This window comes from Faecalibacillus sp. MSK20_93, assembly GCF_020589945.1.
GTDB lineage: Bacteria > Bacillota_I > Bacilli_A > Erysipelotrichales > Coprobacillaceae > Faecalibacillus > Faecalibacillus intestinalis.
Window position 1 is genome coordinate 1 of record NZ_JAJDKA010000001.1, and the last position, 57,671, is coordinate 57,671.

Consider the following 57,671-nt stretch of genomic DNA (forward strand, 5'->3'; position numbering starts at 1 on the left):
TACCTTCACATGGTCCATTAGATATACGTCTGTCATTTATCCATGTAAAAGAGTTTAGTATTTCTTCTTTCCAATGTTCAAGCGTCACTGCAACACTTATACTTTCTTCCACATGTGTATGTTTGAATTTTTTAATTACTGCATCGAGTTCCTTTCTTTTATTAGAATTATTGACTTCTCCTTTTGAAACTTGATCGAATATCAAATATTCTTCTTTGGCATTATAGGCCTGTCTAAGTTCATCATCAAAGCTTAGTAAAGTTTCAAGTATCATGTTTTCAGTTACATGACATTCCATTATCTTATCATACTTGAACGTTTCATTGTCTATGTTATTTTTGGATTTTAACAGTATCTTGTAACGATGTTTCAATAATCTGTATTCTCTGGATTTTTTATTTTTAACATATTTACGCATAATTCTTTTTCGAGTATGATTGAGTTGATCATTTATTAGTCTGGTAACGTGAAAATGGTCAACAAGCAAGGTCGAATTTGGAAAATATGTCTTTAGTAAGGGTTTGAATATAAAGCTCATATCAGTGCATATGTATTCGACCTTTTTTCTTTCTTCCAAATCAATCTTAAATAGATAGTCAGACATGATATCATGTGTTCTGGATTCAACGATATCAATAATCAAATTGTTTTCAAAGTTCATAAGGATAGCAGGATATTTATATTTGGAGTTTCTAGAGAAATGAAATTCATCAATCAATAGAACTCTAGGAAGGCTATGTCTTTTAATTCTGACAAAAGTATCAAATATTTCCATGATTCTGGTAGAAGAAACACCAAACATTCTAGCAATGGAAGCATAAGTAGCATTATAAGGTTTTAACCTGTTTAGAATAGAAATGATAGCTGTTCTAGTAAAAGACCAATCACCATAAGCAATAGGATTTACATCAGAAAAAGAAGCATTACAGTCAATGCATTTATACCTTTTAACATAAGTAACCATCTTTACAGGTTTATCATTAACAGGTACAGATACAATAGATCTTTTCTTATTGCCTTTACTAATGAAATGAGTGCTGCCACATGTAGGACATGAAAATCTAGATGGCTTGAATCTAATATCGATTTCATAATTAGATTCTTTATGATCTACAGTAAATGTTTCAACAACATCATCCTTGATATCAAATAGTTTTAATAATTCGTTGTTCATAATAATAATTTAATCAGGACCAGACAGTAAAATTGTATCAAAAAAGGGGATGATTCACATCCCCACGATAATTTAGAGGGTACTCCGCCTAATAATTTAGAGCGAACCTCTAAGCACCGGATAATTTAATATACCACTATAATAGGTTAGTGTTTTTTGAGACAAATTTGAAACAAATTTGAGACAAAATAGCTCAAGAAATGATGTATAATAATAGTGTAAAAAAATAGTCCAGAAAAACTGGGCTATTTTTTATATAGATCACCTTGATAAACATCAAGTTCTTTCATTTTTTTATCAATATCATTTAAAATAGTTACCTTTTTAATGGACCATAAAGGAGCAATTAAATCATCGATTTTACCATCACCAGTCAATCTTTCGATAACGATTTCAGGTTTAATGTAACGAAGTTGTTCTACTACGATATCAATATATTCTTGACGAGAGAGCATGTTAAATTCATGATTTTCATACATTTGTTGAAGTTTTGTGTTTTTGACAACGAATAACATATGTATTTTAAGTGCTTGAATATCTAATTGACCTAAGGTTTTAGCTGTTTCAATCATCATTTCTTTTGTTTCAAAAGGAAGACCATTGATGATATGGACACATACTTCAAGGTTATATTTTCTACATAATGCTAAACCATCCAAGAATTCTTGAAAAGTATGGCCACGATTAATAAGTTTACTTGTTTGTTCATGGATTGTTTGTAAACCTAGTTCAATATAGACATCTTTTTGTTTATTGATGGTACTTAAATATTGAACGATTTCTTCATTTAAACAATCAGGTCTTGTAGCAAAGGCAATTCCCTTAACATCTTCTTTGTTTAAAAAAGGGGCAATCATTTTTTTTATTTTATCTAATGGACCATAGGTATTTGTATTGGCTTGAAAATAAGCAATATAAGCACATTCAGGCCATTTTCTTTTCATGACTTGAGAGATTGTTTGAAATTGTTTTTCTAAATGATCATGAACATTTCCAGCATAATCTCCAGATCCTGATGAACTACAGAAAATACAACCACCATAGCCTTTTGTTCCATCACGATTAGGACAGGTAAAATCAGCATTTAGTGCAACTTTAGCGACTTTTTGATGGTATTTGTTTTTTAAATAATAGTTATAAGTATGATAACGTTTGTTATCTAAAGAGTATTTAAATTGATTCATTTTATCACCGAAGCAATTATAACATAAGGAGTAAGAAAATGGGATTAGAGTTAAAGAATGTCACAAAAAAATTTAAAACAATTGAAGGAGAAAGAGTTATTTTTGAAAATTTGAATGTTCATTTTCCTGATTATGGTTTGATTGCTATTACAGGAGAAAGTGGATGTGGAAAATCAACACTTTTACAATTAATAGCAGGATTGGATCAAGACTATGAGGGAAAGATTCTTTTTAATCAAGTAAAAATAGAAGATATTAAAGATTATCGACAACTTGTTATTAGTTTTGTTTATCAAAATTATCAGTTAATTGATTATTTGAGTGTTAAAGATAACTGTTTATTTTATTGTCACTTAAAAGGAATAAAGGTTGTAGAAAAACAGTTACAAGAATTATTAGAAATCTTTGAATTAAATGAACTAGTAAATCAAAAGGTAAAGAATTTATCAGGTGGGCAAAAACAACGCGTGTCCCTTATTCGTGCTTTATTATGTTCAAGTCCTATTATTTTATGTGATGAACCGACAGGAGCTTTAGATGAAATAAATCGTCAAAAAGTTTATCGTTTTTTAAAAAAAGCGAGTCAAAGACGCCTTATTCTTATTGTTTCTCATGATCAAAAAATTTCAAAATATACACCTTATCATTTGAATTTTGAATGTTTAAAACATCATTATGATTGGAACCATCAATTATATTCACGTTATGAAATAAGAAAAACAAAATGTGGATTATTGTTTAAAGAAATGATCCAAATGATTTTAAAAGATAAAAAGAAATGGGTGATGATGTTTGTTTCACAAATTTATATGGTACTAGCAATGACGCTCATTATTGCTGGTTTAGAAGGATTTAATGGTTATTATCAAAAACAATATAATCAAGCAATAAATAATAATTTAGTTATGATTCAAAAGAAAAATCAAGAACCCTTTAAAGAAAAAGAAATAACAAAACTGAAAGGAAAATATCAATATCATTTAGATATAGGAAAGATTGAAGGTCTTAAAAACTTTCAATCTTTTTCAATTAACAAAAAAACAAAGCAAAATGAAGTTTATGTCAATCATGCTTTAATTACCAAAATAAAACAAAATAAACTTATTTATAAACTTAATCATCATCAATATACATTAAAAATCAAAGGAGTAATTCAAGATGATTATCAAGAACCTGTTCTTTATTATCATTCATTATCCAATGAAATAGCCCTTCAATGCATTGATGTTTCAACGTGTATTGTCTATGTTAAAAATCATAAATATATGAAAGATTATTTAACGCATTTATCAGTTCAATATCAAGGTATAGCACCTATTTATGAAGAATATGAAAGTTATTTTAAAGTTATTGATCTTTTTAAAAAGGTTAGTCTTGTTTTTATTTTTTTAAGTTTTATGATTGCAATCGTTTTAATGGGGTATATGGTTTTATCGATGTTTTATGAAAATCAAAAAATATTTGCCATCATGCTTGCTAATGGTTATCAAAATCATCATTTAGCATTTTTTATTTTAAAAAAAATAAGCTTAATGATGATTTCAATTGGAATAGTTTCTTGTTTGGTTTCTAGTGGAGTTTTAAAGATTATTTCATTGTTTGATATTTCTAAAAAGATCTGGGGCATAAGTCATTTGTTTGTTTTACCAAGAGAGTTTCAATGGCCATTTACGTTATATCTCTTTTATCTTTTGGGATATATCGTGCAAGGAATTTTGTTAAGTCTATTTATAGTTTTAAAGATGAAAAAAATAAAAATGTATGAGTGTTTAAGGGAGGAATAGGATGTTAGAAATTAAGAATGTAACGAAGTCTTTTGATCGACCTTTATTCAAGGAGATGTCTATGACATTTCAAGAAACAGGGATGTATGTCATTGTTGGTAAAAGCGGTAGTGGTAAATCGACACTTTTAAATATTTTAGGAGGTTTGGATAATGAGTATCAAGGTGTGATTGAAATTGATGGGCAAGATATTCGACAAATACCACATTATATTAGAAAATACATTGGTTTTATTTTTCAACAGTTTTATTTAATAGAAGAAATGAATGTTAAAGAAAATGTAAATCTCATTTCGTATTTTAAAAGAATAATGATTTCTAAAAAAGAATATTATTTAGAACGTTTAAAAATAAAAGACTTACAACGTTATAAAACAGCAATTTTATCTGGAGGTCAAAAACAACGAGTCGCTATTTATCGAGGATTTATTGCTAAGCATCCCATTATTTTATGTGATGAACCAACAGGTGCTTTAGATGCAAAAAATAGTGAAGAAATTTTTAAAATATTAAAACAACTGTCTAAAGAAAAATTAGTGATTGTTATTAGTCATGATGAAATACTTGCTAAAAAATACCATGATTATCTCTATAAAATAAAAGATTATCAATTAAAATTAATTCATCAAAATCCAATAACTCAAAGAAAAAAACAAGAAGAAAAAACAAGTAAAAGATCTTTTTTACAATTTATATTGAAAGAATTGAAAATGACGTGGAAGAGTTCTTTTATTGTTGTACAAGTTTTATTTTTAGCACTTTTAAGTATTTTATTGACCCTCTCATTGACTCAATCAACACAAAAACAAATTCATCAGCAATTAGAACAAATTATTCCTTCAACAACCATTATGTTAAAAAAGAAAAATAATCAAATGATCAAGATGGATGATTTGAAACAAATTCAACATCCAGCAATTCAATACCGTTTTTTACAAAATGATCAGGTGGATTTTTTAGGAATCTCTTTTTCTAAAAAATATCAAACGAAAAAAACACTTTATATTTCTGATTATATTCAGCAACCACAAAAGAAAATTCAAGGAAGAAAGATAAAAAATGCTCAAGAAATCATTTTATCTAAATCTACTTATGAACAACTTTTATATTTATCGCATCAGAAGAATTTAATAAATAAAGATGTATATTTGTTTTTTGAATATCAAAATAGAATTTGTTTTTATAAAGTTAAAATTGTAGGGATTGAAAATAAAAAGACTTTAATGGAGACCGTTTATTTTAATGAATATGCAATGAGTCAAATGTTAAAAGAACTTTATCAAATAGAAGTAGGGCAAACTGCTTTTTTGCAAGTGAAAGATAAAAATATTTTAAAAGATTTAAAAAATAAATATCCTTTATATCAATTTAAACTTGCAAATAGTTCATTATCTTCAAGCATCGATGAAAAATTTCAACAAATTGAATGGATCCTTTATTGTTTTAGTTCTTTATCAGTTGTAACAGCTTGCTTTTTATTAGGTGTTGTTTTATATTTGATGGTCATTAAAAGAAAAAAATATTTTGCTATTTTACAAACATTGGGGGCTTCATTATGGCAGATGATAACTCTTGTTTTGTGTCAAGGTCTAGGTATTTCCTGCACAGCATTTATAGAAGCAATGATTGTTTTAAAAGAGTTATTTATTTTTGCTAATCAGTTGATTCAAAAAAGTATTTCAGATTTGATGGATGAATTTTTTGTTATACAAAATAATTTGCTTTTAGGTGTTTTTATAGGAGTACTTATTTTAACATTATTATGTTGTTTGATCCCAATTAAAAAAGTAAAACAGATAGAAATTATAGAAGCTTTAAAGAGTTAGGAAGTTTTTTATTGCATAAAGTATGTGATGTGGTATAATAGAAAAGCAAAATCAATGAATAGGAGTACTAGCAAATCCCCTATATTTAGAGAGTCAGTGGTTGGTGAAAACTGATTATAATATTTGTGAACTCGCCTAGGAGATGTATTTTTGAATAAAGTAAAAAATATCGTAGAACTGCGTTAAAGTTTTGAGGTGCTAGAATTTTATTCTAGAACTAAGGTGGTATCGCGTTAAAATTGGCGTCCTTAGATAAGGACGCTTTTTTATATTTAAGGAGGAAAAATTATGCCGTTCGATCACACAAAAATAGAGCCAAAATGGCAAAAATATTGGGACGAAAACAAAACATTTAAAACAGATTGTTATGATGATTCAAAACCTAAATATTATTGTATGGATATGTTCCCATATCCATCTGGAAATGGTTTACATGTAGGACATCCTGAAGGATATACTGCAACAGATATCGTATCAAGAATGAAAAGAATGCAAGGATATAATGTATTACATCCAATGGGATTTGATTCATTTGGACTACCTGCTGAACAATTTGCGATTCAAACAGGTCATCATCCTGCTGAATTTACTAAAAAGAATATTGATGTTTTTAGAAAACAAATTAAATCATTAGGATTTTCTTATGATTGGGATCGTGAAATTGCAACAAGTGATCCAGAGTATTATAAATGGACACAATGGATCTTTACAAAATTATATGATCAAGGATTAGCTTATATTGATGAAATTCCAGTTAACTGGTGTCCAGAATTAAAAGCTGTTCTTGCTAATGAAGAAGTTATTGATGGTAAAAGTGAACGTGGTGGATATCCTGTTATCCGTAAACCAATGCGTCAATGGGTTTTAAAAATTACTGAATATGCTGAAAGATTACTAGCTGATTTAGATGACTTAGATTGGCCAGAAGCAACAAAACAAATGCAACGTAATTGGATTGGAAAATCTATTGGTGCAAATGTTGATTTTAAAATTGATGGAACAAATAAAGTGTTTACTGTTTTTACAACACGTTGTGATACATTATTTGGAGCAACATACTGTGTTATGGCACCAGAACATCCATATGTTGAAGAAATTACAACAGATGCTCAAAAAGCAGATGTTGAAGCTTATAAAGAAAGCTGTGCAAGTAAATCTGACTTAGAAAGAACAGAACTTAATAAAGATAAAACAGGTGTCTTTACTGGAGCTTATGCTATCAATCCTGTAAATGGTAAAAAAATTCCAATTTGGATTTCTGATTATGTGCTTGCAAGTTATGGTACAGGAGCTATCATGGCTGTTCCAGCACATGATGATCGTGACTATGAATTTGCTAAAAAATTTGGTATTGAAATCATTCCAGTATTAGAAGGTGGAAATATCGAAGAAGAAGCTTATACAGAAGATGGTGTTCATATCAATTCTGAATGGTTAAATGGCCTTGGAAAACAAGAAGCTATTGATAAAATGGTAGATTGGTTACAAGAACATCATTGTGGACAAAAGAAAGTATCTTATAAATTAAGAGATTGGTTATTTTCAAGACAACGTTATTGGGGTGAACCAATTCCTATCGTTCATATGGAAGATGGTACAATGCGTACAGTTCCTGTAGAAGAACTTCCACTAGAATTACCAGCAACTAAAAATTTCCAACCTCATGATAGTGGTGAATCACCACTTGCTAACTGTGAAGATTGGTTAGAAGTAGAAATCGATGGACAAAAAGGGCGTCGTGAAACAAATACAATGCCTCAATGGGCTGGATCATGTTGGTATTATATTCGTTATATTGATCCACATAATAGTGAACAAATTTGTGATCCAAAATTATTAGATAAATGGTTACCAGTTGATTTATATGTAGGTGGAGCAGAGCATGCGGTATTACACTTATTATATTCTCGTTTTTGGCATAAAGTTCTTTATGATTGTGGTGTTGTTAAATGTAAAGAACCATGGCAACGTTTAGTACACCAAGGTATGATTTTAGGAGATAACAACGAAAAAATGTCTAAATCAAGAGGTAACGTTGTTAACCCTGATGATATCGTTGCTAGTCATGGTGCAGATTCACTTCGTTTATACGAAATGTTCATGGGACCACTTGAAGCATCACTTCCTTGGTCAACAAATGGATTAGATGGTTCTCGTAAATGGTTAGACCGTGTTTATCGTTTAATGATTGAAACTGGTAAATTATCTGATGAAAATGATCATAGTTTAGATCGTGTATATCATCAAACAGTTAAAAAAGTTACTGATGATTTTGAAAAATTAGGTTTCAATACAGCTATTTCACAAATGATGATTTTCATTAATGAATGTTATAAAGCTGAACATGTTTATAAAGAATATGCTGAAAACTTTATTAAAATGCTTTCATGTATTGCACCTCATATCTGTGAAGAAATGTGGCAACAATTAGGACACAATGATTCAATTGCTTATGAACCATGGCCAACATATGATGAAAAAATGTTAGTTAGTGATACTGTTCAAATGGGTATCCAAGTTAATGGTAAATTAAGAGCTAAAATTGAAGTTGCTAAAGATGCAGATGATGAAGCTGTTAAAGAATTAGCATTCCAACAAGAAAACGTTAAAGCACATACTGACGGTAAAAATATCGTTAAAGTAATTGTGGTTAAAAATAAAATTGTAAATATCGTTGTTAAATAGAATAACATATGTAGACTTACGTAAAGAAAAGTAGAAAAAACATTGAAAACATCAATGTTTTTCTGCTTTTTTATTACACCATTTTCATCAAAGAAATTCACGTAATTTATTAAGAATTATCATGTTTTGATGCAGAAAATGGTGTAGTAAATGGTGTAGTAACGAATTTGAAATAGTCAAAATGGTGTAGTTGCGATTTCTCGATAAAAGCAATTTACATGTGTGTTTTCAATGAAAAATTCATATTTTAATTTTTTGGAATGTTTTAAAAAGCATTCCTTTTTTTGATTGGTTGAAAGGAGACATATTATGAATGAAGATATGAAAAAAGTATTATATTATTTTGCGTTAAAATATAATGGAGATTTCGATAAGATTTATTCTTCATTAGCAACAAGAGAAAAATTTGATATTGATGAGTTTATGAGATTAAAAAAAGATGTTCATTATCCACATGTTACAATACTGGATGATAAATATCCAAATTATTTAAAGAGTGTTAATTGCCCACCATTCGTCTTATTCTATGAAGGAAATTTAAATCTAATTAAGGATAGGACTTCAGCTATAAAGTATGATGTATTGGAAAGTGGTGGCAGATTGATTTCTACAGTTAATCCTATTCAAAAGTGTAACGGAATTGAGTTTGATTATATTGTTGCTTGTGAGAATCAGAAAGATTTAAAAGATATGCTTGAACATATTAAATCAAAAGGATTAAATTTAAAAAACTATGAAAAGAAAAAAGATAAAGGAATAGAAAGATAACAGTCATATATGTGACTGTATACATAGCTGGTTTTTCAGCAGGAGAGGAGGATAGTTTTCATAACAATTTCATATTTATTGATGGTGGAATGTAATTTTTTGCATTCCGCTTTTTTTATGCCCAAATTTGAAAAGAGGTGGAACAATGGGAGAAGTGATTGCTATTGCAAATCAAAAAGGTGGTGTGGGCAAGACAATGACATCTGTAAGTTTAAGTGCCTGTCTTAGCAAGCACCAAAAGAAAGTATTATTAATGGATTTAGACCCACAGGGGCATTCTACAAAGGCATTTGGATATAGGAATATGAATGAATATCCTTTATCCATGAAAGATGTTATTATCTCAGTTATTAACGATCAATCAATTGATACTGAACAGTTAATTCTTCATAGTAAAGAGGGTGTTGATATCGTACCAGCTAATATATCACTTGCTGGTATTAATTCTTTATTAGAGAGTGCCATGTGTCGAGAGACAGTTGTTAAAAGATTTATTGATACCATTAAAGAAGATTATGATTATATCATTATTGATACAAATCCATCATTGGATAATCTTCCTATCAATGCCTTGACTGCATCAGACAAGGTTATTATTACTGTTCAGGCAGAGCCTTATGGTGTTGAAGGGATGGCAGATTTACTGCGTTCAATTAGTATGGTTAAGCGTAATCTTAATTCTAATTTGAAGGTAGAAGGTATTTTAATTACCATGACTGATGAAAGAACAAATCTATCAAAAAAGATAACTCAGGATATTCATAAGAATTTTGGTAAGCATATAAAAATCTTTGATAAAACAATTCCTCGATGCATCAAGGCAGCTGAATCAACTGGTGTTGGGGAAAGTATCTTTCAGTATGACCCCAAAGGTTCAGCAACCAGAGCTTATGAACAGCTTGCAAGGGAGGTGTTTTTGAATGGCGAAAAAGAACGTTCAAGACATTCAAATTCCCACATACGATGATTTGTTTACGAGTGAGGAACAGCGTCAGGAAAACAAGTTAGAGAAAATCATGAATCTATCCATTAAGGAAATTCATGAATTTAAAAATCATCCATTTAAGGTAAGAATGGATGAAGATATGATAAAATTAAGTGAGAGTGTAAATGAGAATGGTGTTTTAATGCCTGCATTAGTGAGACCTTCACCATATGAAGATGGCTATGAGATGGTATCAGGTCATCGACGTATGAAAGCAGCTGAATTAAATCAGATGGATACAATTCCAGCTATCATACGTGATTTAACAGACGATCAGGCAACAATCATCATGGTGGACTCCAATATTCAGCGTGAAAACATTCTACCCAGTGAGCGTGGCATGGCATATAAGATGAAGCTTGATGCTATGAAAAGACAAGCTGGTAGACCTAAACTAAATAATAGTTCCCAAGTTGGGAACCATTTAAAAAATAAGAAATCTATTGAAATTTTTTCTGAAGAAATAGGAGAAAGTAAAAACCAAATTCATCGTTTTATTCGTTTAACAGAATTAATCGAGCCATTAAAGGACCTAGTTGATGGAGTGCGTAATGATGGTAAAAAGATTGCCTTGAATCCAGCAGTTGAATTATCTTACCTTTCAAAAGAAAATCAAAAAGATGTTGTCAAGATGATTGATGACTATGAAGTGACACCATCACATGCACAGACAATTAGAATGAAGGAATTGTCTAAAAAAGGCAGATTAGATGAAAATGTCATCTATTCAATCATGACTGAGGAAAAGCCTAATCAAAAGGAAAAAATCACATTAAAAATGGAAGATATCAATTGTTATTTTCCAAAGGAATATACACCTAAACAAAAGAGTGATACTATCATCAGATTGCTGGAGGGATGGTATAAAAGAAGAAACAAGAATCATTCTAGGTAATTAAGAGTTATACATGTGACTATGAAAATAGTACAGTTGGAAAAGCACTTGGAAAGGGGCAAGGGGCTATTCTGACTGAAAGTGTGACTCGGTTTTCCCCTAAGAACCCCTTTCCCTTTTACCAGTCAAAAGAAATAAGCATAGCTTTATAAAATCGTAAATTTGTTTTTTATATTCTTAAGACGTAAAATCATGTTGAAAGAAGCAACATGAAAAGAGTGTGAAAAATATGAAGAAATTAGTGATTGTGTTATTGCTTATTGGATTTGTGGTATTTATGACATGGGACAGTGAAGAAAAACAGGTACAAAAAGAAAACAATGTACAGCAGATTGAAAAGAATATTCAGCCCTATTTAAGTGACTGATTATTTAATGTTATTGAGATTTGGAGGACAGAAATGTTCTCTTTTTTTATTGAAAATGAAGGAGAAGAAAAATGATTAGCAAAATAAAAAAAATATCAAGGAAGTTGATGATTGGTGCAGCAAGCGCAGTGTTAGCTATCAGCACTCTAACAACAAATGCTTATGCCTTAACAGGAACAACAAGCTCAATTGTTTATCCAGAATGGAAGATGGCTGATCCAGTGACTGAAAAGACTGATGGCGTTGAAGGATATCTTATGGTCAATAAGGAACCGGTATTCTGTGTTGATTATCATACGGCATTTCACAGTGGTAAAACAGTAACACAGGGAACTTTTGCTGATGCTGGAATCAGTGAAGAAACAGCTAAAAAATTAAGTGTTATTGCTTATTATGGAACAAAAGTACCAGGAAGAACAGATCGTGACTGGTATGCAATTACTCAAGGATTATTATGGCGAGTTATTCATAACGATGACAGTTTAAAATATATTCGTACAAATACAACACCAGATTTTAATGCAACAAAAGTAGCATGGAATCAAATTATGGCAGATGTTGACAGGTATTATGTATTACCATCATTTGCAAATTCTAGTCAAAGTGTAGACTTCGATGGTACAATTCAGCTAACTGATACAAATGGAGTTTTATCAGATATGGTTGTTAGTGACAATGGTGGATTAGATGTGTCTATTCAAGGCAGTCAGTTAGTAGTTAATGGAAATTCAAATACGAGTGATGAAGTAACGATTACTTTAAAGAAAAATATTCCTGCAGGTGAGACAGGAACAAGTATTGTTTATACCGCCCCAGACTGTCAGGCAGTAGCTAGTTTCAAAGTTGATAACCCAATGGAAGCTAAATTAAAAATTAAAATTAATCGTTTTGGAAAATTAGAACTAACAAAGTTTAACGAAGATAAATCCGGAACAGTACCTGAAACAACTTATCGTATTACTGGACCAAACGGATTTGATGAAACTCATACAACTAATGATGAAGGTAAAATTATTTTAAACAGATTACCAGTGGGTGAGTATAAGGCAGTTGAAGTTCAGGCTGGTACGGGATATTTGATTGATACTACAGAATTTGGATTTACAATTAAAGCAGATGAAACAACATCAATAAATCCAGTCAATTTAGAACCTAAAGGTAAAATCGAATTAACAAAGTCAATTGATTCATCTAAAACAGACAGTTTAATTGGTGAAGCTTTTTTAAAGGGAAACAGTTATGGTTTATATGCAAAAGAAGATATTAAAAATAAAGCAGGTACAAAAACATACTTTCATAAAGATGAATTGATTTCTAAAAAAGAAACTGATGATAATGGTAAATTAATTTGGGATGATTTACATCTAGGTAAGTATTATATCAAGGAATTAAAAAGCAATGATTCATTAGTGCTAAATCAAAATATTATAGATGTTAATCTTGAATATCAGGGACAAACCATTTCAAAAGTTATTATCCAAACAGAAACATCTGATGAAGTCAATAAACAAAAAATCAGAGTCTTTAAAAGTGGTGAAAAAGATGGTATCAGTGGTATCGTCAAAGGGTTACAGGGTGCAGAGTTTACTTTCAGGTTAAAAAGTGAAGTCGATCATGTAGGATGGGATAATGCTCAAACTTATGCCATGATTACAACTGATAAGGATGGCTATGCAACAACTGGATACTTGCCATACGGAACTTATCTTGTTAAGGAAACAAAAACACCTCAGGATTATATAACAGCACCAGATTTCACTATTTCAGTAACAGATGATTATAGTGAATATATTGATGTTGAACAAATTAAAACTGTTAATATTAACAATCGTCCATTTACTTCTCAAGTGAAGCTAGTGAAAAAGGATAAGGACACAAATCAAATAGTTACTCTTAATTCAGCAAGCTTTAAAATCAAAGATCAAGATGGAAACTATGTAACACAAAAAGTCTTTGGACAAAAAATTGATACCTTTACTACCAATTCAAAAAATCAAATAACAGCATTGTTTGGTGATAAGGGTGAAGTGACTTTACCTTTACAGCTAGATGCTGGAACTTATACTGTTGAAGAAATTAAAGTACCGGAAGGCTTCCTTGAATTAGAGGAACCATTAACTTTCACAATAACTAATCAGTATGATTATGATGTTGATGAAGATGATGATCCAATTTTAGAAGTAGCAGTAAAAAATGCTCAGCCTAAAGGAAAGATTATTATTTCTAAGACAGATAAGGAAACAGGAGATGCACTTAAAGGTGTAGAATATGAATTAACTGCAAAAGAAGATATTATCAATGCCATTGATGGTTCAATTCTTTATAAAAAAGGTCAAGTAGTTGAAAAAGGAACAACTGATGAAAATGGTCAAATCATCATTGATGATTTGTTTATGGGTCGTTATGAGTTAAAGGAAACCTTAACAAATGAAGGCTATGTTCTTTCTCAAACAGTTCATGATATTGTCATTGAACAAAATGATACAACTACAAAGCTATATACTGTTGAAGTCAATGTAACTAATATTGCTCCAATGGGTGAAATTCATCTTGTCAAGACAGATAAAGATACTCAAGATTTATTAGGAGGTGTCACTTATCAGTTAACTGCTAAAGAAGATATCTACAGCTTGGATGGAAGAAATACTTTAATCTATGAAAAAGGTCAACAAGTTTCAAAAGACATCAGTGAAGATGGATTGTATGTCACTAATGAACTTGGTGAAATTAATATTTCTGAATTGCCATTAGGTCAATATGAACTAAAGGAAACGCAGGCATTAGAAGGATATGTTAAAGATGAAACAATCTATACGATTGATTTATCTTATGATGGCAGTGATAAAACAGTTTACACTCATTCAATGAATGTAATCAATCAAAAAACTGAAATTGAAATTTCAAAGAAAGATATCACTAATGGAAAAGAGCTAGAAGGTGCTAAGTTAACTTTATTGGATAAAGATAATCAAGTTATTGAAACGTGGACTTCAACAAATGAACCTCATATCATCAAAGGATTATTAGTTGATGAAAAATATAGACTTCGTGAGGACCTTGCACCACTTGGATATGTCAAGGCATCAGATATTACTTTTACTGTCAACAACACTACAGAAGTACAAAAGGTTGAAATGATTGACGATGTCATTAAAGTAGAGATTTCTAAACAGGATATTGTAACTGGTAAGGAATTACCTGGTGCTAAATTACAGATTATAGATGAAAGCAATAAAGTGATTCATGAATGGATAACAACTGATAAACCACATCTATTTGAAAAAATGCCAGCAGGACAATATACATTAAGAGAAATAACAGCTCCTGATGGTTATGAAGTTGCTGAAGATATTGCATTTACAGTTGAAGAAACTGGGAAAATTCAAAAGGTTGTCATGAAAGATCAACCAATCAAGAAATCAGTGGTTAAAACTGGTGATAATTCAATGATTGGATTGTATGCATGTGGTGTTACTATTGCAGGTATAGGATGTATCTGTTTTATCAAAAAGAAGAAATCTCAAGATAAAGGTGAATCACATGATAGATAATATTTATATTATTTTATTGATCTTAAGTGTGCTATTGGCACTTAAAGTATATCTTGCAGTAAGAAAGATTAAAAAATGAAGAAAATAAAAAGATAAAAGGAGGAGGGAGTAATATTAACTCCCTCTTTATGCTATGAAGGAGAAATATATGGAATTATTTGAAGTAAATAAAAGAGTGGATGAAGTTTTGCAAATGTTAAGTGAGGATACAATGTTTACTGATTTACTGTTTATCATGTCAAAGAAAAAAGATAATGAGGAAAAATACATTGTAGGTATTGAAGTAGGTGTTGATAAATTTATCTATCGTCCTGAAGAAAAGAAAAAAACAATTGCTTTCAAGGATATTCAAATCAAGAGGAAATACAGCTATTATCTTGAACCAGGTATTGAGGCGTTCATCATTTCAAAGTTAAATGAAGGCTACAGTCTTTATTACATGAACATAGATACGCATGGCTATCTATGGAATTATATTGATCATTCATTAGATGTTATTGGAATAGTCAGTAAAGGTTTATATAGCTATCTTCGTTTTTGTAAGAAAACAGGTATCAACAATCAATTATTAGCATATCATACTGGCTTGCCAGTGAATGATATTTTATATGTTTTCATTGAGAATCAATTTGAAGATTTTGATATCTTGATTTCTGAGGATATCGGTGACAAGAAACTTATGCTTGGAGTAAGACATATGATTCTTTTCAACAATCAAAGTCGCAAGCAAACAGAAGATATCACGTATCGAGTTACTGTTTTGAATAAGAATGATTATTCTATTGACTATAACGATTATCATGGAGCAGTTGAAAATGCTTATGCTGACTATAAAAATCACTTCTTTGGATTAAGCTATTCTTATTATATTGAAAAGGAAAAAGTTGATGATAAAACAATCAAGGAATTTAAAAAAGTCATTGAGGAACAATCAGGAAAGACATTCATTATTGGATGATATTGCTGAGACATTAAACTGCATAATTTCTGATTTGCGTTTAAATTCTCATCTAAGAAAAGTAAGCTTACTCATTATCTCACATTTAGGTAATGAGTATTCTTCTTTAGAAAGGGAAAAAGCAATAGATTATTTAACTGTGGATAATGAAGAATTCATTTTAGAAACAAAAGGGAAGGAGGAAACTGATGGATAAGGAAAATTGGAGTATTTATGGTAAAGCGTGTTTTGAAATGTCAAATAGTGAATATAATGATTATGAACCTGCCTATATCTTTGTTAAAGATAAACAGGGTGAAAAGGAAGTCATTGTTTATGGAGTGAGCAGCGATCAGGAAACAATGATTCGCTATATTGGTCATGAAACCAATGAAATTAAACTCAACAAAGATAATGTCAATGAAATCTTGGAATGGAGCTATGATATGAATGATGATTTCTTAGAATATTTTGAAAAGGATTATCATTTAGAATTCATGAGCATAGAACAGCATTGTGGAATGTGGAGCATTATTGAAGATAGCTGTAAAGAGGATATTCGATGTTTGAAAGGACTTCAAAACTATATCAGCCATTGTCAAAGTATAGGAATCAATCCATCATTGTTTAAGCAGCTGCTTGGACTTGATTCTGTTGATATCAGTTCACTATATCCAGAAAGAAATGCTGGATTTGAAGTTATTGATGAGTTTACATGTGGAAATCGAACTGTTGTTTTAGCAATGAAGGATAAGCCCAATCATAAGGAATTTGTTACATGGCGAACAACACCAGATCGTCATAATGGATATGATATTGGTCATTATTTTACAACTTCAGGAAAAGCCTTTGCTGATTTCAAGAAACGAAGTCAATCTATTTTTGAACATCACTTTGAACTAAAGCATTCAAAATTTAAAGCAAGATTTAAAAAGAAAGAGATAGAACGATGAAGCTTCGTGCAGTTATAGAGGGTAATGGAAAAAGGCATTATGTAGATTTCTATGGTGAAAGTAAAAAGATTAATAAGGCAATTCAAGACATAGATAACAAAAAATATCTTCATAATATTAAATTCAATGATGATGTCATAAAGATACGCTTTACCAAAGTATCAAATGATGTATTAAAGAAACTTGTATCACTTGTTAAAGAAAACGATAGTGTTGATTTGTTTTGTATTCAGTGCAGGCAATTACTTAACGAAAGTTATATTCAATATTTTTTAGAGCATTATGATAATTATCAAGATATAAGTGAATGCTATGTTGACTATATTATGTTTCAGCTGGAAACGATGAATAATCGTGAGAGTCATAAACCATCATTACCTAATCCAAATGAACTTAAATATGAAACATATTATCTTTTTAATCATAAAGTCCTGTTTACTCCATTAAGAATTGATGAGAAACTGCTTCCTAAAGGAATCTATAAATATGAAGTAAGGAATGATGAATCAGGCAATATGGTTGAATTAGCTAAGAATATTGTTGTTAATCATTGGGGTACTATCTTATCTTCAAGAAGGCTGAAACTTAATGAAGATGGCTATATAAAGATTACAGAAGGTAAGGATTTAGTAGATACAGACGAAAGTGTGATGTCACTTCAACAATATTTGAATAACCAGAAAAATGAAGTTAAAGATTTTTCACGTTAATTATAGGAAATAATTTAAATGTCTTGATTTTCTTTACCAAAAAACAAAAAAAGAAATAAAATTGATATAAGTGTAATACAATCTGTATACGGCGTTCATGTTTTGGATATTGATGATTTACTAAGATTTATGCAAAGTTATCAAATATCTTTATAATATTTTCTGTAAATAAAAGTTATATTTTCATCAGGACTCGATTATAATTGAGTCTTTTTTTGTTAGGAAAGAGGTGATAATGATTGAATAAATTGGAATATATAAGCAGTCTTTTAGAAGAAACATCACAAAAGATTACTCATGATGGTACAAGCTGGATGAAATTTCTTGATACAACGTGCTACATGTTTAAATACAGCTTTACCGATCAGATATTGATTCATGCTCAAAGACCAGATGCAACAGTGTGTGCGTCCTTTGATACATGGAATAACAGAATGGGCAGGTGGATCAAGAAAGGTTCTAAAGGAATTGCATTGATTCAAGAAACTAGATACGGTTATGGATTGCGATATGTTTTTGATGTTTCTGATACTGAATCAAACAAAAAGCCAGTCAGGACATGGTCAATTGATGAATCTATGCATGATGTGGTAATTGAACAGTTAAGTAATGAGTTTAAGCTGGATATAAAAAGCACAAATCTAGAAGAAGTTTTAACTCATGTTTCAAAACAATTAGTAGAGGGTAGCTATTCGGATTATCTTATTCAGTTAAATAAATTCATTGATGACAGTTCGCTGATGTTATATGGTGAACATGAAATTAAACAGCTGTTAGTAAGGCTGATGGAAAATTCATTAAGCTATGCACTGATGAAAAGATGTCAGTTAGATACAAATCTTTATTTTGATGAAGAAGATTTTAATGGAATTGAGCTGCTTGATACACCTGATACAATTGGTGTGCTAGGAAATGCACATCGAGATATGTCAGATGAAGTTCTATCAAAAATAGGTTTGATTGCAAGAGATTTCATTAAAAATCAAAATCGCACATTTGAAAAATCATCAGAAAAGTTAGACAATGAAGTTGAAAATAAAGGTGAAGGAGGAATAACATATGAGCATAACATACAGTCAGGTAGAGGATTATCAGTTTCCAAATCTCAAGATGGACAAAACGAAGATAACAGGGAAATACGCAATGATGCGTCGAGCTTATCTCAAGGAGAACCAGCCAGGACACTTGTTCGCTCTCATGAGCAGGAATCAGTTGAACACACACTTGCAACAAATTCAGGTGGAAGCGGAAATGATGATGGAACAGTTAATGGAACAGATGTTAATCAAAAACCCAGCACCAGACAAGAAAACCAATCAAATGGCTTGGGTGGGACATATGAACAGTCTCAAGGAACAGGTGGAAGAAATCATTCTCACTCAGCTCATTTACAACTAGATCTGGAATTAGGCGATATCGAGGTGGTACAAAAACCAAAGATACCGCCTTTTTCTTTGGATGATTTACCTAATCTTCTTTATGAGGATATTGCGATGAATCATTCAAAAGAAGAAATATATCAATTTTTTATTCATCATACCGATGAAAGAGAACGTGCAGATTATCTTGCTGAAGCATACAGTGATACTCTTGTTGAAGTATTCAGACGACCAGAAAATTTTGATTTTACACATATAGGTTACAGAAAAAAGGATGAGGGGTTAGACATCTGGAGTGGAACTTATCTTAAGCACCAGACATTTAGTCATCTTAGTTTCTATGAACTTCAGTTTGAAATTGCTAAACTGATTGACAGTGGTGACTATATGTTACCAGCATGGCGTAATATGAACGGACTTCAACAGGCTTACCGTATGAAGATACTGAATAGAAATGCTATGGTACATCTTTTTGCTTATCAAGATGAAATGGTGGTTCCTTCACAGGAAATCATTGCATATTTTAAGCGACAGCATAGTGACGAGGAAAATGCTCATTATCTTAAGAGCTGTTATCCCAAAGAGCCGATTGAATGGACTGCAGATGGTATTTCTTTAGGGGTGAAAAGTGAAGATGACTATTTGCTTATCTATATGGGAACATATGATAATCAGATTGTTTCTGAGGAATATGATTGGGAACATGCAGCACAGGAAGTTGATGGCTTGATTGTATCAAGATATTATGATCCATTGGTACAGATACCAACACTTGAGGAACAGAAGAATGCTATTTATGAAAATGAAAGTCAGTTAAAAAAAGGCATCTACTTTTCGCAGGAGGAAGTTGACAGAATCATTCTAAGAGGGAGTTCAACTGTTGATGACAAATATCGAATTTACCAGCAGATGCAAAAAAATCTATCCGATAAGGAAAATGCAGAGTTTTTAAAACGTGAATATGGTACAGTTGGTCATTCAGCATATCATGGCGTTATTTCTGAAAGTCATAGTGCTAAGGGATTGACCCTGATTCGTGAAAGAGAAATAGGTCAGGAAGAAATCAAGGTTACGTTAAAATGGACGCAGGTCAGCAAGCGTATAAGAGAATTGATTGCAGTTGGTCGTTATATGAGCAAGGAAGAAATGGAATACTATCCTATCTTTCTTGAAAAACAGATGCAGGCACAATTGGAAACCAAGCGACTGCAATTAGAAAAGGAAATAATTACTAATGATGCTGAAGAAAATCAAGCCACTGTTGACGCTCATATCAAGAAGGAATATTTCTATAAGGCTGGTGATGATTTTTATTTAGGCATTGATGAATATACCATCATAGATATAAGTGATAACGAAATCTATGTTTCTGATAAGAATTTTCCGCTGTTTTCAAAAACATTTACCAAAATTGAATTTTTAGATGTTCTTAAGGAAAGTGCCCTTAATGATAAGCTGTTGCGTGATGTCATTGAGGTAGAGGAAAACAGTCAAGAGAATCACAATGCTTTAGAAAAAAACAATGATTTGCTGTTAAAGGAAAATTATTCAGATATTTTAAAATACATTCAATCAAGTCCTGCTTATGATGCCTTGAGAGATAGAGATACCGATGTTGATGAAGCAAGTGACTTGATTCATTCAGAGCTTCTTGCTTATGTATCATCTCATAATGATGCCAATCGAGAACTGTATCTTGCCTACATGGAAGATATGACTTTTAGAGAACAGCTTATTGATGAAATCATTGATAATGTTTATCAGGATTACAGTCAAGATAATTTAAATGAAGATGCAAATAGTTATCATTCACTTTATGATCAGCTGAATAAAATTGCACCTCACATCATTCAGGGGAAAAGCTGTTACATGCTGATGAAGGCAGGAGAACGTGACCATTCACTAATTATCACCAGACATGATGATGAACCTAATTTAATTAAGATGTTTCATGTACAGCCTTTTGGTGAACTGGAAATGGATTCACCGATGATGGAATTTACAGTCAATGATAATGAGCGAATATTAAAGCCTGTCTATTATGAAAACAGTGATTTAAATCTCACAATGGATATCAGAGAAGAATCGTTATTAGGAACTAAACTTGTACAGGAACAGATGGATGATTATGCAAAAAGATGGCTACAAAATATTTTAGATAAGCATTATTATCTTGCCAATGAGCAGTATTATCAAAATGAGCTTCACGATGGTATTTACGATATTGATATAGATAAGGGCAACCAGTTTTATTATGGACATCAGATGCCTTTAAAAGAAGTTATAAAATATTGTGAGGAAAATGATATTCACCTGTCTGATGACTATCGTTCTGAAACTGAAATCAGGACAGTTGAGAATGTACTGTCGGCATTGCGTATTGAAGATATTAAATTAGAATGGGATACGGATAGGGATTTTATTGTTGCTAAGGATGGGGATAATGTATGGGCGGATAAGGAAATATATGATTTTCTATTGAATGAAGCCATTGTCTATGAAGATGGAAAGCCACAGTTGATTAGTGAGCTTGATTACAGTAATCTATCTTATCTTTCCTCAATTAAACAGCCGATACCAAAGCCAGTTCAACCAGTTAATAAAACAAACTATGTTATCAATGATGATAATTTAGGTGCTGGTACAACAAAAGAAAGATATAGAAATAACATTGCAGCTATCAGGCTGCTTTTTTTGTTGGAAAAGGATAAGCATTATGCAACAAAAGAGGAACAGGAAGTTCTTGCAAAGTATGTTGGCTGGGGTGGACTTGCTGATGTCTTTGATGAGAATAAATCAAACTGGTCAAATGAATATCATGAATTAAAAAATCTTCTCAATGATGAAGAATATGCAGCTGCAAGAGAATCAACATTATCATCATTCTATACATCACCAGTTGTCATTGATGCAGTCTATCAGATACTTAATCATCTTGACTTCCATTATGGCAATATTCTAGAGCCAAGCTGTGGCATTGGTAACTTTTTTGGGAGAGTTCCAGAAAGCATGAATGAGTCGCATATGTACGGTGTTGAACTTGACTCCATTACAGGAAGAATTGCGAGGCAGTTATATCAAAAAGTGAATATAACAGTTGAGGGATATGAAAATACAAATCTTTCTGATAGTTTCTTTGATGTAGCGATTGGCAACGTGCCATTTGGTCAGTTCAAGGTACTGGATAAACGATACGATAAGCTCAATTTCAATATTCATGATTATTTCTTCGCAAAGACGATAGATAAGGTCAGACCAGGCGGATTGATTGTTTTCATCACATCTCGTTATACGATGGACAAAAGGACAAGTACGGTTAGAAAATACATCAATGAACGTGCTGAACTGTTAGGGGCAATCAGACTTCCAAATACTGCATTCAAGGAAAGTGCAGGTACTGAAGTTGTGAGTGATATCATTGTCCTCAAGAAAAGGGAAAGACCAATTGTTAATGATGAGCATTGGATTTCAACTGGAATCGATGAAGATGGCAATATTATCAATCAGTATTTTATAGATCATCCTGAAATGGTTTTAGGAACAATTGAAAAATGCAAGGCTATGCATGGCAGAGAGGATATCACAGTTGTTCCTTTTGAAGATCGTTCATTAAAGGAATCATTAGATGAGACAGTCAGTCACATTAGTGGAACTATTGATGATTATATCGTTGATGAAACTATAGATGCTAAAGAGGAAATAGACAGCATTCCTGCTGACCCTTTGGTAAGAAACTACAGCTATAGCGTTGTTGATGGAGATATCTATTATCGAATCAACAGCATGATGAACAAGGTAGAATTATCTTCAACAGCAAGGAATAGGGTATTAGGTTTAATCGCCATTAGAGAGTCTGTAAGACACTTGATCGAACTTCAAAGTGAAGATTACCCTGATGATGATATCAGGCAGGAACAGGTTAAGTTAAACCAAATCTATGACGAATTTATCCAAAACTATGGACTTATTAATTCAAGAGGAAATAAGCAGGTTTTTAGAGAGGACAGTTCCTTTTATTTATTATCTTCTTTGGAAAATATTGATGAAGATGGAAAGCTGGAATCAAAAGCTGATATGTTCTTTAAAAGAACAATACGCAAAAAAGTAGAAGTTCATCATGCAGAAAATGCAAACGAGGCATTAATGATTTCTTTGGCTGAAAAAGGAAAAGTCGACCTTGATTACATGAGTGAACTGTATCACCAGCCAAAAGAAAATATTATTGATGAACTGCATACCTTTATCTATAAATTGCCCAATGTTCTAGATAAAAATCAGGAAGTCTATGTAACTGCAGATGAATATTTAAGTGGGAACATACGAGAAAAACTATCTGAAGCAAAGCTGGCCGCTGAACTTGATTCCAACTATGAGGAGCATGTTGAGGCATTGACACGAGCATTGCCTAAGGAACTTAGTGCAACTGAAATTGAAGTGAGAATAGGAGCAACATGGGTGCCAGTTGATATATACAATGATTTTATGTATGAACTGCTTGGAACGTCAGTTTTTTCTAAGAGGTATATAGAAATTACCTATTCTGAGCATACTGGAAACTGGAATGTTAGTGGCAAGACCTTTGAAAGAGGAAATATCAAAGCGGAAAAAACTTTTGGAACCTATCGTACCAATGCCTATCGATTGATTGAGGATTGCCTTAATTTAAGACAGACAAAGATCTATGATTATGAATACAATGATGATGGAAAAAAAGAAGCGATTCTAAATAAAAAGGAAACGATGATTGCCCAGCAAAAGCAGGATGCCATCAAGGAAGCCTTTCAAAACTGGATATGGAATGACCCTTCAAGAAGAAAAAGATTGGTTGAGGTTTATAACAGTCAATTCAATTCTATTCGCCCTCGTGAATATCATGGAGAGCATCTTACATTTCCTGGGATGAATCCAGAGATTAATCTGAGATCACATCAAAAGGATGCTGTCGCACATGTTTTATATGGAAACAATGTTCTGCTTGCACACGTAGTGGGGGCTGGCAAAACGTTTTCGATGGTAGCAGCTTGCATGGAACTGAAAAGACTGGGACTCGCTCAAAAAAGCATGTTTGTTGTTCCGAATCATCTTGTGGAGCAGTGGGGAACGGAATTTCTTCAACTTTATCCAAGTGCCAATATTCTTGTTGCCTCTAAGCGTGACTTTCAAAAAGACAGAAGAAAAAGACTGTTTTCTCGTATTGCCACTGGTGACTTTGATGCTGTTATTGTTGGTCATAGTCAGTTTGAAAAAATACCGATGTCAATTGAAAGACAGGCAAAAACGATAACTGATGAGATTGAAACAATAACAAAAGGAATACAGGATTTAAAGGCATCAAATGGTGCTAACTTTACAATTAAGCAATTGGAAAAGACAAAAAAGAATTTGAAAACAAGACTGGAAAAACTCAATAAAACTGATAGAAAAGATGATTTGATTACCTTTGAGGAATTAGGAGTCGATCATCTTTTTGTCGATGAGGCACATTATTATAAGAACCTGTTTCTCTTTACCAAGATGCGTAATGTTTCAGGTCTAGCAGCAACTGAAGCTCAAAAATCAAGTGATATGTTCATGAAATGTCGATATCTTGATGAGATTACCAATGGCAAGGGGATTGTCTTTGCAACTGGAACACCTATCAGTAATTCGATGACAGTGCGCCCGTAAGGGGCTGTAATAATCTTACCTTGAGCAAGTAATAGGGCAAGGTATCAAAGCGGAATAATCCGCACCCTATCGTCACCCGACTTATCCGAAAGGGGAAACCCGACGGGGAGTGTAGCATGTCGGAGGACACGGAACATGGAAACTTCCAAAGTGTTTGCGTGATAGTGGCGAAAAGTTATGAATAAGGATGAAAGCTAAACTGCCTGAATGACAGTCGGAGATTGGGCAAAATGTTGCTCCGTGCGTAAGGAAGTTATATTCGCATGTACTCTGGTGGATATGAGTCGGCCATGCGTATCCGCAAGATACCCAGAGTAAATCAGCCATAGGATAATGGAAAACGGCGAACGTCACATCCGAAATCATAGCAGGCTCATGTTATTACAGTTCTAAACGGGGATTGCCTAAGGTAAAACGCCGAAAATCGGCTATGAGTGCTATGAGAAAAGTGACTCTGAATATTTACTATGGTAACAGAGTCTCCGTAGTAGTCCGAGGACGGGAAAGCCGTCCACATGGCGAAGGGAGACAGTCTTTCTTCAATACAAATAATAAGGAAAGGTGCGTGAGGCATTATGAGAAGTCCCGAAAATGTATTGAAAAGTTTAAGTGAAAAAGCAAAAAACAAAGAGTACAGGTACGAGAGATTATACCGTAACCTGTACAATCCAGAGTTCTATCTGCTTGCATACCAGAATATTGCGACCTCTCAGGGGAGCATGACGGCAGGAGCAGACGGACTCACTCTTGACGGTATGAGCATGGAACGCATTGAAAAGCTCATTGAGAAGCTGAGAGACCACTCATACCAGCCGAACCCAGCAAGGCGTGTTTATATTGCGAAGAAAAACAGCAGTAAAAAACGCCCATTGGGGATTCCGTCAACGGACGATAAACTGTTACAGGAAGTTGTCCGTATGATACTTGGAGCGATTTATGAGCCGACATTTTCTGATAATTCACATGGTTTTAGACCGAAAAGAAGCTGCCACACAGCGTTAAAAGAAATCGTAACACTGTTTACTGGCGCAAAGTGGATAATAGAGGGAGATATTAAAGCTTGTTTTGACAGCTTCGACCACCATATCACAATACAGCTTTTGAGAAAGCGCATAAAAGATGAAGCGTTCATATCGCTGATGTGGAAATTTCTAAGGGCAGGATATATGGAACAGTGGACATACCATGAAACGTATTCCGGCAGTCCACAAGGCTCCGGTGTCAGTCCGATACTTGCTAACATCTATCTGAATGAACTTGATGAGTTCATGGCAAAGATGAAAAACAGTTTTGACAAAGGCGATACAAGAAGCCGTAAAGTCCACAAAGACCACGATAAGGTACGCTGGGCATATCGGAAAGCGCAGAAAAATCTGAAAATAGAGCGCACAGAAGCAAACTTGGCAGCATTTAAAGAAGCAAGGAAAGTGATGTTGTCCACACCGCATTTAGACGAGATGGATGAGAATTACAAAAGGCTTCAATATAACCGTTACGCTGACGATTTCCTGATTTCAATAACAGGTTCAAAGCAGGACGCCGAAAATATCAAGGAACAGGTAAGGATATTTCTAAAAGACAAGCTAAATCTCACAATGTCGGAGGAGAAAACTCACGTTACCCATTCTTCTGAAAAGGTGCGGTATCTTGGATACGACATAAGAATATCAAGAAGTCAGGACACAAAGCGGACGAAAAAAGGTCTGCAACGGGTGTGGTATGGAAAAGTGCAGTTATATATGCCGAAAGAAAAATGGATTGCGAAACTACACGAACACGGTGCGTTTAAAATCAAAAAAGACGAAAACGGCAAAGAGATTTGGAAGCCGCTCCACAGAGGAGCGCTTATGCCATTAGACGATGTGGCAATCATCAGTAAATATAATTCTGAAATCAGAGGATTGTACAATTATTACAGGTTAGCAATCAATGTATGCAATCTGGGGAAATTTCATTCTATCATGCGTGGAAGCTGTCTAAAGACGTTGGCGGCAAAATATAATTCTTCTGTTATGAAGATGTATAAGAAATACCGTAGTGTAAAGGGCGACTTCGGCGCAGACTACAAAACTAAGAGTGGAACAAAGCGGTGTGAGTTTTACAATGAAGGATTTAGGCGTAATAACAATATCGCACCTGAATTTGTAGACATTATGCCGAAATACAGAGGGCAGATAAAACCGAATAGTCTTGCAGGACGCTTGAAAAGCGGACAATGCGAGATGTGCGGAGCAAGCCCCGTAAAAGTGTATATGCACCATGTAAAACGCTTAAAAGATTTGAACGCTGATAATGAATTTGATGAACTGATGTTACAGAAAAGGCGGAAGTCATTGGCTCTCTGCCCGAAATGCTACGAAGAAGCAAAGTTAAAATCACTTAAACTATGAAAGATGGCGAGCCGTGTACATCGAGAGGTGTAAGCACGGTTCTGGAGGGGGTTACGCCAAAACCGCTGACGAAAGGAAGTATGGCGTGGCGTTTCCTACCTTATGAGATGTATACGATGCAAAGATATCTGCAGTTTAATCTGCTGCAAAAACAAAACCTGCAGAACTTCGACAGCTGGGCAAGTACTTTTGGTGAAACTGTTTCAGCAATTGAACTTTCTCCAGAAGGTACAGGATATCGTATGAAAACAAGATTTGCCCGTTTTTATAATCTTCCTGAGCTGATTGCAATGTTTAAGGAAGTTGCTGATATAAAAACATCAGATATGCTGAATCTGCCAGTACCCAATGCTCACTATGAAACTGTAGCAGTTGAAGCAAGTCCTGAACAAAAAGAAATGGTCAATACCTTAGCAAAAAGAGCTGAATCTATTCGTGATGGCCATGTTGATCCTACAGAAGATAACATGCTGAAAGTTACAAATGATGGTAGAAAATTAGCTTTAGAACAGCGACTTATTGACAATACCTTAGATGACTATGATGGCAGTAAGGTCAATGCCTGCATTGATAATGTCATGCGTATTTATCATGAAACCAGTACTCGAAAATCAACTCAGTTAATCTTTTGCGATATGTCAACACCAAAAAGTGGAGTCTTTAATGTCTATGATGATATCAAGGAAAAGTTACTGCAAAGGGGGATCAATGAAAAAGAGATTGCCTTTATTCATAATGCCAATAGTGACATTCAAAAGAAAGAACTGTTTGCAAAGGTTAGAGATGGAAAGGTAAGGATACTTATTGGTTCAACTTCCAAGATGGGAGCAGGAACCAATGTACAGACTAAGCTTGTTGCTTCTCATGACCTTGACTGTCCATGGCGTCCTTCGGATTTGGAACAGCGTGGTGGAAGAATTATCAGGCAGGGTAATGAAAACAGTGATGTTTATATCTATCGTTATGTAACAAAGGGAACGTTTGATGCCTATTTGTATCAGCTTGTGGAGAATAAACAAAAATTCATTTCACAGATTATGACAAGCAAATCACCAGTACGAAGTGCAGAGGATATTGATGAGGCGTGCATGAATTATGCAATGGTTAAATCTATTGCAAGTGGTGATCCACGAGTCATGGAAAAGATGAATTTAGATGAGCAGGTTAAAAAATTAAGACTTGCTAGAGAAAACTATCTTAGCCAGAAATATGAACTGGAGGACAAGGTTGCTGAATACTATCCACAGCAAATCAGTCGCATTCAATTTAGAATAACTGGTCTTGAAGAAGATGTTCAAGCAAGGATAACACCTGAAGAATTTACAATGACTATCAAGGATATAACCTATAATGAAAAAGAAAAAGCAGGTCAGGCAATCCTGCTTGCGTGTCAGCAAAATAAATCAGAAGATTTGTTTTATCTAGGTCATTATCGTGGTTTTGAAATGAGCATGGTCTATGACAGTTTCCAGCATTATCATAAGCTGTATTTAAAAAACAAGTTGAATCATACTGTTGAGCTTGGTCAGGATGTATTTGGAAATATCAAAAGAATTGATAATGTTATTGATGGTCTTGATAAAAAGCTAACAGTAGAAAAACAGCTTCTTGAAGAAATGAAACAGCAGTTTGAAAATGCAAAGGAGGAAATCCTTAAGCCATTTGCAAAAGAAGATGAATATATTGAAGCTACCAATAAGCTATCTAAATTAAATAAGGAACTTGATATTGGTGCTCAAAATGAACCGGATGTCGAGCTATCTGAAGAAGAAATAAACAATGAAGTAAAAACAAAAAATATATCACATACAAGATAGAAGGCTGATATTCAATAAAAGAATACCAGCTTTTTTTATGGAGGAACACAAATGAAAAAGAAATATTTAACACCAGAAGAACTTGCTGAAGTAAAAAAGATAGATCTGCTGACTTATCTATATAACTATGAACCTAATGAACTTGTTAAATATGGAAGGGATACTTATGGTACAAAAACACACTCCAGCCTAACAATAAGAAATGGTCTTTGGACATGGTGGGTAAAAAATATTGGAGGACGAACAGCATTGGATTACCTTATTAAAGTGGAGGGCTTGAGCTTCTTAAAGCTGCACTGCTTGTTGATGAATGCATCACTAAAGAAAAGCCAGTCATCAAAGAAATACACAAAATCTTTTATGATAAATCAGAGTTTAAACTACCTCCAAAAAGTTCTTTTCCACTTAAGATATATGATTATTTAACAAATAAGCGTCATATTGATAAGGAAATTATAACTTATTATTTTCAAAGAGATATGCTTTATGAAGCACAATATGATCATGCAATTATCTTTGTAGGGTGTAATGATGATCATAAGCCATGCTTTGCATCTAAGCGTTCTATCACAGGGTATGAGCGTCGTAATCTTTCTGGAAGTGATAAAAGATACAGCTTTAGATTAGAAAATTCATTCAGCGATGTTGTTCATATTTTTGAAAGTCCAATTGATTTAATGTCGTTTCAGACAATGCAGAAGATGAAAAATCAAGAGTGGAATAAGGATAATTATCTTGCTATTGATGGTGCTTCATTAATAGGAAATGATATAAGTCATAGTGAAATACCTGTTGCTTTGGAATGGTTTTTAATGAAACATCCCCATATCAAGGTATTGGTTTTACATCTGGACAATGATCGTGCAGGACTAGAAACAAGTGAGAAAATTAAATATCATTTGGCAGACAGATATGAGATTCAAGACTGCAGACCAAAACATTGCAAGGACATAAATGATGTGCTTGCAAGAAAAGTATTAAGTCATCAAATCATTACAAGATAATTGAATTATAAAAAAAAGGAAAACAATATGGAAAGAAAAGAATTAAAAAGAAAAATAGTTAATGAAGTTTTGAAATATATTCAAAAACAAGTTGTATTTAATCGCAGTATCAGTTATAAAATGGAAGTGAAAGGACAAAGTATTTATTTTTGGATTCATCGCTATCAGTGTGATTTTAAGATTAATATTTATGCTGATGGAAATATTCAGCTTAAATTTAATGAAGCCTGTCATAAGGAATTTACATGTGATTACTATAAGTTTAATGAAGAAGATGATCTGGATTTATTGGTTAATCATTTTAAAAAGGATATGAATATGCTTTTAAAAGATTTTATAGAATATCCAATGGGATGGCATGTTATTATGGATTATCTTAGTCATGATGATGATTTTTTAGACATGAAGCTACTAAGAAATGATGACGAATGGGTTAAAAATTATAAGAGTATTCGAAAATATTTTTAGAACAATTAAATTAGTTTAAAGACAAATAAAGACGAAAAAATAATAAAAAAATCAATAAGAAAACTTGAATTTTTAGCAATTTATTGTATAATCTAAGTGAAGATAAAGAAAGAATTTATCTCAAAAAAATGGTAATAATTATTATGTATAATAATGTATACAATAGCATATTATACATTAAGAATGGTAACATTCTCGGTGAACAGGCACCGTAAAAAGTCGAATTCAAAAGGTAGAATTAAAAATAACCTTGTCCGAGTGTATATTGAAGAATATACGAGCCTAGCAGTAAGGAAACAATACTGTAGACAAGAGATAGTCTTAAAAATAATCTCGTCCGAGTGTATATTGAAGAATATACGAGCCTGGCGACCAGGATAAAACCTGTTTTTAATTTGATAGTATTAGCAGGTCATGTTGACCTGTTTTTTGTTTATAAGGGGAAAATAAAAATGCATAACTTGAATCAATCCAGTAAAAAAAGAATAAAAAATGATGTTATTAGTGGGGCAAGATTATACAAAAAATATCTTGTACCTAATGAGTTTTTGGTTATAACAGAAGATGGAGATTCAGTTGTTGTTTGTTTTCACAAGGAAGATTTTGCTCATCTTGCTGGTGTTCGTAATGTGTTTAGTGATTTAGATTTTTATAATCATTGTGCACTGGGTACATTAACTGAAGAAAATATAAAGACTGAACAGCATTATGATTTTGGAACAATCCGTAAAAAGATTATAAGAATAAAAAAGATAAACAAGATCATTTATGCAAATGCTGATACTAATCTTGTCTTGGTTAATTTGCATACGCATACTAGAGATTTTCCAATTGCAATAGAAAGTCCTGAAGATAAAATGGTTGTAGCTTTTATAGGTGATGATTTTCATGCAAGAAGTTTGAGAAATAACAATCAAACAAATGCAGATGAAAAGAAAAATATTATTGCAATTTTTTCAAGAGAAAAAAGATCAGAAGATAAATATGAACAACTTGTTTATATAAAGGATTATGAATATTTGAAAAATATTTATACTAAATTTGATGAAGTGATTTCAGTTAATATTTTAAAAGAATATGATGAGCATAATTTGAAATAACTATTATATAAAATGATATTTTAAGCAGTTACTTTATAAAAAAAGGAACTGTTTTTTTATAGGAGAGTGGTGTATTTGATTAAGAAAATCATAAAAGAAATACAAAAACTGGAACAACAAAAACAATTAAAACTAGATAAACGTAGTCAATTGGATGATGAATTAACAGTTATTAATTCACGTCTAAAAGAACTTAATAATCTCAAGAATCAGTATGAAAAATTAGAACAAAATGCTGATTCTTTTTTTATAAATACGAAAGGTCAAGGTGAAAAATAATGGCAAAATACAAAGTGGAAGTTACTGAAACATTACAGTATCAAGAAGAAATTGAAGCTAAAAGTGAAGAAGAAGCTTTGGAAAAATTAAAATCGAAATATTATAATGAAGACATTGTTCTTGATTATAGTCATCATACAAATACTGAATTTTGTGTATTGGAAAAAGTAAAAAAGAAAGATAGACCATCACGTTAATTTTTTTGATTGGTATCTTTTATATTTAAATTATGAAAGACTATCTTTATGTCTGTATTTGTAGCAAGCAAGGACTTTTGTCCCCAAAGTCAGCATGTTAGGGAAAATCCCTAAGACCCTCAAAAGTGAAAGTTGTTATTTTGATGTATCCATGCTATAAATGTTATATAAAGAGGTGTTGTGATTTATGAAAAAGAATAAGGGGAAGCAGGCTAAAAAAGGAATGAGTTTTTTAGAGAGGAAACCACAGGCAGAAAAGTGGCTTGCTCATTTTACTGATGATGAAAATAAGGATATTGTTAAATGCTATCGTAAAAAGTTTGCAGTAGATAGATTGAAGGCAGTTGATGAATTGCAACGCTTAGGTGTTAAGCTAACCAAAGAACAAATTGCAAAAGAGAAAAAAGCAGTTAAGGCACATCAGCAATCCCTGATTAATAGAAAGCGAAATAAAAAGAGAAAAAAGCTTGAAGCACAAACTCAATCATTAATCAACATGGATCAGGATGATACATTTTATTATATTGCAGGTTATACAAGTGGTGGAGAACCTTATGGTGTGACATGGGAAGAAATGGGTTTAGAACCCTATGAAGATATTGAAGATTAGTAAACCAGTCTTATGTTCAAAAAAACATAGGACTTTTTTTGAAAGGAAAGATGATGATAAAGAAAAAAATAAATAGAACAAAAGAAATTAAAATTCGATTAACACAACTTGAATTAGAAAAACTAAATAATTTGGTCAATATGACTGGGCTTTCACGAGAGGAATATTTGAGGTCACTTATCAATAAAGTTGTACCAGCCAACAAACCAACTGATGAACTTGTTGAGGTCATTAAACAGTTAAGAATGATTGGCAACAATCTTAACCAGATAGCTGTCATTGCTTATAAGACATCATCTATTGATGTCATGAAATATAAACATGAATCAGAAAAACTTCAACAGGAGATTTTAAAAATCATGGAAAGCATAAACCAGTCAAGACCATTGGAGGAATCATAATGGCAACAACAAAAATATGGGCAGTTAACGATAACTTAAAACGTGTTCTTGAATATGTTTCAAATCCTGATAAAACAGAAAATAAGGATTTAAATGATTATCAGTTTAAAGGTTTGGAAAATGTGATTGAATATGCATCAGATGATTTAAAAACAGAAAAGCAGTTTTATGTCAGTGGTGTCAACTGTTCCCCAGATAATGTTTTACAGCAGATGGTCAGTACAAAAAAAGCTGCTCAAAAGGAAGAAGGTGTTCTAGCGTTTCATTGTTATCAGTCATTTAGTCCAGGTGAGGTGACAGCAGAAACAGCACATGCGATTGGAGTAGAGCTTGCCAAAAGAATGTGGGGAGATGATTTTGAAGTATTGGTGACAACACATCTTGATAAAAAACACTTTCATAATCATTTCGTTGTCAATTCAGTTTCATGGACAACGCATAAAAGATTTTTAAATAAGCATATTGATTATGACAGGTTTAGAAGATTGTCAGATGAACTATGCAAGGAATATGCGTTGAGTGTTATCAGGCATCCGAAGAAAGCAAAGCACTATTCAGAGTGGCTTGCTGAAAAACAGCGTATTCCTACAAGAAGAACGCTTATCAAAGATGATGTTGATCGTGCAATTCGTAACAGCAGGACTTTTACACAATTTGTTAGAAATCTTAAAGAGATGGATTATGAAGTCAAGACTAACGTTAAGCACATTGCTGTCAAGCCACCAGGTGCTCCAAGATTTTTTAGACTTCATAATTTATCTAAAGATGAGGATTACAGTGAGGATGGAATCAAGGAAAGAATTCTAAGTAATACAATATTTGTAGATGGTCCTACTCATGTAAAGAAAAAAACATTTTATTTCCATGGTCACTTTAAAAAGCAAAAGAAATTAAAAGGAATCAAGGCATTATATTTTCATTATATGTATCGAATGGGAATTATCCGTAATCATGCACTTAGTAAGGTGCATTTTTTGTTAAAGGAGGATCTTCGCTATATGGATAAGATTACAAGAGAAGCAACACTGCTTGGCAAACAACAAATCAATACCTTAGAGGAACTTGAACAAAGGGAAAATGAAGTGAATGCAAAGATGGAAAATTTAGTTAAGGAAAGAAGATGTCTTTACAACAAGGTAAAGCGATGCCGCAAGCTTGAAACAAAAACAATGCTTCAGCAGGATATCGAAACCTTATCAAATGAAATCAAGGAACTTAGAAAGGAGGTGAGGCTTTATGGTGATATAAAGAAACGTTCAACTGTCATGAAAGATAAGCTTGAAAAAATTCATAAAGAGGAAATGGTACAAGCAAAAGATGATAAGCATCTAAGCAGACAATCAAAGTCAATATGATGAGTCATTATTTTTTGATAAGGAAAGGGGGGGTGATGAAAATGGCAACAGGTGGAGAAACCGCAGATCAGGCAGTAAGGATGACACTTCAGGGTATAGAAGTTGCTGCTAATGTTGCACTTAAAGTTGGTGGCATGGCATCCAAATCTTTAGCAGTCACATTGTATGCGATACTAACCGATAAAAAGAAAGTGAAGGGGAAAACTCGATTACAGTCAATGCTCAAGTCAGGCAGAGAGTTAAAGGTTTTTGCGATTAGGCATGAAGACCTCAAAACATTCTGCAATGAGGCAAAACGTTATGGGGTACTTTATTCAATTCTAAAGGAAAAAAACAATACTGATGGCATTGTTGATATTATGGTTCGTGCAGAGGATGCAAGCAAGATCAGTCGTATTGTTGATAAGTTTGAACTTGCAACAGTTGATACAAAAGCGATTAGAGATTCTGTACTGGCTAAGCAGTCTCAACAGTTAAATGATGTTCCAGTATTGAATGAAGATGAACATGATCGTCTTGTGGCTTCATTAATGGATTCAATGAAAGATGAAAAGTCAAATAGAGAAAACCCGACTTTAGCTCGAACGAAGAAGAAGGACGAGAATCAGTTCGAGCCTATTTTAGAGGGAACAGTTCCCACTACTACTAAACGTCCTTCTGTTCGCAAGGAATTAAATGAAATCAAGGAAAGAAAAAAGCAAACTGTCAAGCAAGCACAATCACAAAATCATCAAAGACCAAAAAAGAAAAAACGTAAAAAGGAGCGATAAAATATGAGTGATATCTATTCAATATTAAATCAAACAAAAAAGGAAAGTCCTCAGCGACTTCCCAAAGAGGAATTTATCGAAAAAATTAAGCAGCAAAAAAATTCATTATATGAAATGTCCGAAGTGCAGGCAATGAAGGTGATTAGTGAACCATCATCTTATATTCACTATCTATCAATGCTTGCTCAATTAGATTATACAGTAGCAAATACATTGCTGGTCATGGCACAAAAGCCTGATGCAATGATGCTTAAGGATAGTGAGCATTGGCGTAAGGATAAGCATTATATCAAAAAAGGTGAAAAGGGTATTCAGATACTTGAACCGCAGGGAGAATACGAAAGACCTGATGGCAGTGTAGGTACAAACTATGCAGTAAAGTATGTCTTTGATGTTTCGCAAATCAACAGCATGATTAAGGTCAATCAGCCGTTTATGTCTACAGAAAATATTTTTACTGGATTGACTTATAATGCTCCAGTTCATTTATTTAATGATGATGCATTTGTAAGTCATCACAGTGTTTTATATTCACCAGCAGAGAAAACAATCTTTTATCGCAGTCATCTTTCGGAAAATGAATTAGTAGAAGGAATGATTAGAGAGTTCTGTTATGCTGAGTTCGATCAGCAGTATACTAACTTTGACCGTCAGCGAGATCATTTTATTGTTGAAAGTTCTGCCTATATCTTGTGTTCAAAATTAGGTGTTAAGGTTAGCAATATGGAATTTGCTAATGAAGTGAGTCAGTATTTCTCTGGCATGGATGCTAGAAAAGTCAAAGAGGAATTAACCAACATCAAGGATTTATCCAATGATGTCTACAGTCGCATTGAAAGAGGGATTTACAAGACACATCAGCAGTCATTAGAAACATCACAGCCTAGCAGGGAGATGAGATAATTTATGTCATATCATAAAGAACCTGTTGTTGTTATTAAAGTTACTGATATTGAAAGAAGAATTATCATCAATGCATTAACAGAGTTAAGAAATCATCAAATTCGTCAGAATAAGAATTATGATTTTATTGAAACTATCATTGGCAAGGCTGCATGTGCTTCACCAGTTAAAGGAAGAATAGCCTATGAAGAAAGATAATCATATTGAAAATATTGTTTTGTTTGTCTTAGGCTTTATACCAGTTATATGGCTTGCCTTAATGATTGCTCCCTATATGTATGAAGGATTGTTTGTTGCAGTTGCTCAGTTGAGTGAAGCAGTGAATAATCCTTTTTCTATTCAATGGTGTGATGAAAGTTTAAGAACGATTGGGCTGTTTATTGTCATCTATATATGTGGGATAGGAATTTATTTATCCAACAAAAAGAACTATCGTCATAGTGAGGAATATGGTTCAGCAAAGTGGGCAAAGACTTATCAGGTCAATAAGAAATATGCGGATAAGGATTATTTACAAAATAAGCTGTTATCACAAAATGTTCGTATAGGTCTTGATGGCAAGAAACATCGCAGAAATCTCAATACACTTGTTATTGGTGGAAGTGGTGCAGGCAAGACAAGGTTTTATGTCAAACCCAATGTCATGCAATGTAATACAAGTTTTGTGATTTTAGATCCTAAAGGAGAAATTTTGCGTGATACTGGATATCTGCTTGAAAAGAATGGCTATGTTATCAAAATCATTGATTTAATCAATATGACCAAATCGCATTGCTATAATCCTTTTGCCTATATCAAGGATGACAAGGATGTCCTAAAATTAATTACAAATTTAATCAGAAATACAACACCAAAAGGCAGTCAAACAAATGACCCTTTTGGGAAAAGTCAGAGACTGCACTTCTTGAGGCTTTATGTCTATATCTTCTTCATGAAGCACCTCAGGAGGAACAAAACTTTACAATGGTCATGGAAATGATAGCAGCTGCTGACGTAAGAGAAGATGATGAAGATTATCAATCACCACTTGATGAATTATTTGAACGACTTGAATTAAGAAATCCAGAAAGTCTTGCAGTAAAGCAGTATAAAATTTATAAGCAGGCAGCTGGCAAGACAGCAAAATCAATTCTTATTTCTGTTGGTGTACGTCTTGCTGCTTTTAATCTTGAAAGCATAGCAGGATTAACTGCAACTGATGAACTGGAGCTTGAGCAAGTTGGTGAAAGAAAAACAGCAATATTTTGTGTCATACCAGATAATGACAGTACCTTTAACTTTATAGTCGGTATGCTGTATACACAGCTGTTCCAAATGCTTTATTACAGTGCAGACATTGTCCATGATGGAGAATTGCCTGTACCTGTTCATTTTCTGATGGACGAGTTTGCCAACGTTGCCTTACCAGATGAGTTTGATAAGCTTCTTTCAACGATGCGTTCAAGACAAATCTTTGTATCTATCATTTTGCAGAATTTAGCACAAATCAAAGCTCTTTATAAGGATTCATGGGAATCTATTGTAGGGAACAATGATACACTTTACTATCTTGGAGGCAATGAACAGTCAACACATAAGTTTATGTCAGAGTATCTTGGTAAGGAGACTCTAGATACAAATACTTTTGGTAAATCATCAGGAAGAAGTGGCAGCTATTCAACAAATTACCAGCAGGCTGGAAGGGAACTATTGACTGCTGATGAGGTCAGATTATTGGATAATGATTATGCACTGCTTTTTATTAGAGGAGAAAGACCAATATTTGATAAAAAGTATGATATTCTTAAACACCCCCATATCCATGAAACAAAAGATGGAAAAGCTAAGTCATATGTTCATGGAAAAGCAAGGCATATGATTGATGACTGGCAAAATATTTTATTAAGTGACAGTGATTATGAACTTTTAAGTGATGAAGATATTGATGAATATTTTCATGAGCTGATGGCTAAAGAGTCATCTTAGAATTGAAATACAATAAAGTGTGGTTATGGCTTTGAATAGTTTGACTGCACTTTTTATTTTGAATAAGAAATCAGGAGGAAATAAATTAATGAAATTATCAAGAAAAATGAAAAGATGTTTGAACTTATATGTTTTATTTGTATTATTCTTAAATTTTGGAATTATCAATGTTTATGCTGAAGGTGATCCTTTGACAGTTGTCAATAATCTATCTAATTTTATATTCAGTCTTATTAGGGCAATTGGTATGATTTTACTTGGATTTGGTGTTGTGCAGGTAGGACTATCATTAAAGAGCCATGATGCCAGTCAAAGAGCCAATGGATTCTTAACTGTTGCTGGGGGTATCATCATTACATTTGCAAAAGAGATTCTTAATTTGATTGTAGGTGGTTAATCTTGGACGGAATAATTGATAACTTAACCAATGCCATTAATACATGGAATCAAAAACTGGCAGAGATATGGCTATTACTGACACAGTCACCTGAAACATTTCGAGGAGGACATATATGGCAGATTATTACTAAAATACATGGAGCACTTGTAGCTATTGGACTTGCACTACTTGTACTTTTCTTTGTAGTAGGAGTATTAAAAACATGTATCAATTTTGATCAGGTCAAAAGACCGGAACAGGCATTAAAGCTATTTTTAAGATTTGTGATAGCACGAGCAATGGTTGTCTATGGAATGGAACTGATGATGAAGATTTTTGAAATCATTCAAGGAATTACTTCCAAGATTATGACAACTGTTGGCATTGGTGCAGCTACATCTACTACACTGCCTAAAGAAATCATTACAGCAGTAGAAGATTGCGGATTTTTAGAAAGTATTCCACTATGGGCAGTAACACTACTTGGAGGATTATTTATTACAATACTATCCTTTATTTTAATTCTAACTGTCTATGGAAGATACTTTAAGCTCTACATGTATACAGCCATTTCACCAGTTCCGTTATCTTCATGGGCAGGTGAAGGTACACAGAATATGGCTATTACATTTATCAAGTCCTATATGGGCGTATGCATGGAAGGTGCTATCATTGTACTAGCTTGTATTATCTTTTCAGCATTTGCAGCGTCACCACCAGCAGTTGATACAACAGCAAGTGCAGTCAGTATGGTATGGTCGTATATTGGTGAATTGATTTTCAATATGATGATTTTAGTTGGTACTGTCAAGATGAGTGATCATGTTGTTAAAGATATGATGGGATTGTAAGAAATAAGGTGTTATAATAATTATATACATTTACATGCAAGGAGGTTTGTTTATGGGAAATGAACAATTGATAATTGAATATATAAAAAAATATATAGTTAGCGATGTTTATCCAGACTCTGCAATAATGATTAATGGTGGATGGGGTAGTGGAAAAACCTATTTCATAAAAAATATATTAGTCTCTAATTTAGAAGAGACTCTAAAAATTAAAGAAATGCATTTATGTTATATTACTTTAAATGGCTTATCAAGCACAAAAGAGTTTATGAAAAGAATTCAGTCATTAATAATTAAGGAAAGGTTTAATGTATTAAATGAAGTTCAAAAAACTGACTCCGGAATTATTGATATTATAACAGGTATTGATTCTATTTGTGATGATGTCAATCTTCAAGGATGGTTAAGTATTCTTTTTGGTGCTAAGAAAAAAATAGATAGCTCAATTTCTAAAAAGAATATTTGTTCTACATTATTTATCTTTGATGATTTAGAAAGATGTCCTATAGATTTAAAGGAAATTTTAGGATTTATTAATGATTTGATTGAACATGAACATTGTAAATGTATAATTGTTGCTAATGAAGAAGAAATTGAGGATAGTTTTTTTAAAATAAAAGAGAAATTCATTTCAAGAACATTTGAGTTTGTTCCAAACTTAGATGATTTTCTTAAAAATGAAAGAGAAAAATACAAAGATCAACCTTTAAATAAATTGAGTGATGAGAATTGGAAAGGATTTATAAAATCAAACTTGTATCCATATAAGCTTAACTTAAGAATAGTACAAAGTGCCTTATTTATTACAAATGAAATATATAATATTTGTATAAATAGAATTTTACAGGAAGAGAATGATTTAAGCCAATATGTTCTTAACAGATTATTGTTTGATATATATTATGTTGAAAAGTACTATAAAGAAGGTAATGAAAAACCTCAAATTAAAAATAATGATAATATAGAAAATGTAGTTATATTTGGATCGAAGGATGATTTAAGTTCTTATAAAAAAATTTTTATGTTTATATTAGATGTTGTTTATAATGGGATATATGAAGAAAAAGTTATTTTGAAAAATATAGAGGCATATATTGAAAACAACAAAATAAATGGAATATACTCTCCTATAGCCGAATTAAAAAGTTATTATTATATGGAAGATGAAAAAATACAAGCAATCTTAGATTTAATACATGAAACAGTCAAAAATTTGAACTTAAATCAGTTATCAGATTTCTTCAATTCATTAATTCCTTTACTGGATATAGGATTTTCTTACAATCATAAAACAGATTTTGAAAGTGTATTACAATTAATAGCAGACACAGTTGATATAAGTGCAACTGAAAATGATTGGGTTTTTGAAAAAGTGGAATTTCATACAACATTGAAAGATGAACAATTCAAAAAATATAAAATTGCAATGAATATGATGAAAGAAAAACTAGAAAAAAAAGCTAGTATATCTAATGAATATATGGACGAAATATTGTCAAGTCATAATTGGATATTTAAATTGCAATGTGATATGAAAACTAATGAATATAATTACAGAGAAGAGAAAAAATATCTTTCATATTTTAATTTAGATATTTTATTAAAAAATCTAGAACAATCTTCAAATTTGCAATTATCAGATTTTAGAACTATTTTATATGGCTTATATAGAAGAAATAATTGTATGGAATCCTTTATCAATGATATTGAAACAGCATTAGAACTTGTTTCTAAATTGGAGACAATTACTATTAATAAAAAAATTAATAAGTTAACTATTAAATATATTATTGGTGACTTAAAAGCAAGTTTTTCGAAAGATTAAAAGGAGAATTATGGAAATAAAATTAAATAAGGAAATACGAGAGTATACAGAAAGCATTTTCTTTGGATTGACCATGAGACAATGCTTTTTTTCTGTTCTCGCATGTATTGGGGCAGTTATAGTATATTTTTATACAATTGATACTTTAGGTATGGAAATAACAAGCTGGCTATGTATATTGGTTGCAATGCCTTTAGCAGCTTTAGGCTTTGTAACCTATCAGGGAATGAATGCTGAAGAAATATTTCTTACAGCTACACGTTCGCTGATACTTAGTCATAGAAAACTATATTTCATACCTACGAATATTTATTATGAATTATTAAAACCAATGATCATACAAAAACAAAAGGAGGACAGCTTATCAGATGATAAAAAGCTACGAAAAATTAAAAAAGAAAGAAAAGCAAAAATATAAGGTTCCTAAGACTGCACAGGATATTGTTCATGTTGATGTCATCCATAAGGATGGCATTTTTCAGGTAGGAAATAAGTACACAAAGACCTATCGTTTTAGTGATATTAACTATGCCATTGCGTCAAAAGAAGAAAAAGAAGGAATGTTTCTTAATTATAGTGAACTTCTTAATTCATTAGATAGTTCAACAGTAACCAAGATTACAATCAACAATAGAAAAGTTGATTTAAATCAGATTAAAGAAAACATTCTGATAAAGATGCATGGAGATGGCAAGGATGATCTATCTAATGAATATAACCAGATGCTCTTGGATAACATTGAAAAATCAAATGGCATTGAACAGGAAAAATATATAACTGTTTCTGTTTTTAAGGATAACATCAAGGATGCTAGAACTTTTTTTAGCAGAGTGACTAATGAGTTATCAACACATTTTTCCAAGTTGGGTTCAAAACTTGAAGAATTGAGCTTAAATGAGCGTTTGAAGATATTGCATGATTTTTATCGTTCAGACAGTACTGAAGAATTTCATTTTGACTTGCAGAGTTCAATGAGATTAGGAAAGCATTTCAAGGATAGCATCTGTCCCTATGCACCTGAATTTTATCATCAGCATTTTAAATTCAATAACAGGTATGGATGTGTAATGTTCTTATCTAATTATGCAACCTATGTTAAGGATAGCTTTGTTTCAGAACTTTGTGATTTCAATAAGCATCTTATGTATTCTATGGATATATTGACAATTCAGACTGATGAAGCAGTCAAAGAAGTTGAAAAAAGATTATTGAACGTAGAAACCAATATTGCAAACTGGCAAAGAAGGCAGAATGAAAATAACAACTTCAGTGCTGTTATACCCTATGATATGGAAGCTCAGCGTAAAGAAGCAAAGGAATTCTTAGATGATTTAACAGTAAGAGATCAAAAGATGATGTTTGCGAATATTACGTTGGTACATCTTGCAGACAGTAAAGAAGAATTAGAGGCTGATAATGAAACATTGATGGCAATTGCCAGAAAGTATATGTGTGAGTTACAGCCTTTTTCATTTTCTCAAAGACAGCTTGATGGATTGAATACTGTTCTTCCTATTGGGGCAAGAGAGATAACCAATACTCGTACCTTATTGACTGAAAGCACAGCAGTATTTATGCCTTTTAGAGCACAGGAAGTCATGGATAAAGGTGGGATATGGTTTGGTCAAAATGCAATCACCAATAACATGATTATCTGCAATAAGGAAAATCTATTAAATCCTAATGCTTTTATCTTAGGTGTACCAGGCAGTGGAAAGTCGTTCATTACAAAAGAACAGATTGCAGTATTGGCACGAGCAACCAATGATACAATTTTGATTGCTGATCCTGAATCAGAATATACACCACTTGTGAATGCATTAGGTGGTGAAGTGATTAAAATTGCAGCAGGCTCAAATGACCATATCAATGCAATGGACATGAGCAGTGGTTATGGTGACAGTAAAGACCCATTGAGTGATAAATCTGAATTTATTATGTCACTGTTTGAACAGCTTGATAAAAAGGGAGTAGACTCCATTGAACATAGTATTATTGACAGATGTGTTAGAGAGGTTTATGAGGACAGTGAAAAGAGTGGTATTGTTCCAACGCTTTCAACATTAAGAATGAAGCTGCTTAATCAAAAAGAACCAGAAGCAAGAAAACTAGCACTTAAGCTGGAGTTGTTTACTGAGGGATCATTGAACATCTTTTCGCATCATACAAACGTCAATGTCAATAATCGTATTATTTCTTATGATATTCATTCACTAGGAAAACAGCTTAAAACAATGGGATTATTAGTTATTACAGATGCAATTATCAATAAAGTCAATCAAAACTGGCTAGAGGGTAAAAGAACACACATTTTTATTGATGAGTTTCATATTGTCTTTGAAAATGAATACAGTGCAAGTTTCTTCAATTCAGCATGGAGGCAGTTTAGAAAGAGAGATGGCTTTCCAACGGGAATTACACAAAACGTTGAATATCTTTTGGACAGTGTACAGGCAAGCACGATGTTATCAAATAGTGAATTTATCATTATGCTGAATCAGGCTTATCAGGATAGAAACAGATTAGCTGATCTGTTGAATATTTCAGATGAGCAGCTGGTTCATATTACTAATGCACAGGCAGGTTGTGGACTGATTAGATACGGACAGTCATTAGTCCCATTTATCAATCGTTTCCCAACTAATACAAAACTATATGAACTGATGACTACAAAGCCATCAGACAGAAAGAAGGTCTTAACAAATGGATAAGCAAACATCAATTCATCATAATGAAGTGTTCAAGGAGTATTTGAAAATACTTCTTGAACATGGATTATATAATGAACATATGGAAACTAAAGAATTAGTTGATTATATAGCACATATGGAAAAGCACTATTATGAAATGAGCAAAGAACTTCATGAAATTAAGAAACTGTTGTATTCTTTACAAAATCCTCAAACAAAATCAAGGCTGACACAGGCGATTGAGAAAACAGAAGTTATTATTAAAAATGGATTAGAAAAAATAGAAAATTTGAAAAACAAGATGGTTATATCAATGAAAGGCTCAATTCAATCATTAAAGCAGAAAGGTAAAAATGGAGTGGTCAAAACAATCAATCTTTTACATTTTAAGGAGGCTTTAGGAAGTGTAAGAAAGTCTCTTTTTTATTCCATGAAACAGTCACAAAATCTTATTCAAACAACTGATATACTGACATCAGAAATAAGACAAGCAAAATCCCATTTAAAAAATGTAGGACATATTCTATCAAGAAAAACTTCCAATATGAAAACAGTTGATTATGATAGACTTAATCTCATTCAAAAAAGTGCACGTCTTATTCATCGTTCTTTTGAATCAATGGCTATTCAGACAACGAAAATACTACACAAGTTAGAAGATTTTGAAAAGACATCAGTAAAAAGTGAAATTAAATATTTAAATTATCAAGCTAAATCTGATCGTGCAATGAAAAAGAAAAATATGAATAAAGCAAGATAGATAAAAAAGCATTTCATTGAAGAATAACTTCTTTAGAAATGCTTTTTGTGAGTTTATCAATTTTACTGAGCAGTTCATTATTTTTACTTTTTCCTGCCTCAATACCAATCATAATCCCTGCTTCCAATGCCGTTTTTATATCAAAATAACGGTACATATCATTAGCAGCTAAAAAGGTATCGTTCAGTATTTCAATTTTATTATCAATGTTTTCCGTTTTTTCTCTGTTCTGTATGGCTCTTAATAAATCATTCTGTGCCTCTTTTTGTTTTTTCATAATATGGATCCTGAGTAATAATACACTCATAGTCTGATTCATATATAAAATCATCAATCAGTTCTTTTAAAGTTTTCATAGTCCTGCCTCCCTAATTTTTATTTTATAATTTTGAAATAACTTTCACAAATGTACGATTCTCAAGAAAGGATGATGAAAAAGATGAAATTTATCAATCATGAACATCAAAAATTTTACCAAGAAACCATGATCAGTGTTGGTATTGATGATACCTATCATAAAGCATTATTCTATACATTGGGTATAGATCAGGACTGTCGCAGTCATATTCATGACCTTTATGATTTTCAAAATTATCGTATCAAGTTAAATGGGATTCATAAGGCTTGGCAGACAACAGGCTCTATGCAATGTAAATTGCTTGGCTTTAATTTATATAATGGATATGTCTATAAAAAAGAGTATCAGGAATCAACACCATATCACTTATTTTCAAGTGAATATTGTTTATATTTTATAGAATCACTTAAATTAAGATATCCTAACCAGACAAGACAAAAAGATAGGCAGGTGATACATCAATGTCGATGAAGATTAAAACCAAAGAAAAGACACATCATATCAACAAATTAGATAGACACCAATATCTCAAACATTATCAAAAGCATAGTTCGTTGAAAAATAGACAATTGATTCAAAATGAACATGATGAATCAGCACAAAAACCAACACCTCAGCGATATGCTGTGAATACAGTTATTGATAGAGAAAAGTCTACTTCTACTCAAGCGGTATATAGAGGAAAGAAACTTTATCAATCTAAAGTCAAACAGAGACAAATGAAAAATAGAAATAAGAAAACTCATGAATTTAACGATTTACCAAAGATAGTATCATATAAGAAGAAACCAAATTATAAGAATAAAAATATAAAAAAAGACAAATTATTCAGAAAATATAAAAACACAAGGAATGTATCTTCTTTTGATAACATGACACAGCAACAAAAGAATATGAAATCAACTTATTTAAGAAACTTTCAACAGAAAATACAAAAGAAAGGTGCTGTACCATCAAATATCAAAGAAAAAGTGAAACATCCTTTTCAGACAGTAAAGGGTGCAGGAAATATTGTCAAAAAGACAGTAGGAGGATTGAATAAGTTAATTGGATTAGGAACAGGTATGCTGCTGATAACTGTGATAGTTCTATTTATTGGTATTTTTGCAGTTTTAGGTGATGATTCGAGCACAAATACATCTTTAATGCCTTTGAGTGATGAGGTCATTGCTTATGAAGAAACAATCAGAAAATATGCAAAACAGTATGATATTGAAGATTATGTACCATTGTTACAGGCAGTGATGATGCAGGAAAGTGGTGGTAAAGGAAATGATCCTATGCAGTCAAGTGAGTGTGAATATAATAAGAAATATCCAAAAGAGCCTAATGGGATTACAGAAGCTGACTACTCCATAGACTGTGGAGTTCATTATTTTTCAGATTGTCTTAGTTTAGCGAACGTTAGTGGAATTGCAGATACAAAAAATATATCCCTTGCATTACAGGGATATAACTTTGGAAAGGGATATATAACATGGGCCATAGAGCATTTTGATGGATATACAAGAGCCAATGCAAAAGTCTATTCAGATCAAGAGAAAGCAGAATTGCAAACAGATGTATATGGTGATCCTGATTATGTATCGCATGTCCTTCAATATTATCATCTAGGTAATGGTGATATTGTCATAATAGCGAAATCTCAGGTTGGCAACGTAGGTGGTAAACCTTATTGGACATGGTATGGCTTTGATCAACGTGTAGAATGGTGTGCAATCTTTGTGAGCTGGTGTGCAAATGAAAGCGGACAGCTCAATATTACTGTTCCTAAATTTTCAAGAGTAGAAGATGGAATACAATGGTACAAAAATCAAGGAAAGTGGAGTGATAAAAACTATATGCCTAAAGCAGGTGAGCTTATCTTTTTTGACTGGGAAAATGATAATGATCCTGATCATGTGGGCATAGTAGAAAAAGTAGAAAATAATTACATTTATACAATTGAAGGTAACAGTAAAGATGAATGTAGAAGTAGAAAATATAGAATTGGTTATAAAAGAATATATGGATATGGCAAAAGTAAGATAGGTAAATGATAAACTTTTGCCATATGCATTTTAATTGTGAACTAAATATTTTCGATTATAAATTAAAAAATATTATGTTGATAATAATAAACAATTATTATATAATGACTAAAATTAGTATGGGAGAAATGTAATATGTTCACATTTGGTATTGTAGATGATGAGTATGAGTATTTACATATTATATCTGATTGTATCGTTGATTGTATAGGAAATAATCATGATATCTATAGATTTAAAAGTGGAAAAGATTTAATAAAATCTAATTTAACATTTGATCTTGTTTTTTTAGATATCGAGCTAGAAACAGAAGATGGAATCGAAGTTGCTAAAAAATTAGATTATATTACATCTGGAATTATTTTTATAACTTCTCATCAGGAAAAAGTATTTGATGCTTTTAATAAAAATGTTTATAAATTTGTGTTAAAAAATAATTTAAAAAAATTTTTTAATCAAGATTTTTTAGAAATACTGTACAAAATGAATTATGATACTGTAGAAATTTATCATAATAAAGAAATTGATAAGGTTAAGTTTGATAATATTATATTAGTTGAATATAAAAATAGAAATACTGAAATTGTTACAGTAACAAATATATTTAAATTATCAAAAACTCCATTGAAGAATTTTTCTGATAAATTAAATAATGATTTTATTGATGTAAATAGGCATATATATATTAATTATAAGTATATTGATCACATAAATAAAAATAGCGGTATTTTAATAGAAAAGTTAAATAGATATATACCAATATCTAAACATCGCTATGATAGAGTAATTAAAGAGTATATAAAAAGAAAGTTTAGAATATAGTTATAAAATGGAATATTTATATTGTTTAGTCTACGAAATATTTTTATTTATTTTATTTTATTGTAGTCATAAGGGACCTGGTATAAAAAAAGCAAATATACTTATATCAATTCTTATATGCTCAGTTATAAATTTTTTAATTACTTATTATAGTTACATTATTTTATTTGATTCAATATTACCAAATAGTTTCTTCTTTGATATATTAATTGGATTTACATTAGTTTTAAGTGAAACTATAATTTATTCAATAATTGCAAAAAATGAATATAAAGAGATTTTAATAATTTCTATTATGTTTTATCTTGTCTATGGAATCATTACAGTTTTTTTAACATTATTTTCAAATAATATAATGCATTTAGAACAACTGTTATATAGTAATAGTTTCGTACGGGTTATTATCGTTTTTTTAACAGATATTTTATCATTTTTGATTACATATATATTTAATAAATATTTTAATTATTCAAAACGAGTAATTCCACAAAAAATAATCAAAATGTATACTATAGTTAATGTTATAATTATTTTATTAATAACTTTAATTGTATATATTACTAAACAAGATTTTTTAGTTCTGGGTTATTTTGCAATAGTATGTATTGTAATATTATTTTTCATATTAAATCAATTAATATTTAATTTAAACAATTCTTATATTGAAAAATATCAATTAGAATCTATAAATGACATAAACAAAGTAATTTCGAAGTATATGATAGAATCTCAAAAAAATAGTTTAGAAATCAGGAAAATGAAACATGATATTAAAAATCAATTAAATATTGCTAAAATGTTGCCTAAAGAAGAAGGAAATCAAATTTTGGATAATTTAGCAAATAGTTTTAAAAATTTGGATACATTTGTTGATACTGGAAATATTTACATAGATGCTATATTAAATTCTAAAAGCAAAGATTATCCTGATATTAAATTTAATTATACTTTATCTATAATTGACCTCTCTTTCATAGAAGAAATAGATCTTATTTCAATTTTGATTAATTTAATAGATAACGCTGCTCAGGCACAGGATAATATATATAATAAATATATTGATATATTTATTATAATGAACAAGAATAAAGTAGAGATAAATTTAAAGAATCCATTTGATTATATAAAGAAAGAAAATGATTTATTGGTTACAACCAAGGGGAGAAATCATGGGTTAGGACTAAAAATAGTAACTAGTATCGTAGAAAAATATAATGGTTTAATAAATACATTTATTGATGAAGAAAAATTTAATGTTTATATCTTAATTGAAAGATAAAACCAAATATGGATAATATATTTATATGTGATAATTATTTATCTAAAGAATATAATTTGTATCTTAAGCTTAAAATTGATAAAAATTTTCATTTTATTTTCTTTCGATTGTGGAACAACATATTTTGTTAAGAATGGTAAAAATCAATTAACTAATTAAAAATATAAATGTAAAAGTTGGGCTATAGGAAAAAGATATTCACATTAAAATCAACCATATTATTGACTTATTATGACATTCCAAATACAATGACTATTGTGTTTGGAATGTCTGTTTAATAAGGGAAAACTATTTTAATAACATACAATAAAGGTGGTTATGTGTAAAAACAATGTCTTTATAAGATAATATATCTTATTGACAAGATGCTACAATATAGCATACTAAAATGTCTTATAAATTTTACTTAATAAAAAAATAAAATTCAATACACTTAATATTTAAAGTCATGTATCTATATTTCACGGATATATGACTTTTTTGATATACTGAAACACATGAAAGGAGTAAATTTTAATGTGAAAAAAAAGTATATATTAAAAATTATAAAGGATAATATTCTGTGGCTAGCTTTGTTAATTTTATTAAGTGTATGTATTGGATTTATACCATTATTAAATATTTATATAAATTCAATGTTGTTAGATTCAATAATGACTGTTACTTATGACCAAAAGGAGTTTGGGATATTAGTAAGGGCAGTAACTTTTGTATTTTTGATGTTAATAGTAAGATATTTATTTGGATTGTTTAGAGAAATCATAGAATTTATAATTTATAAATATTTAAAAGAGACAATTTTATTAGATGTTGCAAACAAACAGGAAAGATTAGAATACAAAATCATTGAAAACGACAAATTTAATAATCTAATTATGCGGCTTACAACTGAACCAGGAATTGATCAATTAATTGATATGATTCATAAATTATCAGATCTAATTATTTGTATGATAAATATAATATCTATCATAGTTTTATCATTAACAATAAATATTATCTTTTCTATTTCTATTTTATTTAGTTGTATTCCAATATTTTTAGTATCAATAAAAAAATACGCGAAACTATATCAGACAAACAAAGACATAGCACTTATCAATAGGAAATCACGATATTTAGAATTTGAGATGCTACGTGGGCGTGATTTGGCAGCTGAAAGAAATTTATATTCATATACAAATTATTATAACAAAAAGTTTGGAAAATATTTTAAAAAGACTATAGATATTCCAAAAAAGTTAAAGAGAAATGGCTATTATTAGAAAATTTATTTAATTTAATACAAATCCTTTTTTGTTTATTCTTGCTAACATATATGGTAAAGAATATGTCAATGTTATCACTTAGTTATGGGTATATCTTTTCTTATATTACAACAATTTTTCAGATAGAAGGTAATATTATTGATAAAATACCATCATTAATAGGAGACGTAGTCACTGGTTTATCGTATATTAAGGAATTAAATAGATACTTTGGATTTACTGAAGAAAATGATTTCTCTGTGGATAAGGAAAAATTTAAAATTGATAAAATAGAAAATATCGAATTTAAAGATGTAAGTTTTAAATATCCAGATGCAAATAATTTTGTCTTAAAAAACATATCCTTTGTAATATCTTCAGGAAAACATTATGCGTTAATAGGAAAGAACGGATGTGGTAAATCAACTATTGTTAAATTATTGCTAAAATTTTATTCACCAACTGAAGGTAAAATTCTAATTAATGGTATTGACATAGAATTAATTAGTCAAGAGAACGTCTATAATTTATTTTCTGTAGTTTTTCAAGATTTTGCAAGATATCAATTAACTGTTAGAGAAAATATATTATTAGGAAGTCCGACAAAAAAATTAGATATAGAGAGTGTTATAGAACAGGTAAATCTAAAGGAACTAAATAATCTTCCAAATGGGTTAGACACATTTTTAGGGAAAATATATGAAAATGGAATAGATTTATCCGGTGGGCAATGGCAGAAAATCGCAATAGCACGATCGTTAGTTAGAAAAAGTCAATTACGAATTCTTGATGAGCCTACTGCATCGTTAGATCCTTTGGAAGAAAGTAGGTTATATCAAGATTATCAGTCTTTATTGTTAGGTAATACTGCTATTTTGATTACGCATCGGTTAGGTGCAACAAAATTGGTAGATAAAATAATTGTTATTGATGAAGGCACGGTAAAAGAAATAGGTTCACATGATGAATTGATGAAAAAAAAAGATTTGTATTTTAGGATGTTCAATTCTCAAAAGGAGTGGTATGATGAATAATTCTTTCGTATCAGTTATATTGAAAACAATTAGATATGGATTTGGTAAATTACCTTTGCATTTTATAGCATTTACTATTCTTTCTATTTTAAGTGCGATTTTTGAAGTATTAATTGTGATACTAATAAATATTTTATTCAAAAGTATTGCTGATAACTTAACAGTATCTATTGTTTTAGAGAAAATTTGGATTTTAGGAATAATATTTATTATTAGTAAACTCCTAAAAAAATTATATCAATTTTATGATGATATATATTTTATGAGGTTTATTAATGAAATTTTAAAAGATATGAATTTAAAAGCTGGTAAGTTATCATTGGTAGAGTTTGAATCAGTTAAATTATATGAAAAAATCAGTATGGCTAAGAATGGTGTTCGTCAGGCTATTAAATCAACAATGTCACTAATTAATGCAATATTCTATTATTTGTTGTATTTTTTGTTTTTAAGTATTTATTTATATTTTGTTGATTATAAACTTATTATAATTCTTTTGTTAATTTTTATTCCAAAATTAATATCTCAATATATAAGAGGTAGTAAAATATATAAATCTCAAGAGGAATTGGTTAAGTTCAGAAGACAAAGTGAATATTTTAACCAATGTATGGTTGATAAAGATTACTATAAAGAAACTAAGATATTACAAAATTTTAATTTTTTTAAAGAGAAAATGATAGAAAGTCTGAAAAAATACACTAATTATGAAAAAATCATTCAAAATAGAATTTGGTTAATTGATGGTTTATTAAGTATCATTACTATCTTTGGTGAAAGTCTAATAGTACTATTTTTAGTATTCAATTTGCTTAATGGTGATATAAAAATAGATATATTTGCTACTGTTTTTTATAGTTTAAATAGTATGATGTCCAATATGGAGGAAATGATTGCAATGTTTGGAAACATTTTAGAAAAATCAAGCATGGCAAATAAATTATATGAGTATCTAGAATTACCAGAAGAAACATTAAATATTAGTTATCAAGATAAAATCAATAAAATTGAATTAAAAAATGTTTTTTATAAATATCCTTACTCTACTGATTATAGTTTGAAAAACATAAATTTATCAATAAATCCTGGAGAGAAAATTGCAATTGTTGGTGTCAATGGTTCAGGTAAAACAACATTGTCAAAGTTGATTTGTGGTTTATTCTTACCAACTAAAGGTAATGTTAGGATCGAAGATTTTGAATTAAGCAAAATAAAGCAAAAATATAAATCAATGTCAGTAGTATTTCAAAACTTTGGTAAATACAAATTACCGCTGTTAGATAATATTATTGTCAGTGATTTGGACAAAAATATTAATATAGATGAAATATATTCCATATTTAATAAAATAGGATTTTCTAATGATGATATTAATAAAATTGGTATTAACACATATTTGGATCATACATTTGGAGGGGTGGATTTGTCAGGTGGACAATGGCAGAGGATAGCTATAGCTAGATGTTTATATAAGAAAAGTGATTTTTTAATTTTAGATGAACCAACTGCAGCTATTGACCCAATAGAAGAAGAAAAATTTTATGAAAATTTTTTTGAGATTTCTAAAGATAAAACAGTTATTTTTGTTACTCATCGGTTAGCTTCTGTTAAAAGAGCTGATAGGATAATTGTGTTAGATGCTGGAAAAATAATTGAAGAAGGTAGTCATGAAGAACTCATGTCTAGAAAGAAAAAATATTATTCAATGTATTTAAGTCAATCTAATTGGTATTTAGATCGATAATATTGAGTAATTACGATGGAAATGATTGAATGGAAAGGAGGAAGCATAATGGAAAAGATTATAGATTATATTGAGATAAAGATAGTAGAGCAATGTAATATGAATTGTATAGCATGTAGTAATTTTGGAAATATTGCTAGATCAGAAGAATATGGTATTTCTGAATATGAAAAAGATTTAAAGAAAATTTCAGATTTGGGAATATCTATCAAAAAAATCAGATTACTAGGAGGCGAACCATTATTATCAAAGAATATACTAAAATATATTGAATTAACTAGAAAATATCAGTCTAAAAGTAATATTTATGTAGTTACTAATGGAACATTACTACAGAATATGGATGAAACATTTTTTGATAAAATAAAAGAAAATGACATTTGTATTCAAATTTCAAGTTATATAACTAAACGTACTGAATTAAAAACATCAATTAAAAAATTAGACACTTTAAATATTAAATATCAAGAATATAAACCAGATTTTTTTGAAGTTGATTATAATTTTGAAGGAAACCATGAGACTAAATATATATTTCAAAGATGTAGAAACATATATGATTGTACAACTTTGCATCATGGTAGAATTTACAAATGTTCAAAACCAATTAGCCTAAAACACTATGATAAGAAATATAATACAAAATATTATAATGTAAACGATGGGATAGATATATATAATAATAATTTCACATATGATAAATTAATTGAATTTTTGAATATTCCTTCTGAAACATGTAAATATTGTACTTTATTTAAAAATTACATTCCGTGGTTTGAAAGCTTAAATGTACAATTTTCGAATTGGATAAATGATTGTAATAATAAATTGTTAATAGCAAATATGAATGAGGATTCTAAGGTATATAAACAAAATTTGAAATATTTTAATTTTATGACCATAAGTATATGTAATAAGAATATTAAATTGGTCAGTATGAATTTATTAGATATTATTTCTTTTAGTAAAAATGTATATTTATATTTACTGGATTTTAGAGCAATTGAAAGAATGGAATTTGTAACTAAAATTTTAAGTAAACACAATATGGAAATTCAATCATATCTATTTAGCAAAGAAATTTATAGTGACTTTTCTTTTTTTACTAGTATATATGATCCGAAAATCGAATCATTAGATTTAAATGGATTATCGGATGGTATTATAATATTATTTTCAGCTTCGGATAGGCTATTGATGAAAAAAACTAGAAAGATAATTAAGGAGAAGAAAATATGAGAGTACTAATACTTTGTGTTCCAGAAGAAAGTCATATTAAACCATTTGCACATGTTTTTAATTATCTAGTAAATAAAGGTATTGATGTAACTATATATTTAAAAAAGGGACAAGAAAAGTATCTTAATAATTCAAAAAAATATACTATATGTTATTATAATCAATACTTTTTAGATAACATATTTCATTTTAATCAGACAATTTCAAATAATAGTATAAATAAAAATATTAAAAATAATTATGAAGTAACAGATTTAAATTATCGAAAAAACATGCAAATTGCTAGTCACTTATTTAGGTATCGTTGTATAAAAAAGTATCTTAAAGACGAAAAAATTGATTTTACCAATTATGATTTATTAGTATATGATCATTATTTATATTATGGATTTATTGTTAGTAAAAAATATAAGTTAAAAAGTATTAGCATGTTACCAAACATAATACCTATATCTTCATTAGAAGAATATAATTTAATTAACTACTTGGATAGTGAGTATTTTTTCTTGGATCCAAATGATAAGCTGACAACTTCAAGAGAAGAAGTTTTACCTATAATTAATGAACTTTCTCATCAAATAAGCAATTATACAAACATGCCATATAATTATTTAGGCAGCACAATTGAACAAATATGTCTATTTCCTTCAGCAATATGTGTATATCCAGATTCATATATGCAAAATTTTAATGGAAAACTTATTTGTGTTGGGCGAGATAATTCTGTATCAATGAACACCAGTACAAAAAATAAAATAAAAAAAATATTAGTTTATTTTGGAGAAATAGAATCTAAAATGCAAGCGTTTCTTGCAGAAAAAGTAATTCAAAAATTATCTGAAACTGAATTTGAAGTGTATATCATATGTAGAGAAATTGATAGATGGGGTATTGATGTTACTCATTTTGATGGACCTAAGATACATATTAGAAATTATTTTAAAATAGAGAATTTACTAAAAAAAGTTAATCTGTTTATTAGTCATGGAGGATTTACGAGTTTAAATGAGGCGGCTTTATATGGAGTACCTGTTTTATGTATTCCTACCTCTGGAGAGCGGGAGATAAATGCGAAAAGATTTGAACAGCTAGGTGTTGGAATAGTTTTAGATTATACTCTAGAGAATGTTGATAAGTATTTATTAATATATATTAATAAAATAATAGAAAATTCTGTGTATAAGCAAAAGTCAATAAAAATTGGGAATGAGATATTTAAATCATCTAAATCTTATGAAACAGAATTATATAATGTAATTAATTTAATTCAGGAGAAAGAATATGAATAAGCATGAGTTTAGCATAATGGAAGCGAGAAAATATTTATTATTCTATCAGGGATTATTAAATAATCAATATTATGGTGAAAAAGGGGTTATAAAATATATACAAAAAGTAGGATGTATTCAATATGACCCATTAAATATTGTTGCTAGGAATGCTGATTTAGTTCTTCAATCACGAGTTTGTAATTATACCTCTGATATACTTCATAAACTTTTATACCAATCGCATGAGCTTATAGATGGTTGGGATAAAATGATGGCTATTTACAGTATAAATGATTGGATAAATTTAAAATATATTAGAGATGCTAAAAAGAGTAGTATGTTGAAAACAATGAACTATCGAAATACTATGAATGCATTAAATTATTTGGATACAGTAAAAGAGTTTATAAAAAGACATGGTCCTTGTTATTCAAAAGATTTAAAAATAATAAAAGAAGGAAGTTCTAAATGGGGAAGTAATAATTTGTGTAATGTTGCACTAGAATATCTTTTTAATATAGGAGAATTGGCAGTGGTTGATAAAAGTAATTCTCAAAAAAAATATGATTTAATTGAACGTGTTATTTCTAAAGAATTATTAGATAAACAAAATAATTTTCAAAACAAAAATGATTTCATAGATTGGTATATCATTAGAAAAATAAATAGTGTTGGTTTTTATTGGAATAGAAACGGTCCTGTATGGGAAAATGCTTTTACAAAATCAAAAAAAGATAGGACTAAATATATTAATAACTTAGTTGATGCAGGTACAATTATTCCATTTACAATAAGTGGAATTGATGAAGTGTTTTATATAACTAAAGAAAATTTAGAAATAATGAAGAATATTAATGAGATTAAAAATAAAAAAAAGTGTAGTATTTTAGCACCTTTAGATAACCTATTATGGGATAGAGAGTTTATAAAATTAATATTTAATTTTGAATATAAATGGGAGGTTTATACACCTAAGGAGTTAAGAAAATATGGCTACTACGTTTTACCAATTTTATATGATCTGAATTTTGTTGCAAGATTTGAAGCAAAGAGAGATGACAAAAGGAATAGATTGTTTATAAATAATTGGTGGTGGGAAAATAAACAATATGAAAAAGATATTGAAATAAACGAGCAAATACAAAAATGCCTTAATAAATTTTTAAAATTTCTTAATTTAGCAGATATCGAATATTCTACACTTATGAAAGAAGGGGATAGATAGTGGAAGAGAGAATTGCTGTAGTTTTCCCAGGACAAGGGTCACAATATGTTGGCATGGGAGAAAAATTGTTTAATGTAAATCCGAAATGTAGACAGGTATTTAGTCAAGCTTCTAAAATATTAGGTAATGATTTTTTAAATTTATTGTTTCACGGTGACATTGATGAACTTTCAAAACCTCACAATAATCAGCCTGCAACGTTGATAGTAAGTTATGCATATTATGTATATTTTATTGATAAATTTGGTTATTATCCAACAATGTTGGCAGGGCACAGTTTAGGAGAGATTACTGCATTAGTATGTTCAAATTCAATTTCATTTGTTGATGGAGTTAAATTGGCTAAGATTAGAGGAGAGATTATTGAAAAAAATATAATTACTAATGGATGCATGATTGCTATTATGGGAAATAATTTTAATGAGTATATAAAAATTATAGCTGACCTTAAAGAAAAAGGAAAAAAAATAGATATTTCAGCTATTAATTCACCCACTCAAATGACTGTAGCAGGAATTAGAAATGATGTATTGGAAACAAAAATATTATTAGAAGAGAAAGGGGCAATGTGTTTAGAAATTAATTTAGAATATCCTTTTCATACCACTTTAATGAATGATACAGTGAATGAATTTGATAAATTTTTAGAACAAATTGACTTTAAAATGCCTACTATTCCAGTTGTATCTAGCGTGGATGGAAATATATATGGAAGTACTAAAAATATAAGGAAAAATTTATCAATTCAATTGAATGCACCTGTATTGTGGAAAGAATGTATGGATACAATGATA

General features: G+C 30.8%; 48 protein-coding genes, 1 pseudogene and 1 other annotated feature (1 of these 50 running past the window's edge). Of the genes and pseudogenes, 46 read left to right on the forward strand and 3 right to left on the reverse strand.

Annotated elements, in window-relative coordinates; translation table 11 throughout:
• Together LJD34_RS00005 and LJD34_RS00010 are read right to left on the reverse strand one after the other, a co-directional pair.
• Positions 1–1,174: ISL3 family transposase (locus LJD34_RS00005; RefSeq protein ID WP_175302127.1), on the reverse strand; the 1,174-nt coding region annotated here is incomplete at its 3' end.
• Positions 1,175–1,419: 245 nt separating this feature from the next.
• Positions 1,420–2,358, reverse strand: coding sequence for a TIGR01212 family radical SAM protein (locus LJD34_RS00010; protein ID WP_227358848.1), 939 nt, complete (start codon positions 2,356–2,358; stop codon positions 1,420–1,422).
• 38 nt (positions 2,359–2,396) lie between these two features.
• On the opposite strand from LJD34_RS00010, the gene LJD34_RS00015 reads away from it, so the two are divergent.
• The 35 genes and pseudogenes from LJD34_RS00015 (at position 2,397) to LJD34_RS00185 (ending at position 44,628) form a co-directional block, all read left to right on the forward strand.
• Complete coding sequence (locus tag LJD34_RS00015) at positions 2,397–4,142, forward strand: ATP-binding cassette domain-containing protein (RefSeq protein WP_227358849.1); 1,746 nt, start codon at positions 2,397–2,399, stop codon at positions 4,140–4,142.
• Between the two features lies 1 nt (position 4,143).
• Positions 4,144–5,967 (forward strand): ATP-binding cassette domain-containing protein, encoded by a 1,824-nt coding sequence (locus LJD34_RS00020; protein ID WP_227358850.1) that lies wholly within the window; start codon positions 4,144–4,146, stop codon positions 5,965–5,967.
• A gap of 45 nt (positions 5,968–6,012) precedes the next feature.
• Positions 6,013–6,220: a binding site (T-box leader), on the forward strand.
• A gap of 35 nt (positions 6,221–6,255) precedes the next feature.
• A complete protein-coding gene (gene leuS / locus LJD34_RS00025; RefSeq protein ID WP_032091412.1) occupies positions 6,256–8,652 on the forward strand; it encodes a leucine--tRNA ligase in 2,397 nt (798 codons plus the stop codon).
• A 309-nt stretch (positions 8,653–8,961) separates the two neighbouring features.
• Complete coding sequence (locus LJD34_RS00030; protein ID WP_227358851.1) at positions 8,962–9,420, forward strand: hypothetical protein; 459 nt, start codon at positions 8,962–8,964, stop codon at positions 9,418–9,420.
• Positions 9,421–9,565: 145 nt separating this feature from the next.
• On the forward strand, positions 9,566–10,387 hold the full coding sequence (locus LJD34_RS00035) for a ParA family protein (RefSeq protein ID WP_227358852.1): 822 nt from the start codon (positions 9,566–9,568) through the stop codon (positions 10,385–10,387).
• Positions 10,341–11,300 (forward strand): ParB/RepB/Spo0J family partition protein, encoded by a 960-nt coding sequence (locus LJD34_RS00040; protein ID WP_227358853.1) that lies wholly within the window; start codon positions 10,341–10,343, stop codon positions 11,298–11,300. Before LJD34_RS00035 ends, LJD34_RS00040 begins: the two co-directional genes overlap by 47 nt.
• A gap of 229 nt (positions 11,301–11,529) precedes the next feature.
• The gene (locus tag LJD34_RS00045) at positions 11,530–11,667 is read left to right on the forward strand and encodes a hypothetical protein (protein ID WP_227358854.1); all 138 of its coding nucleotides are present in this window, start codon (positions 11,530–11,532) and stop codon (positions 11,665–11,667) included.
• A gap of 71 nt (positions 11,668–11,738) precedes the next feature.
• Positions 11,739–15,218, forward strand: coding sequence for a SpaA isopeptide-forming pilin-related protein (locus LJD34_RS00050; protein ID WP_227358855.1), 3,480 nt, complete (start codon positions 11,739–11,741; stop codon positions 15,216–15,218).
• A gap of 148 nt (positions 15,219–15,366) precedes the next feature.
• On the forward strand, positions 15,367–16,176 hold the full coding sequence (locus tag LJD34_RS00055; RefSeq protein ID WP_227358856.1) for a hypothetical protein: 810 nt from the start codon (positions 15,367–15,369) through the stop codon (positions 16,174–16,176).
• On the forward strand, positions 16,169–16,372 hold the full coding sequence (locus LJD34_RS00060) for a hypothetical protein (protein ID WP_227358857.1): 204 nt from the start codon (positions 16,169–16,171) through the stop codon (positions 16,370–16,372). The genes LJD34_RS00055 and LJD34_RS00060 overlap by 8 nt, the downstream gene beginning before the upstream one ends.
• A complete protein-coding gene (locus LJD34_RS00065) occupies positions 16,365–17,108 on the forward strand; it encodes a hypothetical protein (protein WP_227358858.1) in 744 nt (247 codons plus the stop codon). Before LJD34_RS00060 ends, LJD34_RS00065 begins: the two co-directional genes overlap by 8 nt.
• Positions 17,105–17,818: an LPD28 domain-containing protein gene (locus LJD34_RS00070; RefSeq protein ID WP_227358859.1), complete on the forward strand. Its 714-nt coding sequence runs from the start codon at positions 17,105–17,107 to the stop codon at positions 17,816–17,818. The genes LJD34_RS00065 and LJD34_RS00070 overlap by 4 nt, the downstream gene beginning before the upstream one ends.
• Before the next feature lie 1,110 nt (positions 17,819–18,928).
• Complete coding sequence (locus tag LJD34_RS16680) at positions 18,929–19,216, forward strand: TnpV protein (RefSeq protein WP_412276772.1); 288 nt, start codon at positions 18,929–18,931, stop codon at positions 19,214–19,216.
• 3,005 nt (positions 19,217–22,221) lie between these two features.
• A complete protein-coding gene (locus LJD34_RS16685) occupies positions 22,222–24,864 on the forward strand; it encodes a DEAD/DEAH box helicase family protein (RefSeq protein WP_412531078.1) in 2,643 nt (880 codons plus the stop codon).
• Between the two features lie 575 nt (positions 24,865–25,439).
• Complete coding sequence (locus LJD34_RS00085; protein WP_118233022.1) at positions 25,440–27,254, forward strand: reverse transcriptase domain-containing protein; 1,815 nt, start codon at positions 25,440–25,442, stop codon at positions 27,252–27,254.
• On the forward strand, positions 27,251–29,071 hold the full coding sequence (locus tag LJD34_RS00090) for a helicase-related protein (RefSeq protein ID WP_318532705.1): 1,821 nt from the start codon (positions 27,251–27,253) through the stop codon (positions 29,069–29,071). The genes LJD34_RS00085 and LJD34_RS00090 overlap by 4 nt, the downstream gene beginning before the upstream one ends.
• Before the next feature lie 51 nt (positions 29,072–29,122).
• Entirely contained in the window at positions 29,123–29,497 is a 375-nt protein-coding gene (locus tag LJD34_RS00095) for a hypothetical protein (RefSeq protein WP_227358861.1), read from the forward strand.
• 53 nt (positions 29,498–29,550) lie between these two features.
• Positions 29,551–30,075, forward strand: a complete 525-nt coding sequence (locus LJD34_RS00100; protein WP_264474757.1) for a toprim domain-containing protein — start codon at positions 29,551–29,553, stop codon at positions 30,073–30,075.
• A 27-nt stretch (positions 30,076–30,102) separates the two neighbouring features.
• On the forward strand, positions 30,103–30,543 hold the full coding sequence (locus LJD34_RS00105) for a hypothetical protein (protein ID WP_227358862.1): 441 nt from the start codon (positions 30,103–30,105) through the stop codon (positions 30,541–30,543).
• A gap of 452 nt (positions 30,544–30,995) precedes the next feature.
• Positions 30,996–31,643, forward strand: coding sequence for a PBECR4 domain-containing protein (locus LJD34_RS00110; RefSeq protein WP_227358863.1), 648 nt, complete (start codon positions 30,996–30,998; stop codon positions 31,641–31,643).
• A gap of 69 nt (positions 31,644–31,712) precedes the next feature.
• Positions 31,713–31,922 carry a hypothetical protein gene (locus tag LJD34_RS00115; RefSeq protein WP_227358949.1) on the forward strand — a complete coding sequence of 70 codons (210 nt, stop codon included), beginning with the start codon at positions 31,713–31,715 and terminating at the stop codon, positions 31,920–31,922.
• Positions 31,922–32,119: a DpnD/PcfM family protein gene (locus LJD34_RS00120; protein ID WP_227358864.1), complete on the forward strand. Its 198-nt coding sequence runs from the start codon at positions 31,922–31,924 to the stop codon at positions 32,117–32,119. Before LJD34_RS00115 ends, LJD34_RS00120 begins: the two co-directional genes overlap by 1 nt.
• A 187-nt stretch (positions 32,120–32,306) precedes the next feature.
• On the forward strand, positions 32,307–32,729 hold the full coding sequence (locus tag LJD34_RS00125; protein ID WP_227358865.1) for a hypothetical protein: 423 nt from the start codon (positions 32,307–32,309) through the stop codon (positions 32,727–32,729).
• A gap of 53 nt (positions 32,730–32,782) precedes the next feature.
• A complete protein-coding gene (locus tag LJD34_RS00130) occupies positions 32,783–33,130 on the forward strand; it encodes a plasmid mobilization protein (RefSeq protein WP_227358866.1) in 348 nt (115 codons plus the stop codon).
• Complete coding sequence (locus LJD34_RS00135; protein WP_227358867.1) at positions 33,130–34,485, forward strand: relaxase/mobilization nuclease domain-containing protein; 1,356 nt, start codon at positions 33,130–33,132, stop codon at positions 34,483–34,485. The genes LJD34_RS00130 and LJD34_RS00135 overlap by 1 nt, the downstream gene beginning before the upstream one ends.
• A gap of 35 nt (positions 34,486–34,520) precedes the next feature.
• Positions 34,521–35,255, forward strand: coding sequence for a PcfB family protein (locus LJD34_RS00140; RefSeq protein ID WP_227358868.1), 735 nt, complete (start codon positions 34,521–34,523; stop codon positions 35,253–35,255).
• A 3-nt stretch (positions 35,256–35,258) separates the two neighbouring features.
• Complete coding sequence (locus LJD34_RS00145) at positions 35,259–36,158, forward strand: hypothetical protein (protein WP_227358869.1); 900 nt, start codon at positions 35,259–35,261, stop codon at positions 36,156–36,158.
• A 3-nt stretch (positions 36,159–36,161) separates the two neighbouring features.
• On the forward strand, positions 36,162–36,356 hold the full coding sequence (locus LJD34_RS00150) for a hypothetical protein (protein ID WP_227358870.1): 195 nt from the start codon (positions 36,162–36,164) through the stop codon (positions 36,354–36,356).
• Positions 36,343–38,123, forward strand: a pseudogene (locus tag LJD34_RS00155) (VirD4-like conjugal transfer protein, CD1115 family). Before LJD34_RS00150 ends, LJD34_RS00155 begins: the two are co-directional and overlap by 14 nt.
• Before the next feature lie 88 nt (positions 38,124–38,211).
• Positions 38,212–38,520, forward strand: coding sequence for a glutamyl-tRNA amidotransferase (locus LJD34_RS00160; RefSeq protein WP_227358871.1), 309 nt, complete (start codon positions 38,212–38,214; stop codon positions 38,518–38,520).
• Between the two features lie 2 nt (positions 38,521–38,522).
• Positions 38,523–39,353: a hypothetical protein gene (locus tag LJD34_RS00165; protein WP_227358872.1), complete on the forward strand. Its 831-nt coding sequence runs from the start codon at positions 38,523–38,525 to the stop codon at positions 39,351–39,353.
• A 52-nt stretch (positions 39,354–39,405) separates the two neighbouring features.
• Positions 39,406–41,178: a P-loop NTPase fold protein gene (locus LJD34_RS00170; protein ID WP_227358873.1), complete on the forward strand. Its 1,773-nt coding sequence runs from the start codon at positions 39,406–39,408 to the stop codon at positions 41,176–41,178.
• A 10-nt stretch (positions 41,179–41,188) separates the two neighbouring features.
• The gene (locus LJD34_RS00175; protein WP_227358874.1) at positions 41,189–41,596 is read left to right on the forward strand and encodes a PrgI family protein; all 408 of its coding nucleotides are present in this window, start codon (positions 41,189–41,191) and stop codon (positions 41,594–41,596) included.
• Complete coding sequence (locus LJD34_RS00180; protein ID WP_227358875.1) at positions 41,547–43,889, forward strand: VirB4-like conjugal transfer ATPase, CD1110 family; 2,343 nt, start codon at positions 41,547–41,549, stop codon at positions 43,887–43,889. Before LJD34_RS00175 ends, LJD34_RS00180 begins: the two co-directional genes overlap by 50 nt.
• Positions 43,882–44,628: a DUF6674 family protein gene (locus tag LJD34_RS00185; RefSeq protein WP_227358876.1), complete on the forward strand. Its 747-nt coding sequence runs from the start codon at positions 43,882–43,884 to the stop codon at positions 44,626–44,628. The genes LJD34_RS00180 and LJD34_RS00185 overlap by 8 nt, the downstream gene beginning before the upstream one ends.
• Before the next feature lie 13 nt (positions 44,629–44,641).
• Here LJD34_RS00185 and LJD34_RS00190 read toward each other — a convergent pair whose 3' ends face one another.
• Positions 44,642–44,905, reverse strand: coding sequence for a hypothetical protein (locus LJD34_RS00190; RefSeq protein ID WP_227358877.1), 264 nt, complete (start codon positions 44,903–44,905; stop codon positions 44,642–44,644).
• Between the two features lie 162 nt (positions 44,906–45,067).
• Between LJD34_RS00190 and LJD34_RS00195 the strand changes: the two genes are divergently transcribed.
• The 11 genes from LJD34_RS00195 to LJD34_RS00245 all read left to right on the forward strand — a co-directional run.
• Positions 45,068–45,457, forward strand: a complete 390-nt coding sequence (locus LJD34_RS00195; RefSeq protein ID WP_227358878.1) for a DUF6075 family protein — start codon at positions 45,068–45,070, stop codon at positions 45,455–45,457.
• Positions 45,448–47,025 (forward strand): lysozyme family protein, encoded by a 1,578-nt coding sequence (locus LJD34_RS00200; RefSeq protein ID WP_227358879.1) that lies wholly within the window; start codon positions 45,448–45,450, stop codon positions 47,023–47,025. The genes LJD34_RS00195 and LJD34_RS00200 overlap by 10 nt, the downstream gene beginning before the upstream one ends.
• 126 nt (positions 47,026–47,151) lie before the next feature.
• Positions 47,152–47,838, forward strand: coding sequence for a LytR/AlgR family response regulator transcription factor (locus LJD34_RS00205; protein ID WP_227358880.1), 687 nt, complete (start codon positions 47,152–47,154; stop codon positions 47,836–47,838).
• Positions 47,839–47,845: 7 nt separating this feature from the next.
• Positions 47,846–49,117 carry a GHKL domain-containing protein gene (locus tag LJD34_RS00210; protein ID WP_227358881.1) on the forward strand — a complete coding sequence of 424 codons (1,272 nt, stop codon included), beginning with the start codon at positions 47,846–47,848 and terminating at the stop codon, positions 49,115–49,117.
• A gap of 518 nt (positions 49,118–49,635) precedes the next feature.
• Entirely contained in the window at positions 49,636–50,382 is a 747-nt protein-coding gene (locus LJD34_RS00215; RefSeq protein ID WP_227358882.1) for a hypothetical protein, read from the forward strand.
• A 65-nt stretch (positions 50,383–50,447) separates the two neighbouring features.
• Positions 50,448–51,398, forward strand: coding sequence for an ABC transporter ATP-binding protein (locus LJD34_RS00220; RefSeq protein ID WP_227358883.1), 951 nt, complete (start codon positions 50,448–50,450; stop codon positions 51,396–51,398).
• Positions 51,391–53,142 carry an ATP-binding cassette domain-containing protein gene (locus LJD34_RS00225; protein ID WP_227358884.1) on the forward strand — a complete coding sequence of 584 codons (1,752 nt, stop codon included), beginning with the start codon at positions 51,391–51,393 and terminating at the stop codon, positions 53,140–53,142. Before LJD34_RS00220 ends, LJD34_RS00225 begins: the two co-directional genes overlap by 8 nt.
• Positions 53,143–53,190: 48 nt before the next feature.
• Positions 53,191–54,381: a radical SAM protein gene (locus LJD34_RS00230; protein WP_227358885.1), complete on the forward strand. Its 1,191-nt coding sequence runs from the start codon at positions 53,191–53,193 to the stop codon at positions 54,379–54,381.
• Positions 54,378–55,670 carry a glycosyltransferase gene (locus LJD34_RS00235; RefSeq protein ID WP_227358886.1) on the forward strand — a complete coding sequence of 431 codons (1,293 nt, stop codon included), beginning with the start codon at positions 54,378–54,380 and terminating at the stop codon, positions 55,668–55,670. Before LJD34_RS00230 ends, LJD34_RS00235 begins: the two co-directional genes overlap by 4 nt.
• Positions 55,663–56,877: a DNA glycosylase AlkZ-like family protein gene (locus tag LJD34_RS00240; RefSeq protein ID WP_227358887.1), complete on the forward strand. Its 1,215-nt coding sequence runs from the start codon at positions 55,663–55,665 to the stop codon at positions 56,875–56,877. Before LJD34_RS00235 ends, LJD34_RS00240 begins: the two co-directional genes overlap by 8 nt.
• Positions 56,877–57,671 carry the 5' portion of an ACP S-malonyltransferase gene (locus LJD34_RS00245; protein WP_227358888.1) on the forward strand. 465 nt of this gene lie beyond the right edge of the window, so 795 of the gene's 1,260 nt are visible here — the first part of the coding sequence; its start codon is at positions 56,877–56,879; the stop codon falls past the right edge of the window. Before LJD34_RS00240 ends, LJD34_RS00245 begins: the two co-directional genes overlap by 1 nt.

Bases quoted from the DNA above. Each gene is read 5' to 3' on its own strand.
- LJD34_RS00145 (WP_227358869.1), top strand. From the start codon at position 35,259: ATGAGTGATATCTATTCAATATTAAATCAAACAAAAAAGGAAAGTCCT.
- LJD34_RS00110 (WP_227358863.1), top strand. From the start codon at position 30,996: ATGCATAACTTGAATCAATCCAGTAAAAAAAGAATAAAAAATGATGTT.
- LJD34_RS00090 (WP_318532705.1), top strand. From the start codon at position 27,251: ATGAAAGATGGCGAGCCGTGTACATCGAGAGGTGTAAGCACGGTTCTG.
- LJD34_RS00085 (WP_118233022.1), top strand. From the start codon at position 25,440: ATGAGAAGTCCCGAAAATGTATTGAAAAGTTTAAGTGAAAAAGCAAAA.
- LJD34_RS00095 (WP_227358861.1), top strand. From the start codon at position 29,123: ATGAAAAAGAAATATTTAACACCAGAAGAACTTGCTGAAGTAAAAAAG.
- LJD34_RS00160 (WP_227358871.1), top strand. From the start codon at position 38,212: ATGAAATTATCAAGAAAAATGAAAAGATGTTTGAACTTATATGTTTTA.
- LJD34_RS00050 (WP_227358855.1), top strand. From the start codon at position 11,739: ATGATTAGCAAAATAAAAAAAATATCAAGGAAGTTGATGATTGGTGCA.
- LJD34_RS00105 (WP_227358862.1), top strand. From the start codon at position 30,103: ATGGAAAGAAAAGAATTAAAAAGAAAAATAGTTAATGAAGTTTTGAAA.
- LJD34_RS00055 (WP_227358856.1), top strand. From the start codon at position 15,367: ATGGAATTATTTGAAGTAAATAAAAGAGTGGATGAAGTTTTGCAAATG.
- LJD34_RS16680 (WP_412276772.1), top strand. From the start codon at position 18,929: ATGGACAAAACGAAGATAACAGGGAAATACGCAATGATGCGTCGAGCT.
- LJD34_RS00035 (WP_227358852.1), top strand. From the start codon at position 9,566: ATGGGAGAAGTGATTGCTATTGCAAATCAAAAAGGTGGTGTGGGCAAG.
- LJD34_RS00140 (WP_227358868.1), top strand. From the start codon at position 34,521: ATGAAAATGGCAACAGGTGGAGAAACCGCAGATCAGGCAGTAAGGATG.
- LJD34_RS00200 (WP_227358879.1), top strand. From the start codon at position 45,448: ATGTCGATGAAGATTAAAACCAAAGAAAAGACACATCATATCAACAAA.
- LJD34_RS00190 (WP_227358877.1), bottom strand. From the start codon at position 44,905: ATGAAAAAACAAAAAGAGGCACAGAATGATTTATTAAGAGCCATACAG.
- LJD34_RS00030 (WP_227358851.1), top strand. From the start codon at position 8,962: ATGAATGAAGATATGAAAAAAGTATTATATTATTTTGCGTTAAAATAT.
- LJD34_RS00040 (WP_227358853.1), top strand. From the start codon at position 10,341: ATGGCGAAAAAGAACGTTCAAGACATTCAAATTCCCACATACGATGAT.
- LJD34_RS00175 (WP_227358874.1), top strand. From the start codon at position 41,189: ATGGAAATAAAATTAAATAAGGAAATACGAGAGTATACAGAAAGCATT.
- LJD34_RS00065 (WP_227358858.1), top strand. From the start codon at position 16,365: ATGGATAAGGAAAATTGGAGTATTTATGGTAAAGCGTGTTTTGAAATG.
- LJD34_RS00185 (WP_227358876.1), top strand. From the start codon at position 43,882: ATGGATAAGCAAACATCAATTCATCATAATGAAGTGTTCAAGGAGTAT.
- LJD34_RS16685 (WP_412531078.1), top strand. From the start codon at position 22,222: ATGTACGGTGTTGAACTTGACTCCATTACAGGAAGAATTGCGAGGCAG.
- LJD34_RS00210 (WP_227358881.1), top strand. From the start codon at position 47,846: ATGGAATATTTATATTGTTTAGTCTACGAAATATTTTTATTTATTTTA.
- LJD34_RS00230 (WP_227358885.1), top strand. From the start codon at position 53,191: ATGGAAAAGATTATAGATTATATTGAGATAAAGATAGTAGAGCAATGT.
- LJD34_RS00240 (WP_227358887.1), top strand. From the start codon at position 55,663: ATGAATAAGCATGAGTTTAGCATAATGGAAGCGAGAAAATATTTATTA.
- LJD34_RS00170 (WP_227358873.1), top strand. From the start codon at position 39,406: ATGGGAAATGAACAATTGATAATTGAATATATAAAAAAATATATAGTT.
- LJD34_RS00020 (WP_227358850.1), top strand. From the start codon at position 4,144: ATGTTAGAAATTAAGAATGTAACGAAGTCTTTTGATCGACCTTTATTC.
- LJD34_RS00070 (WP_227358859.1), top strand. From the start codon at position 17,105: ATGAAGCTTCGTGCAGTTATAGAGGGTAATGGAAAAAGGCATTATGTA.
- LJD34_RS00235 (WP_227358886.1), top strand. From the start codon at position 54,378: ATGAGAGTACTAATACTTTGTGTTCCAGAAGAAAGTCATATTAAACCA.
- LJD34_RS00010 (WP_227358848.1), bottom strand. From the start codon at position 2,358: ATGAATCAATTTAAATACTCTTTAGATAACAAACGTTATCATACTTAT.
- LJD34_RS00220 (WP_227358883.1), top strand. From the start codon at position 50,448: ATGTCAATGTTATCACTTAGTTATGGGTATATCTTTTCTTATATTACA.
- LJD34_RS00125 (WP_227358865.1), top strand. From the start codon at position 32,307: ATGAAAAAGAATAAGGGGAAGCAGGCTAAAAAAGGAATGAGTTTTTTA.
- LJD34_RS00195 (WP_227358878.1), top strand. From the start codon at position 45,068: ATGAAATTTATCAATCATGAACATCAAAAATTTTACCAAGAAACCATG.
- LJD34_RS00120 (WP_227358864.1), top strand. From the start codon at position 31,922: ATGGCAAAATACAAAGTGGAAGTTACTGAAACATTACAGTATCAAGAA.
- LJD34_RS00180 (WP_227358875.1), top strand. From the start codon at position 41,547: ATGATAAAAAGCTACGAAAAATTAAAAAAGAAAGAAAAGCAAAAATAT.
- LJD34_RS00225 (WP_227358884.1), top strand. From the start codon at position 51,391: ATGAATAATTCTTTCGTATCAGTTATATTGAAAACAATTAGATATGGA.
- LJD34_RS00100 (WP_264474757.1), top strand. From the start codon at position 29,551: ATGCTTTATGAAGCACAATATGATCATGCAATTATCTTTGTAGGGTGT.
- LJD34_RS00150 (WP_227358870.1), top strand. From the start codon at position 36,162: ATGTCATATCATAAAGAACCTGTTGTTGTTATTAAAGTTACTGATATT.
- LJD34_RS00135 (WP_227358867.1), top strand. From the start codon at position 33,130: ATGGCAACAACAAAAATATGGGCAGTTAACGATAACTTAAAACGTGTT.
- LJD34_RS00015 (WP_227358849.1), top strand. From the start codon at position 2,397: ATGGGATTAGAGTTAAAGAATGTCACAAAAAAATTTAAAACAATTGAA.
- LJD34_RS00205 (WP_227358880.1), top strand. From the start codon at position 47,152: ATGTTCACATTTGGTATTGTAGATGATGAGTATGAGTATTTACATATT.
- LJD34_RS00045 (WP_227358854.1), top strand. From the start codon at position 11,530: ATGAAGAAATTAGTGATTGTGTTATTGCTTATTGGATTTGTGGTATTT.
- LJD34_RS00130 (WP_227358866.1), top strand. From the start codon at position 32,783: ATGATAAAGAAAAAAATAAATAGAACAAAAGAAATTAAAATTCGATTA.
- leuS (WP_032091412.1), top strand. From the start codon at position 6,256: ATGCCGTTCGATCACACAAAAATAGAGCCAAAATGGCAAAAATATTGG.